Consider the following 55,881-nt stretch of genomic DNA (forward strand, 5'->3'; position numbering starts at 1 on the left):
GTTTGAAGCGTTTCTTCACACCGCTCTTGGTCTTGAGCTTGGGCATTTTGGTCTCCTTTGTTGAGTCCGTATCAAGCCGACATGGCAGCCCTATTGGCCAGCCTGCTTATTCGGAAGGCGCGCGCCTAGCGGGATTCGGGCGCGAATGCAAGCTAATGCTTGTCGGACAATCCCGGACCCTGCAATGCTTGCAGGGGATGGCCGACATGTTCCGCACGGGCCAGCGTCGCTGCGATACTGATCGGGCGGTGCATGGCGAGATACTGGCCAGGGGTCATGCCCATAAATTCCTGAAAATCGCGGTTGAAATGGGCCTGGTCGAAATATTGATGGTCCAGCGCCACCGACCATTTCAATTCAGGGTCCATGATGACGCTACCCAATGTGCGTAAAAAACGCTGTCGGCGCAACAGCCGCTTTGGCGGAAATCCGAATATCCGCCGCGACAGGCGTTCCAGTCGTTGTTGGCCTATGCCAGTCAGATCGGACAAATCTGCAACGCTGCTTATGTCGGGATTGGCCAATGCCTCATGGATGTTTTCAATCTCGATTTCCAACGGATCGGCAACCCTTATGGCTCGGGCAAGCATCTCGTCAAATAATTGTGCCAATTGCCGAGGATCTTCCAACCCGCGCATTTCCCGCCAGATATTTTCAAACAAGCGAAATTCGGAAACCCCTTCAATGGCCCCGACTTTATTGGCCCACCGATCTGCGGGGCACCCGACAAGGCGGTACCAACCCAGCGGCAAAAGGCCAATCCCGACCAGCTTGAGCTGCTCAAAAAAGATGCGGGCAGCTTTTCCGGTAGGGCCGGTCATGTTGTTGTCGGGGTTCGGCAAAGGCGGGTCGCCGATGATACTGCCCCTTGAAGAGCCGGTTATTGTATAATGCGCGCTGGCCCATTCAGGGTGCAACAAATCTTCCATCTCACCGGTTTCGCTGGTGAAATCGAAAAAATAATAGGTCGATACATATCGACGCAGCGCCAGTGCGGGCAATATGAAATGGACCGGATTGATCCGCTTTAATGTTCGCATATCAGGGCCTCCAGCACGTCGTCCAACCGTGCGGGATCGCCCACTGCGATAACATGTCCATCCGAGGCCGCGTGTAACGGCTCCCCTGACCAATCGCTTATCATGCCACCCGACCCCATTATTACAGGTATTAAAGCAGCAAAATCATGCAGCTTCAAGCCAGCTTCGACGACAATGTCGATATGACCGCTGGCAAGAAGTGCGTAGTTGTAACAGTCGCCACCAAATAGCATCTTTTTATGTGCCGTTTTGGTAGCGAGAGCCATGAAATGGTCGCCATCATGTTGCGAGAAATATTGCGGGCCGCTCGTTGCCAGCGTGGCTTCGGAAAGTGACCGGCAAATCCGACTGGTAACGGCCTTGTCGTTCAGGGTTGTCGGATAGCCCGTGACGCCCACCCAACGTTCGCGATTGATGCATTGGTCAATAATACCCAACACAGGCCAGCCGTCTTCAAGCAGAGCTATCAACGATCCAAATATCGGGCGACCCGCCATGAAACTTACCGTTCCATCAATTGGATCTATAATCCAGGTCCGGCCTGAACTTCCGGGTTTTTCGCCATATTCTTCACCGATGATGGCATCGCGGGGGCATTCGGCGTCTAATATCCGCCGAATTGCAGCCTCGGCGGCCCGATCAGCTTCGGTGACAGGGGACGCATCTGCCTTGGATTCATGGTCGAAAGCGGATCGGAAAAACGGCCGAATCGCTGTGCCTGCCGCGTCGGCTAGCCGGTTTGCAAGGATGATATCGGCCGGAGTCATCAGTCAAACAAAGAACTGACCGAGCTTTCATCGGCAATGCGCTTGATCGCTTCACCAAGCAGCGGCGCGATGGGCAGTTGCCTGATTTTCTCGCTGTTTTGCGTGGCCTGTGATGCGATGATCGAATCGGTGATAACAAGCTTGCGTAACGAAGATGCATTCACGCGGTTAACCGCTTCACCGGACAAAACGCCGTGGGTAATATAAGCGACAACGTCTGACGCACCTGCGGATTTCAATGCATCGGCGGCATTACACAGCGTTCCGGCGCTATCGGCGATATCGTCAATCAGGATGCAAAACCGGTCTTTAACATCGCCGATGATATTCATAACCTCGGAAACACCGGCCTTTTCGCGGCGTTTGTCGACAATCGCGAGCGGGGCATCATCAAGGCGCTTGGCCAACGCGCGCGCGCGCACCACGCCGCCGACATCTGGCGACACAACCGTTATATTCTTGTCCGCATGGCGCGACAAAATGTCGGCGCTCATCACCGGTGCACCGTAAAGATTGTCGGTCGGGATATCGAAAAAGCCCTGAATCTGACCGGCATGAAGGTCGACGGTCAGCACGCGGTCAGCGCCCGCCTCGGTAATAAGATTGGCCACCAGCTTGGCTGAAATCGGGGTTCGGGGTCCGGGTTTTCGATCTTGCCGCGCATAACCAAAATAAGGCAGCACCGCCGTAATCCGTTTTGCAGATGCTCGACGCAGTGCATCGATCATGATGAGCAGTTCCATGAGATTGTCGTTCGCGGGGTGGCTGGTGGACTGGATCACGAACATATCTTCGCCGCGCACATTTTCGTGGATTTCGACGAAAATTTCATTGTCGGCAAAGCGGCGCACGCTTGCGTCGGTGAGGGGCAAGCCCATATATTCGGCTATCCCTTTCGCCAAGGGCAGATTACTGTTCCCCGTCATCAATTTCATGTGCGCGTTCCCCGAAAATGTTCCCTTGCAGGTTTGCTGGTCGCTCTAGCGAGAGTGAACCAGCCTGACAATCGGCTTGCCCCCTTACGTTGTGGACAATAAGCAGGGGAAATGACAGATCAGCTTACAATCGCGATGGCGCAAATCAATCAACGGGTCGGCGACCTGTCGGGTAATGCAAAGGCGATGCTGGAATGGCGCGCCAAGGCGCCGGGCGCTGATCTGATCGTTTTTCCCGAACAACAACTTATTGGATATCCGGCCGAGGACCTTGTTCTAAAGCCGTTTTTCGCCACCAAAGCTGCGGCACAACTGGCCGAACTGGCGTTGGCAACCGCCGATGGCGGCCCTGCCATGCTCGTTGGTTCTATTTTTGCCGAGGCCGACGGGATATTCAATGGAATGGCATTGCTTGATAACGGTCGCATCGCAGCGGTGCGGTACAAGCATGAGTTACCAAATTACGGCACATTTGATGAAAAGCGGATTTTTACGCCGGGTCCCTTGCCCGACCCTGTGGAATTCCGGGGCGTCAAATTGGGTTTGCCAATTTGCGAAGATGGTTGGCTGCAACCGGTATCAACCCATCTTGCCAACCTCGGTGCGGAAATTCTCATTTCCGCCAACGGCAGCCCTTATGAAATCGACAAGGATGACCACCGGCTGGAACAGGTTTTTGCCGCACGCGTGACCGAAACCGGCCTTCCGCTGCTGTTCCTGAACCGTGTCGGTGGACAAGATGAACTTGTGTTCGACGGCAGTTCCTTCGTTCTTAACGCCGATGGCAGTGTCTCCCACCGCTTGTCCGACTGGGTCGAAGAGCTTCGGGTTACCCATTGGACACGCAAAGACGGCGGCTGGATCTGTGAAAGCGGAACTGTTGCCGTGTGGGAAGAGCATCCCGCCGATATCTACAGCGCGATGGTGACGGGCTTGCGCGATTATGTCGACACCAATCGCTTTCCCGGGGTTGTTCTGGGCCTGTCCGGTGGCATCGATAGCGCAATCTGTGCGGCAATTGCGGCCGATGCACTTGGCCCGGACCGCGTCTGGTGCGTGATGCTGCCGAGCCGATTTACCAGCCAGTCAAGTCTCGACGATGCAGCGGAATGTGCGCGGATGATCGGGTGCAAGCTGGATACTATCCCGATTTCCCCCGCCGTGGATGCATTTGACGTCATGCTGTCAGGCAGTTTTTCGGATCGTGAGGTCGATATAACCGAAGAAAATGTGCAGTCCCGTATTCGCGGTGTCACCTTGATGGCATTGTCCAACAAATTTGGCCATATGTTGATGACTACCGGCAATAAAAGCGAGATGAGCGTGGGCTATGCCACCATTTATGGTGATATGGCGGGTGGATATAATCCCATTAAAGACGCCTATAAAATGACGGTTTTTGCCATTTCCAAATGGAGGAACGCCAACAAACCACGGATCGGGTTGGGTTCCGATGGACCAGTTATGCCCGATTCCATTATCAGCAAACCACCCAGCGCCGAATTGCGTCCCGATCAAAAAGACAGCGATTCTTTGCCCGAATATCCGGTGCTCGATAAAATGCTCCACGCGCTGGTGGAGGAAGAATTGTCCGTCGATGAGGTCGTCGCCTTGGGTTTCGATCGTGAATCCGTGACACGGATCGAACGGCTGCTTTACGTCGCCGAATATAAGCGCAGGCAGGCACCTCCGGGCGTAAAGCTGGGTGCGCGCAATTTCGGTCGGGACCGGCGCTATCCTATCACCAATGCCTTCAGAAGCGGTTAGATGGTCCTGTTGTAAATCGGGCACTGGAAATAATGCGGCGCCCTGGTTAATGGGTAGATATGGCTTTCTTCAAAGATGTATCTTTCAAAAATGCGGGCGCTGACTTTATCGGTTTTATCCGCACACCGGGGCACCATAGCCCCTGGCTGTTTCTGGCGGCTTGCGTGCCGACCGCAATTATCATCTATACCTTCTATCTCGACGCAATGGAAAAAGCGACGCCGCCTCCGCGTGAAATCATTTACATTGAAAGCTGGCCTGCGTCGCGGTCCATTGAAGACTCCAAAGCCGCGATTACCGAGCGGCAAAAGATCAAAGACAAGATGATTGCGCGGGAAAAAGAAGCCTACAAAGCCTTTGGCCGGGCCGTCGGTATGGATGTCGACCGGATAGAGCGAGAAGCGCGGGCCGAACAGGCAGGAACAAAGGGAGCGGAGAAATAACCTCTCGCGCCGACGAACTTTATATGGCTGCTGCGCTTGCGCTGGCGGAGCGCGGCGTTGGATGTACGCATTCCAATCCGTCCGTTGGATGCATTATCGTGAAAGACAATATCGTGTTGGGCAGAGGATGGACCGGGCAGGGTGGAAGGCCCCATGCCGAGGCCAAAGCGCTTGCCCAAGCAGGTAGCCGGGCCGTCGGCGCAACTGTCTATGTCACCCTGGAACCTTGCGCGCATGTGTCGGAACGAGGCCCCGCCTGCACGCAGCTTTTAATCGACGCGCGGCCGGCAAGGGTGGTTGGCGCAATTGTCGACCCCGATCCACGCACCGGCACAAAAGGCTATGCCCGGCTCGAAGCGGCTGGAATAGCGGTCGAAACCGGCGTCTTGGCGTCAGCGGCACGAAAGCAATTGGCAGGATTTTTCAGCCGCTTGGAACGCCAGCGACCGTTTGTGACGTTAAAGCTCGCGACCTCGCTTGATGGGCAAATTGCGCTGGCCAACGGTCAAAGCCGATGGATTACCGGGGCATCCGCCCGCGCCCACGCCCATGTCGAACGCGCACGATGCGATGCCATATTGGTCGGCGCCGCAACCGTCAGGATCGATGCCCCCGCGCTTGATGTCCGTCTGCCCGGACTCGAACATCGAAGCCCGCGCAAGGTGATGCTCGGCAGTGGCGCCGCACCTGACGGGTGGGAAGCCCTGAGGTCGGTGGACGAAATTGCTTCACTGGACTGCAACAGTTTGCTGGTGGAGGGCGGGGCAATGACCGCATCGGCTTTTTTGCGCGCCGGGTTGGTTGATCGCCTGCTTCTATACCGCGCGTCCATATTGATTGGTGCCGGAACAGCATGCTTGCGCGATATCGGTTTGGAAGATTTGGCAGATGCCCATGGGCGTTGGCATAATTCTCTTTCACGCGGTCTTGGCAATGATCGCGTCGAAGTCTACGACAAACTTGTTTAACCCAAAGGCTTCTTTCTCATGTTTACCGGCATCATTACCGACATCGGCACGATCACCTCTGTTGATCAACGCGGTGACCTTCGCATCGTCATTTCCTGCCATTATAACATGGATGATGTCGCCATCGGGGCATCCATTGCGTGCTCGGGTGTTTGTCTGACGGTCGTGGATAAAGGTGAAGGCTATTTTGCGGTCGACGCGTCTGCCGAAACGATATCGCGCACTGCCAAGGGATTGTGGCAATCAGGCGCGCGGCTCAATCTTGAACGGGCGTTGAAAGTGGGCGACGAACTGGGCGGTCACATTGTAACCGGACATGTTGATGGCGTGGGCGAAATTGTCGAAAGCGATCCGGTCGGGGATAGCTGGAAAGTTGTTGTCGAAGCGCCCGCAACCCTTGCGCCCTATATCGCGGCGAAAGGTTCCATAACAGTAGACGGTATTTCGTTGACCGTTAACGACATCGCCGATCAATCCAGCGGAATGGCGCGATTCACGCTGAATATCATTCCCCATACGGCACAGATGACAACGCTCGATACCCTTGCAGTAGGGCGTCAGGTGAATCTCGAGATCGACGTCCTTGCGCGCTATCTGAAACGGATGGAAGATTTACGCGCTGCCGCGTGACCTTACGGCTTAAAACGGCAGCCAGTTCTGCTTTTTCGAAAATTTCATATAGCCGACATTGGCCCCCAGCCGAAGTCCTGCACCAACACGAATCGGGATCAGGACAACATCCCCACGGCGCAAGTAGCTGGCGTTGAAGCCGCCCACCAGATAGGCCACGCCCTCGCCAGATGGATAGCGCCGGTAAATATCTTCGGTGTCATAAAGATTGTAAACAAGCACAAAGGTGCTGCCCGCATTGGCTCCGGCATCGAAACCGATCGATGGGCCTGTCCAATAGACGGGTTTCTGGCCCTCAACCTTGTGATTTAAGGTGCCTGACCCGTATCGCAGCCCGACGACAAAGGCGCCGCCGCCTTCACGGCCCACAATATAGCCATTGGGGCGGCCTTGTTTTTTCAAGATATCTTCGATCAACTTGCCAAGGCCCTGGGCGCCCTTGCCAAAAACACCTTCGGCCGCGCCGATCAGGTCATCTTCCTGAAAGGTATTTTGATCGGACGGCGTAACGGTCACGCTGCCTGTGTCGGTTTGCGTGGGTAATGCACCTTCGGTCGGAATGCCGTCCTGCACCGTCACATTTTCTTCCGATGGGACGGGTGCGGGCGGTGTGCCAAGATCTGCATCGATTGCGACATTGGGATCAACGGTCGTGATCTGTGCGCTGGTAGGTGCGGCGGCAACGGCGGTTAAAGCCACCAGCAGCATAACACGCTTCATCATCGCTCCGAAACTTAGCTTGTTTGCTATCTGGTGCATCACGCACGCCTCCTGTCATTAAGGCGTAATCATATGAATCATGTTGATGAGCGCACAATGAACGGGCGACCACCCGAGTCCTATTTGCGCCAGAGCGAATCTGCATGGCGTATTTCGATTGGTGAACAGAGCGCCGGTATCAATAACCGTTGCAGGGCCCGAATTGCGACGCTATAGGCCCCCGATGCCAAGCGCGCAGGAGACGTGGGTGAGTGGCTGAAACCAACGGTTTGCTAAACCGTCGTACTGGTAAATCCGGTACCGAGGGTTCGAATCCCTCCGTCTCCGCCAGTTTGTGGCATGTTGATAAGGTCAATGCGCGCGATAGCTATGTCTAGAAAAAGAAAGGCCTCGCCGCGTTTTGCCGCCCTCAAGGCAAAGCCGCCCCTCTTTTGGGTCAAGCTGTTCGCAATCATGTCGGTGACAGGCTATCTTGCATGGCTCTCTTTCATCCATGCGGTCGCCAACATCACCTGGCAGCAGAATCCCGATATGGCGCTGCGATTTGTGCCCGATCACCCGCTTGCCTTATCTCGCAAGGCAGATGAACTGTTCGCTGCGAAGCAGGACAAGGCAACGCTTGCCAAGGTCGAGGCTATGGCGAAGCAGTCTTTGCGGGGTGGGGCCTTGAATCCCGTGGCCATTCGTTTGCTTGGCTATGTTGCCGATGTTCGGGGTGACCGAAAAAAGGCGCGCGAATTGATGCTTCTGTCCCAAAAGGTGTCGCGTCGCGATTTTGGCACGCAACTATGGCTGATTGAAGACGCGGTGGCGCGGAACGACAAGAAGCAGGCGCTTTTCCATTATGACATCGCGATGCGTACTACGCCCAGCAGCTTTCCTGTTCTTTTCCCGACATTAGCTGGCGCTTTGAGCGACCCTGAAGTTCGCGTCGGCCTCGTTCCTTATGTAAAAGTGGCACCCGAATGGCTGCTGTCATTTTTGCCGCACGCGATCGGGTCTATGGAAAATCCTGCGAATCTGGCCGATGTTCTGCTGATGGCCGGCCCGCTGCCGGATCGAGATGATTATCGCAGCCAATCCAATTATCTCCTCACACAACTCGCGGCCAAGGGCCAGTTTCCGGCGTTCCGCCAATATTATCTGAGCCTCCCTTCGGTTCGCGCAGCATCCCTTGAGGCCGTGTCGATGACCAAGTATAGCGTCAATCTTCGCTATCCGGTTGTGGGTTGGCAACTGGCTGAAAACCCTGCAATCGGTGGATCATTCTCGCAGCCCGATAAAAATGGTCGTTACAGCCTTTCCGCATTTGCAGGGTCAGGCGAGCGTGGTGAGTTGATGCGGAAGTATCTGTTCCTCAAGCCCGGAAATTACCGCTTTTCCGCCCGATATGAAGCGCAAGATATTGCGGCAGATTCCGACATTCGCTGGAATCTGTCATGCCTTTCAGCAAAGGGCAATGTCAGCAAGTGGTTCACAAACACAGCCGTTAAATCCGGCCGTAGCAGCAGCATCCAGAATTTCAGCCTGGGATCAGACTGCCCGCATCAAATGCTCCAGCTTCAGCTGGCTGGTGGCAGCGGGCAACTGGGTGCGGAATTTATCCTGCGCTCGGTGGATATCATCCGCGCCCCTTAATTCAGCGCCGAATCGTCCGATAAGCTAGCGGGGCCGATGCTCGGTTCCCGCGCCCGCCGTTATGAACAATGCCAGTGTCTCTTCGAAAACGTCTGCTGTGTGCCACGTTCCGGGTGGATTGACGGCATAATCATTAGGACCGAGTATTACGGTCGCTTCTGTCCCGTCGACATGCTCCTGATACAGGGTCATTCTGCCTGAAACGCATAACACCACCTCGTCACCGAGAGGGTGCATTTCCCAGCTATCCCAGCTTTCGGAAAAGCGGTGCATCGACACCAGTCGTCCTTCTGCGCCGTCATGGCCGTTGCGCTCTCCATAGCCCTGATACCAGTCCATGCCGGTAAAGAGTGGCTGCGCAATCGCAGTTGCCCCGAGGCCTAAATGCAGTGGATTTTCTAGTAGACTAGGCATGGCTAAACCCCCGGAAATCTTGGCAAGTTCATAGTGGGTTGCAAGAAATCAGCCCATCAAAAATGCGTTGAGCTTATTGCCATCCGGGTCGCGGAAATAGCCTGCATAAAATCCTTCGCCGCGCGATCCTGGAGCGCCTTCGCAGGTGCCGCCATTGGCTAGCGCAATGTCATACAGACGGTCGACCTGTTCCTTGTCCTTGGCCGCCAGCGCGACCATCACGCCATTGCCGACACTTGCCGCATTGCCGTCAAACGGTTTGGTCAAACCGATACCCGCCGCATCGCCGGGCTTACCCCACGCGATAAATCCGTCAAATTCCATCATGCGCGGCGTATCAAGTTCAGCGGCAATCGCGTCATAAAAGACAGTGGCGCGCGCAAGATCATTGGTACCCAAAGTTACATAACCGATCATCGAATCACTCCTCCAAATGAGAGTAGAACATTATAGGAACATCAGGAAATGTCAATCGGCAGAAGGCGCGAGCTTATCCTGTGTTTTCGTGTCGAAATCACTGGCGTCATGACGCTCGTGCAACTGGCTAGCCGGATCACCCATCACGCGATTGACCATACGCCCACGCTTTACCGCGGGCCGTTCTGCGATCTGGTCCGTCCAGCGAATGACGTTCTTATAGTCCTGCACAGACAGAAACTCGCCGGCTTCATAAATCAGACCTTTCACCAGTGCGCCATACCACGGCCAGATCGCGATATCGGCAATGCTATATTCGTCGCCCGCCATGTATTCGCGTTCCGAAAGATTGCGGTCGAGCACATCAAGCTGCCGCTTCACTTCCATCGCAAAGCGGTCGATCGCATATTCGATCTTGAACGGTGCATAAGCGTAAAAATGCCCAAAACCGCCGCCGAGATATGGCGCGCTGCCCATTTGCCACATCAGCCAATTGATGGTTTCGGTTCGCTTTTGATGCTCGGTCGGCAAAAACGCGCCGAACTTTTCGGCAAGGTAAATCAGTATCGATCCTGATTCGAAAACACGCGTCGGTTCGGGCGTTGAATGGTCGAACAAAGCGGGGATTTTCGAATTGGGATTGGCGTCGACAAAGCCGCTGGAAAACTGGTTGCCGTCGCGTATGTTCACCAGCCAGGCATCATATTCTGCGCCCTCATGGCCGAGCGCGAGCAGCTCCTCCAGCATCACCGTAGCCTTCACGCCATTGGGCGTGGCGAGCGAGTAGAGCTGCATCGGGTGGTTGCCGACCGGACGTTCTTTGTCGTGTGTCGCACCTGCGATTGGCCGGTTGATATTGGCGAATTGTCCACCGTTTTCGGTATTCCATTCCCAGACCTTTGCTGGCGTATATTCGGAAAATGTCTGGGTCATCATGCTCTCCTGATTCTATGTCGAACCCCAACATAGTAGCGAGTGACGGCTTCGCCACCGGAAATAGTAGTTGACGTTTACGTAAAGTACCGCTTTGATCCTATGATTAAGTCAAGGGAGAGCAAATATGTCCGCCACCGTCGAAATCACCAACGACATTGCCCTGATCCGCATGGACGACGGCAAGGCCAATGCAATCAACTTCGAGATGATCGCCGCGCTGAACGCGGCGCTCGACAAAGCAGAGGCCGAGGCGAAGGCAATTGTGCTAGCCGGTCGCGAGGGCCGCTTTTCGGGCGGGTTCGATCTGAACGCCTTTGCCAGCCTCGGCGCGGACGGCGTGTATAAATTGCTAGATGCGGGCGCGGAATTGCTATTGCGGCTTTATGGCGGACCACTGCCCGTGGTCGCCGCGTGCACCGGTCATGCGATTGCGATGGGGGTATTCATCCTCCATGCCTGCGACACGCGTGTTGGCAAGTCGGGCGAATATAAGATTGGCGCGAACGAGGCGATTACCGGTATGCAATTGCCGATATTCGCAATGGAACTTGCGCGAGACCGGTTGAGCCCTCCCCATCTTACGCGTGCCATGATCCAGGGCTTTATCTATAATCCGCAAGGCGCGTTAGAGGCTGGCTATTTTGATATGCTGGCGGAGTCGGACCAGGTGGAGGCAAAAGCTATGGCCGTCGCAGGTCAATTAGCGCAGCTCCCCGGCAAGGCCTATGCGTGGAACAGGAAGTCGATCCGAAAAGCGACGCTGGATCGGATACGGGCGAGCTTGGGGGCGCATCATAAATTGTAACTCTTTCTCCCATTGGGAGAGGATAAGAAGCCTTAGCCGACAGGCTTAGGCGCAGTTGGTGAGGGGCCGGGCGATGTCGAGAGGGCAGAACCTCTCACCAACTTCGCCTAATTCGCTTTGCTCATAAGGCTCCATATCCTCTCCCAAAGGAGAGGGGGTTTTTGCTTCTTGGTGGCTTTATCCCTTTGACAGGGGCGCACAAGCCTCTGTCACCCAAGCCAGCGCGTCACCTTCCAGCTGAGGCCCGACGACCTCAAGCACCTTGGCGTGATATTCATCCCACCAGCGCAGTTCGTCGCGGCCCAGCAGGCTCGTATCCACCAATGTCTTGTCGATCGGCGCGAAGGTCAATGTCTCGAACCCGAAATAGCGCCCCTCTGCACCTGCAATTTCACGTTCTTCGACCAACACCAGGTTTTCGATGCGGATGCCATATTCGCCTTGTTTGTAATAGCCGGGTTCGTTCGACAGGATCATGCCCGCCTGTAGCGGCTCGTCCGCGCCGGCTTGGCCGCCGGAGAATTTGGCGATGCGTTGCGGGCCTTCGTGGACGGCGAGGAAGCTGCCGACGCCGTGGCCGGTGCCGTGTGCGTAATCGACACCTGCTTGCCAAAGGGCTGCGCGGGCCAGCGTGTCGAGTTGAGCGCCTCTTGTACCTTCCGGGAAGACCGCGAGTGCCAGCGCGATATGGCCTTTCAGCACGCGGGTATTCCGGTCCTTCATCTCGGCAGTGGGCTCGCCCGGACCGACCCAGATCGTGCGGGTGACATCGGTGGTGCCGTCAAGATACTGCCCACCGCTGTCACACAGATAGACGCTGTTCGGTTCAATCCGCCGGTTCGATTTTTCATCGACCTTGTAATGTGGACTCGCGCCATTGGGACCGGCGGCGGAGATGGTGTCGAAGCTCAGGTCCTTAAGCATACCGGTGGCTTCGCGAAATTCGCGTAAGCGCGCGGCGGCAGACAGTTCGGTCAGCCCGCCCTTATGCGCCTCTTGCGACAGCCAGTGCAGGTAGCGGCTGAGCGCCGCGCCATCGCGGGCTTGCGCGGCGCGGTGGCCGGATTGTTCGATCGGATTCTTGACCGCTTTGGGCAGGATGGTGGGATCGCGTGCCTCGATTAAGGTCGCCCCGCCACTTTCTAGCGCACCAAAGATTGCCGCCACTGCACGGTCGGGGTCAACCGCGATCCGCTTGCCAGCCATCGTTTGCAAATGTGGGACAAATTCCTGCGGCGTGCGCAGGCGGACGGCGTTGCCCAGATGCCCGCGGACGTCATCGCCGACTTTCTCAGGCGCGACAAACAAGTCGGCTGTCCCATCGGCGTGGGCAAGCACGAAACTAAGTGCGACCGGCGTATTCGATACATCGGCCCCGCGCACATTGAGCAGCCACGCCACCGAATCGAGCGCCGAGATGACGGTGCTGTCGAGATTGTTTGCGGTCAGCCATTCGGCAACTTCGGCCCGCTTCTCAGCGCTGTTTTGCCCTGCATAGCGGTCGTCATGCACCATCAGCATCGCGTCGCTCTTGTCCGGCTGGTCGGCCCAGACCGCGTCGATCGGATTGCCTTTGACCGCGACGAGTTCCGCGCCCTTGGCCGCAAGCGCCTTGGTCGCGCATTCGACCCAGCCCTTGGTATGTAGCCATGCGTCATATCCGATGCGCGCGCCTTCGGGCGCATGTTCCTTCAGCCAGTCCGCTATGCTGGTTTGCGGCACACCGACATACTGCCAGTTCTGGCCATCAACCTGCTCGCGCACTTGAAGCGTGTAGCGGCCATCGGTGAAGATCGCAGCCTCCTCGCTCAGAACAACAGCCGAACCTGCAGAGCCGCCGAATCCGGTCAGCCAACCCAGCCGCTGTGCATAGTCGCCTACATATTCGGACATATGTTCATCACAGATCGGCACGACAAAACCGTCGAGCTGGTCTTTTTTCAATTGTGCGCGCAGGGCAGAGAGGCGGGCTTCATAAGTGGACATAGCGGACTTCCGTTCATATGGTTATAGCAACCATATAAGCGAGGAAGTCGTCTCATGAAAGCGTTGCTCCCCCTATTCGTCATGATCGGCGCAATTTCTTCGCCCGCATTTGCCCAGAAAGACACTATGACTGAAAAATCCGCTGCAGAAATCAAGCCCCCCGTTGCTGTCAAGCGCGCCCATAATGCAACCTTTCACGGCGTTACGCTTACTGATGAGTATCACTGGCTGAAGGACCAGAGCTATCCCAAGATCGACGACAAGGAGATCCTCGACCATCTGAAGCAGGAGAATGCCTATTTCGAAGCGCAAATGGCCCCGCAGGCGGCGTTGACCGAGACGATCTTTCAGGAAATGAAGGGCCGGATAAAGGAGGACGACAGTTCTGTCCCGCAAAAGGATGGTGACTATATATACTGGTCGAAATTCGAAGAAGGCGCCCAGTATCGCAAGCATTACCGCAAGCCTGTCGCAGGTGGAGCGGACCAGTTGATCCTCGATGAAAATGAGCTCGCCAAGGGCAAGGAATATTTCCGGCTAGGCGCTGCCGAAGTCAGCCCCGACGGGAAGCTGCTCGCTTATGCGTATGACGATAACGGGTCCGAACGGTTTGATCTGCACTTCCGCAATTTGGCAGGTGGCGAAGATCCTAAAGACGTGATCCCGGGAACCCTGTCGGGAATTGTCTGGTCATCGGACAGCAAGGGCGTGGTCTATGGCCTCGCCAATGATAACTGGCGTACTGACAATGCCTGGTACCACCGGTTGGGTGATGAACTGACCAGTGCCAAGCTGCTCTATAAGGAGCAGGATATCGGCTTTGGGGTCGGTGTCGGCTTGACGGCGCAGGAAGACTGGATTGTCATCGGAACCGGCGACAATGTCACCAGCGAAGTGCGGCTGGTACCAGCCAGTGACCCGACCGCGACGCCGATCATGGTAAGCCCAAGGAAGGTTGGCCGCGAGTACAGCGTCGATGTCCGCGACGGCACGCTCTACATCCACACCAATGATGACCATGTGAATTTCCGCATCGCTACTGCCAGCCTGAAAGCGCCGGGGGACTGGAAAACGCTGATCGCCGGGTCGAACAAGCACTATCTCACCGGTGTTGCGCTGTTCAGGAATTTCTATGTCACAGAGGGCAGGATCGACGGGCTCGATCAGGTTGAAATACGTGACTATGCCGACGCCAAAAAGGTCCAACCGATCAAATTTCCGGAATCGAGCTATGAAGCAGGGCTTGGCGACAACCCCGAATATGATGTGACCAAGCTGCGGCTCGGCTATGAATCGATGGTTACGCCCGGTACGGTGTTTGATTATGATCTGGCCGACAAAAAGCTCGAAACCCTGAAGGTTCAGGAAATCCCCAGCGGCTATGATCCGGCCCAATATGTGACCGAGCGGGTTATGATCACCGCTCGCGACGGAACGAAGGTACCGGTGTCGGTGCTGTACAAGAAGGGTTTCAGGAAAGACGGAAGCCAGCCGCTGCATCTCTATGCCTATGGCGCGTATGGTTATGCTATACCGCCGGGCTTCTCCGCCAACCGCCTTTCGATGGTTGATCGCGGCTTTGCTTACGCCATCGCGCACATCCGCGGCGGCGATGACCTGGGCTATCAATGGTATCTTGATGGCAAGCTGGCCAAGCGGACCAACACCTTCAACGATTTTGTCGACGCGGCAAAGGGCCTGATCGATTTGGGCTTCACCGCGAAGGGCAAGGTCACCGCGAGCGGCGGCAGCGCGGGTGGCGAGTTGATGGGCGCGGTGGTCAATCAGGCCCCCGAACTGTTTGGCGCTGTGGTCAGCCATGTGGCCTTTGTCGATGTGTTGAACACTATGCTCGACAAGGACCTGCCGCTGACACCGGGCGAATGGCCGGAATGGGGCAACCCGATCACCGACAACGCCGCCTTCGATACTATCCGCAGCTATTCGCCCTATGACAATGTTGCGGCCAAAGCCTATCCGCCGATGCTGTGGACCGCAGGCCTCAACGACCCGCGCGTGACCTATTGGGAACCGGCCAAGATGGTCGCCAAGCTGCGCGATATGAAAACCGACGACAATGTGCTGCTGCTCAAGACCAATATGGGCGCAGGGCATGGCGGCAAGTCGGGCCGCTTTGAACGGCTGCGCGAAAATGCGGAGGAAGCTGCGTTTATCCTTTGGCAGATGGGGATGGCTGAAACGGGAATATGAACCCCTTCACCCGAACTTTCACCGCTACACCTGCCGACATCGACGAGCTTGGCCATGTCAACAACGCGGTGTGGGTACGGTGGATTCAGGACATGGCGACTTCGCACTGGCAGGCGGTGGCGAACCCTGAACATATCGCGGCCTATTTCTGGGTCGTGACGCGGCACGAGATTGATTATCGCGGGAACATCGCGGCGGGTGAAAGTGTGACGGGCCGGACTTGGATAGAGAGCAAGCCCAAAGGGGCGCAGTTTGACCGTCGGGTTGATTTTGTCGATGCCGCCGGCAAGGTGATTGTGCGCGCGAACACGACCTGGGCGATGATCGACAGAGCCAGCGGGCGGCCGGCCCGCGTGCGACCGGAAATTTCCGGACCATTTCTCATTTAGCCGTAACTAATTCAGGCTTTTGTTCGAACATCTTTTGAACTAAACAAAATGGCATGAAAAGCGGCATGGCACATCGGCTGAGATTGATTTTAATAATGGCATTTGTCATCGCCCAGTTCGGAATGGTGAACGGGACGTCTGCTTATGCCTCGCCCATGGATATGATGGAAAATTGTCGTGCGTTGGCCGATGAATGCTGTGATCCGGTTGGGTTGGACCATTGCACCAGTTGTGCAACCTGTGTTGGATACATCAGTGGGCCAGGTCGCTCGCTGGAGCGAACCAATGCTCAATTCTACGGAGTGATCGCGCCGGTAATTCTGTCTCCGATTGTCTGGAGCATCGATCCACCTCCTCCACGATATTAAGCGTGAATTCCGCATCAAGCGGTGAATTTCTTACCCAATTATATGGAGTTAAACTATGATTCGTATAGCAAAAATGGCCATACTAGGCCTGTCTTTTACCGCAACATCCGCTTACGCGGCTGCTCCCGCTACGTTTGCAGCCGCTTGCTGCGCTATCGGTGCGTGCTGTGGCCTGGGCATGGATTGCTGCCCCTAAAAAAGACATAAGTTAAAGGAGGCGCGCTCGGGCTTTTGCTTGAGCGCGCCTTTTTTATTCGTCCAGCGGATATTCCGGTAATGAGTGGAAGGCATCTCGCAATGCCTGGCTCCAGCCTTCTGAAATACTGTCGAAATAGCGGTCGTCGGCGGTGATGCGGCGTTCGTGGAACGGTGCGAACTCGTCGTTGCGGTACAACATCAAATCAAGCGGTAGGCCCACCGACAAGTTCGCCTTCAATGTCGAATCAAACGACACCATCAGCAACTTGGTGATGTCGGCAAAGGACATGTGCGATTCAAATCCGCGCACCAATATCGGCCGACCATATTTGGTTTCGCCGATCTGGAAAAACGGTGTTTCGGGGCTGGCTTCGATGAAGTTTCCTTCAGGATAAATCAGGTAAAGCCGTGGTTCCATGCCCTTGATTTGACCCCCGACAATCACACTTGCGTTGAAATTTGGCGCGGGACTTGCTGCTACCGGCCCAGTCAGCGCCCGTGCCGTGATTGTATCGCGCAAGGTGGTGCCGATGACATTCGCCACCTGAAACATGGTTGGTGCTTCCAAAATCGACGGCTTGCGCTCGCTCGGCGCCTTGCTGCGTTCCTCCAGCTGGCTTATCAGCGCCTGAGTGGTCGCCAGATTGCCTGCGGTCATGATCGTAATGAACCGCTCACCGGGCACCGACCAGCTGAACATTTTGCGAAAGGTCGAGATATTGTCGACGCCCGAATTGGTACGCGTGTCGGACATGAATGCCATGCCCTTTTCCAACAACATCCCAACGCAATATGTCATTACCCGAAAAGTCCCCCGACCCTTGATCCTGTTTCGCTTACTGTTCCACCCGCAAGCTGACAACCATGCTTTTGTCCCGCGCACCAAAAGACATGCCGGATATCGGCGCCGCGTCGCGATAATCATAGCCTGTTGCCACACGGACATAGCGACCATCGGGGCTGATCCCGTTGGAGATGTCAAACCCGACCCAGCCGATGGCGTCCACATGCGCCTCGGCCCATGCATGGCTGGCGGACTGTTCGACCTGACCATCCATCATTAAATAGCCGGAAACATAGCGCGCTGGCATCCCCATCGAACGGCAGGCGGCGATAAAGATATGGGCGTGGTCCTGACATACGCCTGCGCCCGCAGTAATAGCGTGCTCGGCGCTGCTCTCGACACTGGTTGCACCGCCCTGATAAGCGACAGATTCGAGAATATGGGCGGACAGCTCGTGTAACAGCGCTAGCTTGTCTGGCTGATCGCGGTCAATGCCGGTTACCAGTTTCAGCACGCCCCGCCCCGCCGTCGTCAGCCGTGTCGGCCGCCCATATGCCCATAAAGGCACATGGCTGCGGTGGCGGCCCAATATGCCGTGATTATCTGTGGTTTCCACTTGTCCGTGACAGCTGATCGTTATTGCGGTGCGACCTTCTTCGATAGAAATCAGCGTGACATGATTGTTATGCGGATCATCATGCTCGGCCTCCACCTTGCCGCCGTCAACGTTGAGATGCCAATCCAGGATGCTTTGTCCCGCACCATCCTTCGGACGCAATTTCAGCCGCTGCAATGCATAATGCACCGGCTGGTCAAACTGATATTCGGTGATGTGGTGGATCGAAAGAAGCATCAGGAGTTGAACCTATATTCCTGCTCAACCATGGCCGCCAGCCTGCGATTCTGGGTCAGGAAATCGACAAGAAATTCATGAAGACCATCTTCGAGGATTGATGCGGCTGTCATTGATGCGAAGCCTGCATAAATCCGCTCTGCCTCGCTTAGGCTGTCCGACTGCACCCCATAAGACTTGGCAAGATGGCGAAGATTATCGGTCAGTTTTCCGTAGCAAAAGGCCAGACTGCGCGGGAACCGGCGATCAAGGATCAGGAAGTCGGCGATGCCCAGCGCACTCGCCCGTCCCGGATATAGCCAGCGATAGGCACTATAAGCGGACGTCGAGCGAAGGATTGTCTCCCACTGGATATTGTCGAGCGAAGAACCCACGAAGGACACCGAGGGCAGCAACACATAATATTTGACGTCAAGAAGCCGGGCCATGCTGTCGGCACGCTCGATAAAATTGCCGACGCGGCTAAAGTTATAGCCGTCGTTACGCAGCATGGTGTTTTCCAGCGCACCACGGACCTGCGCCGTCTGACGTTCGATTAGATCGATGGTGGCGGGCAGGTCAGCTTCACGCACCTGCCTTTTCAACGCGTCATTGACGCAGATCCAGCATTCATTGACCGCCTCCCACAATTCGCGGGTTATGGCGGTTCTCGTCGTCCGCGCATTCTGCCGGGCATTGTCGATCAGATTGCGTAAGTTGCCGGGGTTTGATTTGTCGCGCAGCAGATAGTCGACAACCTGTGCGGCATTATATTCCTCATGCGTTGCGCGATAGGTGGCGTCCATTCCGAGCGCCGAAAGAATGGATCGCCATTCATCCTGTCGCCCGCGATTGCGTGTCAGGGTAAACCGATGTCCCGTCTCGATCAGGCGCGCAATATTCTCCGCGCGTTCCAGATAACGGAACATCCAGAAGATACCGGAAGCGGTCTTGCCTAGCATGGCTCAATCATCCTCGATGACCCAGCTGTCCTTTGTGCCACCGCCCTGGCTAGAATTGACGACCAAAGATCCTTTGCGCAACGCCACGCGGGTCAGGCCGCCGGGGGTGATGTCGATTTTTTCGGGCGAAACCAGAACAAAGGGCCGCAGATCGACATGACGTGGGGCGAGGCCGCTGTTCGCAAAAATAGGGATGGTCGAAAGCGCCAAGGTCGGCTGTGCAATATAGTTGGCAGGCTTGGCTTTCAGTTTCGCGGTAAACGCTGCCAGTTCCTTCCTGCTGGCGGCAGGACCAATCAACATTCCATAGCCGCCCGACCCATGAACCTCTTTGACCACAAGTTCCGAAAGATGGTCGAGAACATAGGCCAGCGAGTCCGGTTCCGAACACCGCCATGTATCGACATTTTTCAGGATCGGTTTTTCGCCGGTATAAAATTCGACGATGTCCGGCATATAGCTATAAATGGCCTTGTCGTCGGCGATGCCTGTTCCGGGTGCATTGGCAATTGTAATCTTGCCTGCACGGTAGAGGTCAAAAATGCCGGGGATACCAAGCACCGAGTCCGGCTTGAATATCAGCGGGTCGAGATACTCGTCGTCGAGCCGCCGGTACAGCACATCAATCGGCTGATAGCCCCTCGTCGTCCGCATGGCGACGCGGCCATTGACGATCCGGATATCATGTCCTTCGACCAGTTCGGCGCCCATCTGGTCTGCCAGAAAGGCATGTTCGAAATAGGCGCTGTTGTGAATTCCGGGCGTAAGAACCGCAACGACCGGATCGCCTTTACATGCTGGCGGCGCGACGCGGCTAAGCGATGCGCGAAGGTTTTTGGGATAGTCGCTGACATTGCGAACCCGGATCGTGCTGAACAGTTCGGGGAACATGTTCATCATCGTTTCCCGGTTTTCAAGCATATAGGATACGCCCGACGGGGTACGGGCATTGTCTTCCAGAACCAGAAAATCATCGGGGCCTGTGCGTACAAGGTCAATACCGACGATATGGGTGTAGACCCCTCCTGGCGGCGTGAAACCGATCATCTGCGATACGAAAGCTTCGTTTTTTACAAGCAGTTCGACAGGCAGGCGACCTGCGCGGACAATTTCCTGGCGGTGATAAATATCCTGCAAAAACGCATTGATGGCGCGCACCCGCTGTTCAATGCCGCGGGACAATTTGGTCCACTGTCGTGCAGTGACGATCCGCGGTATGATGTCGAAGGGGATCAGCCGTTCTTCAGCCTCATCGTCGCCGTAGACGGCAAAGGTGATGCCCGTTCGCCGGAAAAACTCCTCGGCGTCCCGCGCCTTCTGTTTCAGATGGGTGCTATCCTGATCGGTGAACCATTTATGATAGGCTGCATAAGCCGCGCGCGGCGTGCCGTCCTCATTTAGCATTTCATCAAAGCAGGGCGGTTTTGTTGCCATTGAACCAAGTTTGCACAAAAATAATGCAGAGAACAAGTAACTTCGCACATGCACAAATTTTGGGCAAATCTACGCCCTTTGTTGACAATCAAAAGTCGATGGCAACACCTTTCAGTTCCCAGTCGCCATAGCGGACAGGGTCCGGTCTTTCGGGGTCCGGCTCCGGTTCGCGGCCAACCGCCTTCGGGGTTGGCACAGGCGGACTTTTGGAGAGATAGTCGGGCGCTTTTACGTGGGGAGGGCGCTGGCCCATAACATATGCTCCTCAAGGAAAATTTCGCTTCTCTTCATATCGGTCGTTGATGGCATATTTGCAAGATGGGTGACTTTGGTGACGGACTTGCCTAAGTGGTCGGACCATGTCCAATGATGAAGAAATTTCGGGCTTCCCGACCCGCCGCGCTGCTTTGCGGCTTCTTGATGCCGTTATGCGAATGGGCACGCCTATGGATCAGGCGACCGCTAATGCGACGAAGGGTCTATCGCCCCCCGATCGCGCGTTGGCGATTGCGATAGCGCAGGAAAGCCTGCGCTGGTCGGTTGACCTTGATGTACTGATCGACAGCAAAACCAAGCAAGCGCTGCCCGATGACAGCAAGGCGCGAATGGTATTGCGATTGGCGCTGGCGCAGATTTTGCGGCTGGGTACCCCGCCCCACGCGGTAATTGCAACAGCTCTGCCCTTGCTTGAAAAAGGTCCGCGCCGGTTGGTGCACGGCGTGCTTGGCACCTTATTGCGTGCCGGGGTTGAATTGCCTGTATTGCCCTCCCTGCCAGATGCCGTGATGATGCGTTGGCATCCCGCATGGGGCGACGATATGGTTGCCGGCGCGCAAAAAGCTTTATCAGAACCCCCGCCGCTCGATCTGGCGTTGCGGGATCCTGCTTCGACCTCGCATTGGGCCGACATATTGGGCGGCGAAAGCCTGATGCCAGGCCATGTCCGTTTGCCGCGCGGTACAGCGGTAGAAGAATTGCAAGGCTATGACGAAGGCGCATGGTGGGTGCAGGACCTTGCCGCCAGTCTGCCCGCGCGACTTTTGGGCGACGGAACGGGTAAGCGCGCGCTTGATCTGTGTGCTGCGCCGGGTGGCAAGACGATGCAGCTTTCGGCTGCGGGATTTGCGGTCACGGCACTGGACAATAGCGCGCGGCGTATGGACCGGTTGATGACCAATCTGGAACGCACGCAGCTCAATGCCGAACGGGTCAACGCCGACGTGATGGAATGGGAGCCATCCGGCCAATATGATGCCATTCTTCTGGACGCGCCGTGCAGTGCGACCGGCACGATGCGCCGCCATCCCGACGTGTTGCAACGAATCGACATCAAGCAGATCAACAATCTTGCCGCGCTCCAATGCGCCATGCTCGACCGCGCTGCATCTTGGGTGAAACCTGGCGGCATACTGGTCTATGCCACATGTTCGCTGGAGCCGCAGGAGGGCGAGGCGCAGGCGGAGCTGTTTCTGTCCAAGCATCCAGATTTTAGCACACGCGGCGTAGAACCGGACGAATTACCGCAAGCTGTGCCAGCCAACGCGTTCGGTCATGTTCGCACGATGCCACCAATGCTCGCGGATAAAGGCGGATTGGACGGTTTTTTTGTAGCCCGATTTGAAAAAAATTTATGATAGCCCCGACGATCAATACCGAACGCCTTTCAATACAGCCCATGTCGCTGGCCCATTGGGAAAAATATGCGACCGCCTGGGCAGATCCGCGCATGACTGAATTTATTGGCGGTGAACCGCGGAGCCGGAACGTCAGCTGGGGTAAGTTTCTGGCGGGTGCCGGGCTTTGGCCAGTGTTGGGCTATGGTTATTGGTCGTTCATCGAACGCGCAAGTGGCGCTATGGTTGGCACTGGCGGTCTGGCAAAGTTCGAGCGCGGGATGCCGGAGCTGGAAGTGTTCCCGGAAGCGGGCTGGGCTTTTGTGCCGGAGGCGTGGGGCAAGGGATATGCGACAGAGGCGATGGCAGCGATATTGGCGTGGGCAGATAATGAAGCGGGCTTGACCGAGGTGCGCTGCATTATCGATAGAGAAAATGCCGCGTCACATAATGTTGCGCGCAAGCTGGGATTCGAGAAATTTGCCGAATCGCAGGATAATATCGGCGACCTGTTCATTTACCGCCGCGAACCGAGTCCGACGCAGCGATAAGCTGTGCATAACGCACTGGCTCACCTTGCCGCTGGCGTTTTCGGCGGCTAAGCGCCTAGTATGACCCGCGCCATCCGCATCGCGCCTTCTATCCTTTCAGCCGATTTTGCCCGGCTGGGTGACGAAGTGCGCGCGATTGACGAAGCTGGCTGCGACTGGATCCATGTTGATGTCATGGATGGCCATTTTGTTCCGAATATCACGATTGGACCGGCCGTTGTAAAGGCGCTTCGGCCGCATAGCAGCAAGCCGTTCGACGTACATCTGATGATTTCGCCGGTCGACCAATATGTGAAAGATTTTGCCGACGCTGGTGCGGACATCATTTCCTTCCATCCCGAAGCAGGCCCGCATCCGCACCGCACCGTGCAGCTGATAAAATCACTCGGCAAGCAGGCCGGGATTGTGCTGAATCCGGCGACGCCGGCGAAAATGCTCGACTATTTGATTGACGAAATCGATCTGGTATTGGTGATGAGCGTCAACCCCGGCTTTGGTGGGCAAAGCTTTATTTCAAGCCAGTTGCGAAAGATCGAAGCGATCCGCAAGATGATCGAGAAGACTGGCCGCGATATCCGGTTGGAGGTCGATGGCGGTATCACTGTCGAGACTGCGCCTCTGGCGATTTCAGCTGGGGCCGATACGTTGGTTGCAGGAACCGCCACTTTCCGGGGTGGACCAGAACATTATGCCTCCAACGTCCTCGCGTTGAGGGGTGGATGACGGACCATGAGGCACGCGGCGAAGGGGTAAGACAGGCGGCATTGATCGTCCGGCCGACGGGTGTGGGCCAGAATATTTTCGAACGTCTTTCGCTACAATTCTATAAATTGACCTGGCGAACACCACTGCATAGCGGGCGATTGGTGGGGAAGGTGCCCTTGCGCCTGATTACCATTCCGCAGGATGTGCTGAAAGGCGATGTCGCCCGGGGACAGGCCCTTCGCATGGGCAAATTTCATTATCAAGGCGCTGAACAGGCGTTGAGCGGTCTCGACTATCAAAAGCTGGCGCTGCCGCCGACGATGACCGATTATATACACCGTTTTGGCTGGCTGCGTGATCTGGCGGCGGCTACGAACAGGGGAGAAGGTGCGCCGATTGCGGCGTCGATTGCCGATGAATGGTTGATTGCTAACGGCATGAAGACCCGCGAACCGGCGTGGCGCGTCGACAATTGTGCATGGCGCTTGCTAAACATGGCGGCGGGATCGCCCTTGTTGTTAAGCAGTGCCGATCCGGTCTACAGGTCACGCGTCATCAACCATTTCGCCCGGGTTGCACGCCATCTCGACCAATCTGCTCCACGCGCGCAAAGCCATTTTGCTAAAAGCTTGGGATGGGCAGGAGTAGTCGCCGCCTCCTTGTTATTGCCCGAAGGAAAAGCCAGGCGAGCCGTTGGTGAAGACGGTTTGGCGGCGGCTTTGCAAGTCGCCATTTTTCCTGACGGTGGCGTCGTGTCCCGTTCACCGGTTCAGCTTATCGAATTGATCGGGCTGCTCAGCTTGCTGAAACAATGCTACAATGCGCGTAACGAAATGGTGCCAGCATTTTTGTCTGACGCAATTGGACGTGCCGTGCCCGCCTTATTGGGTCTGACCCACTCGGACGGTGGTCTTGGGGCGTGGCAGGGTTCGGCCCATATGAGCGCTAAAAGCATCGAGGCCCTTGTTTTGGCCAGTGAGGTCCGTGCCCGACCGCACCGTCAGGCGCTCGATTGGGGCTATCAAAGGGTTTCGGCCGGGAAATCGGTCTTGCTGCTCGATGCAGGACCGCCGCCTTTGGCTCGGCAATCAGCTTCCGGCTGCGCGTCAACATTGGCGTTTGAATTGTCCCACGGCAGTCAGCGGATGTTCGTAAATTGCGGCGGCGCGGCTTTGGTCGGCGCCACTATTCCCGTGGCCTTGGCGCGGGGGTTGCGGACCACCGCGGCCCATTCGACGTTGTGCATCAATGACACCAATTCGACTGCAATTTTGCAGGGCGGCCAATTGGGCAAAGGCGTAACAGAAGTCGGCCTGGAACGTCGAGATGTCGATCAGGCCACACGGATCGAAGCCAGCCATGACGGTTATGTGCGTGGCTTTGGATATGTTCATTCACGCTTGTTAATCATGCGTTCGGATGGGCTTGAACTGCGGGGTGAAGATACGCTGCTGCCAAAGGGTAAACCGAAGGACGGTACGCCGGTGCATGTGCGTTTTCACTTGGGCCCGGATATCGAGATTATGCCAACCGACAATGTGCAAACTACGTTGCTTCGCATGGCCGATGGCAGCAACTGGGCCTTTGCGGTTGCGGGTGGTACATTATCCGTCGATGAAAGCCTTTGGGTTGACGAAGAAGGGCGCCCGCATCCTACCCGTCAGCTCGTCATCGAAGCACCGACCGGTAAAGGCGGTCTCACCTTTAGCTGGCAATTGCGCCATATAGGATAAGTTCATGGAAGACGTTGGTATTAAACGGGCCCTCTTGTCGGTTTCCGACAAAACCGGCCTTGTCGAATTGGGGCATGCTTTGGCGGCGCGGCATGTCGAACTGGTATCGACCGGGGGAACCGCAAAGACCCTTCGGGATGCCGGTTTGCGGGTGAAGGATATCAGCGATCTGACGGGCTTTCCCGAAATGATGGACGGGCGGGTAAAGACATTGCACCCCAAGGTGCATGGCGGCCTGCTCGCGGTGCGCGACAATGCGGAACATGTCGCGGCGATGAAAGCGCACGACATTGGTGCAATAGATTTGGTGGTGGTCAATCTTTATCCCTTTGCCCAAACCGTCGCAAAAGGCGCAACGCGCGATGAAATAATCGAAAATATCGATATCGGCGGCCCATCGATGGTCCGCAGCGCAGCAAAGAACCATGCCTTTGTCACAATCGTCACAGACCCGGCCGACTATGACATTCTGGTGGCTGAGCTCGAAGAAAGCAACGGCAAGACCAGTTATGATTTCCGCCGGAAATGTGCGGCCAAGGCCTATTCGGCGACCGCTGCTTATGACAGCATGATCAGCCAATGGTTCGCCTTTGCCGACCAGCAGCAGTTTTTTCCCGATATGTTGGCGATCAATGGCAACCGCATCGAAGAATTGCGCTATGGCGAAAATCCGCATCAGCGCGCAGCTTTATATGTGCCGGTCGGCCCACATGGTTCCGGCATAGCGCAGGCCGAACAGGTGCAGGGCAAGGAGCTGTCCTATAACAATTATAACGACGCCGATGCCGCGCTCGAACTCGTCAGTGAATTTCGCGATGGTCCACCCACGGTGGTTATCGTCAAGCACGCCAACCCCTGTGGCGTCGCCAGTGGCGACACATTGATCGACGCCTATCGCGCCGCGCTGGAATGCGATAGCGTGTCGGCCTTTGGCGGGATCGTGGCGGTCAATCGTCCGTTGGATGGCGCGACAGCCGAGGCCATAACCGAAATTTTCACCGAAGTGGTTGCCGCCCCTGCCGCCGACGATGCGGCCAAGGCGGTCTTTGCGAAGAAAAAGAATTTGCGCCTGCTGCTGACCGGCGATTTGCTCGATCCCAGGCGCGGCGGACTTGCGATCAAGCCGATTACCGGTGGATTACTGGTGCAGTCGCGGGACAATGGCCATGTCGCGGATAGCGAATTCAAGGTGGTGACCAAGCGCACGCCCACCGCGCAGGAATTGGCGGATTGCCGCTTTGCCTGGACGGTTGCCAAGCACGTCAAATCCAATGCGATTGTTTATGCCAAGGATGGTGCAACCGCGGGTATCGGCGCAGGCCAGATGAATCGCCGCGACAGCGCACGTATTGCCGCAATCAAGGCGACAGAAGCTGCTGAAACTTACGGCTGGGTTGTTCCACGCACGGTGGGTTCTGCAGTCGCTTCCGACGCATTTTTTCCCTTTGCTGACGGACTTCTCGCCGCCGCCGAAGCGGGGGCAACCGCAGTCATCCAACCCGGTGGTTCGATGCGCGACGATGAAGTCATTGCCGCCGCCGATGAAGCTGGTCTTGCCATGGTTTTCACCGGCATGCGGCATTTTCGGCATTGAGAAAACCCTCTCCCGTTGGGAGAGGGTTGCGAAAGCTTGGCGACTTGTCGCCTAGCGTTAGCTGGGTGAGGGGCTCCGCCGTATCGACAGGGCGCAGCCCCTCACCAACTCCGCCTAAGCGCAGGCGCTAAGGCTTCATATCCTCTCCCAATGGGAGAGGGGATAGTTACCCAGCCCGTTTGACCGTACCGCGATAGTTCCCATTACCGCCCTTTTTGGGGCCGTAGTTGCGCGCAGGTGCGCCCGGGTCACGGCGGTTCTCGCTACGCGCGGCAAAGGCGCGGTCAGCGGTCGGGCGACGATCGCCGCTTGGTGCATTTTCATTGCGTGGACGTGCTTCTGCGCCGCCGTCGCGTGGGCCGATGGCAGGCTGCCACCCGCCTTGCGGAGCGAATGTGCGCTGACGGGTCTCGCCATTGCGCCCGGTTCCGCCATTATTACCGCCTAGCTTCTTGCCGGCATAATTCGTGCGGCCTCCACCGGGTTGACCACCACCGCGACCGCCACGGGCCTGCTGCGGCTTTTTGTCGGCAACTGGGGGCGGCAGCGCTGCAACTGCGGCACGGAAGCCCTCGGGAAGACCAAGCGTCATCGCACGGACGCCGGTAAGCCGTTCGATATCCTTCATATAGCCGCGCTCGTCACCGGCAACAAAGCTCATCGCCACGCCTTCACGGCCCGCACGCGCGGTCCGACCAATGCGGTGGACATATTGTTCGGGAACATTGGGCAGTTCGAAGTTGAACACATGGCTGACGCCGGGAACGTCGATACCGCGTGCAGCGATGTCGGTGGCTACCAGGATATTGATCTTGCCGTCACGAAACGCCTGAAGCGCTGCGGTGCGCTGGCCTTGGCTTTTGTTGCCGTGGATCGCGGCGGACTGGATGCCGGCCCCCGCAAGCCCACGCACAACGCGGTCGGCGCCATGCTTGGTGCGGGTGAAGACCAATGCGCGGTCGATCTCTTCGCTTTGCAGCTTGAGCGTGAGCAAGGTCTGCTTTTCACGTTGCTCGACAAAGGTAACAAACTGCTCGACGCGCTCTGCGGTTGTGGCCGCAGGTGCAACCGAAACGCGGACAGGGTTGTTGAGGAAGCGGTTGCCGAGTTCGGCAATCGCCTTTGGCATCGTCGCCGAGAAGAACAACGTCTGGCGCTGTTTTGGCAGCAACTGGTCAATCCGCTTCAAAGCGTGAATGAAACCAAGATCCATCATCTGGTCGGCTTCATCAAGAACGAAGATTTCGACATCTTTCAGGGTAACGGCGCGCTGCTCGATCAGGTCAATCAAACGGCCTGGAGTAGCAACCAGAATATCGACACCGCCCGCGAGACGCTTTTTCTGGCTGAAAATCGGCATTCCGCCAAATACGCAATCGACCTTAAGGCCGAGAAACTTGCCATAAGTTCGGAAGCTGTCGGCAATCTGCGCGGCAAGTTCGCGGGTTGGCGAAAGCACCAGCATGCGGCAGCTATATTGCTGGCGCGCCTTGGGCTTGGTGGCAAAGTGATGGAGCGACGGCAACGCGAATGCGGCAGTCTTGCCCGTTCCGGTTTGCGCGATACCGCACAGGTCGCGGCCCTGAAGCAAAGACGGGATCGCCTGTTGCTGGATCGGGGTAGGGGTGTCATATCCTGCGGCTTCGAGCGCCTTAAGAATGGGTTGGGCAAGGCCCAGGTCTTGGAAAAAAGACATAATTATACTTTCAAAATAGTCGTTGCCGCCTTGGGCGCGTGTCCTTCAATCAGGACCGCACAGGCGCAACAGCAGGTGTTCGGGAGCAGCTTGTGCCGACCCGTTGGAAACAACCCTGCGTGATATGGGAAGCCTCTAAGCTTACGCATCTTGTTCGATTGGCGGAGCCTGATATTCAAGGCCCTCACGCTGCCAATACTGCGGCGGTCTTGTCCGCTCGCCTCATGCGCTTGGCGCTGCAGTTAGGCGTTAAGTTCGAAAAAAGCAATATAATATTACGCAGCCGCAACTTTCGCCAAATTTGGCCGTTGATGTAACCCCCCGTTAACCATCTATTAGGGCATTTCCTTCACAGATTTCAGGGATAGATTTCTACGGGGGATTACAAGTGATTGCTCAGGGCCAAAATTCAGTTGACGTTGCGATTATCGGTGCAGGCCCGGCGGGCTTGACCGCGGCTTATCTGCTTACCAAAAAGGGATATAGCGTCACCGTCATCGAGAAGGATGAGCGTTATGTCGGTGGCATCAGCCGCACCGTCGAAGTCGATGGCTATCGTTTCGATATTGGCGGACACCGGTTTTTTTCAAAGTCGAAAGAAGTCGTCGATCTTTGGAATGAAATTCTGCCGAACGACTTCATCCAGCGCCCGCGGATGAGCCGCATTTATTATGAAGGCAAGTTCTACAGCTATCCGTTGCGTGCTTTCGAGGCCTTGTTCAATCTGGGCATTATCCGTTCGACCCAATGCATGATCAGCTATGCCAAAGCCAAATTATACCCGATCTCAAACGTACGCAGTTTTCAGGACTGGACGATAAACCAGTTCGGCGAAAAGCTTTTCTCGATCTTTTTCAAAACCTACACCGAAAAAGTTTGGGGCATGCCATGCGACGAAATGTCGGCGGATTGGGCGGCACAGCGGATCAAGGGGCTCAGCCTAGGGGCGGCAGTGCTTGATGGTCTGAAGCGGTCCTTCGGCTTCAACAAAAAGCCCAATGACGGCATGGAAACCAAAACATTGCTGGAAACCTTCCGCTATCCACGGCTTGGGCCAGGGATGATGTGGGATGCAGCGCGCGACTTCGTGGTCGCCAATGGCAACCATGTCCTGATGGGCCATCGGTTCAAGCAACTGGCCCAGGACACCAGCGGCGACTGGCGGATGTCGGCCACGGCGTCGGACGGTAACGAAACCGTGATCACCGCCAAGCATGTCATCAGCAGCGCCCCGATGCGCGAATTGTCTGCACGCATTCACCCCTTGCCGCAATGTTCCATGACAGCAATGAACCTGCGTTACCGGGACTTCCTCACCGTTGCCCTGATGATCAAGTCGGATGACCTGTTCCCCGACAACTGGATATATATTCACGACAGCAAGGTGCAGGTCGGCCGCGTGCAGAATTTCCGTAGCTGGTCACCCGAAATGGTTCCGGACCCCTCGATTGCCTGCGTTGGTCTTGAATATTTCTGCTTCGAAAATGACGGCCTGTGGTCATCGAGCGATGCCGACCTCATTGAGCTGGCCAAAAAGGAAATGGCCATACTCGGTCTTTGCAAGGCCGAAGATGTTGTCGGCGGTGCTGTGGTTCGGCAGGAAAAGGCTTATCCTGTTTATGACGACGATTATGCTGCCAATGTCGAAGTGATGCGCGCGGAACTGGAAACGGTCTATCCGACGCTGCATATGGTGGGCCGGAACGGGATGCACCGCTATAACAATCAGGATCACGCCATGATGACGGCGATGCTGACCGTCGAGAACATTGCCGCCGGTTCGCGCGTCTTCAACATATGGAATGTAAACGAGGATGCCGAATATCACGAGGCTGGCGACGAAGGTTCGCAAAAGGTTATCGTTGCAAAGGTCAATGAAGACCAGGCCGCTGCGCTTGAGTCTGAAAGAGATGTCCCGCGCCGGATCGCCAAGGATGGCGACTCCGATGACCAAGGCCGCAAGATTGGCCAGGCTGCCTAAGTTAAATGGACCGCGCCATCGCCTCCGCGCTGGTGCTTTGGCACCGGTTTACGATCACTCGCTATCTGGCGGCCAGCATTATAGCTTTGCTGTTTGATGTAACCCTGTTTTCGACACTTGTCGCAATGGCAACGGATCCGACCATTGCCTCGGCTGCCGGATATTGCGTTGGCATCGTCATCCACTGGCTCGTCAGTGCCAACATTGTTTTCCCCGGCAAGACGCGTGGCGGTGCGGCATTGCATGTGCAGCGTGCGCTGTTTGCAGGCTCTGCCCTGTTGGGACTTGGAATCACGGTTACCACTGTCGAGACATTAGGCCGGTTCGGTATTGACCCGATCGGTTCGAAAGCCGTGGCCATAGGCATCAGCTTTGTTGCGGTCTATGCCATGCGCAAATGGGGCGTATTCCGGTGACAGCCCTGACAGCAAATTTCGGACAGCTGGCCGTTTGGCGGCTGGATGATGAAGCGAAGAAGTTCGCAAACTGGCTGCTGATCTGGGTCGTTCTGGCGAATATCGGCTTTGTCGCCATGTGGTTTTCGGGCGCCCCGCCACGGCATATGGATATTATATATGCCGGGCTTCTCGGCCTTGTCGTCAAGCGCATGCCTTTCCTTGTCCGCTATTTCGCTTTTGCCGGTATTCTGACATTTTCGACGCTGAAGTTCGTTGGCGGGCTGTTCAATCTCGACATGTCGTCGCTGCTCTATTCCCTGCAGTTCTTTGCCGAGATCAAACCTGGGAATTCCATCGACTATATTGCAGGTGCTTTCGCGATATTGATCGTTTTGGTGGTGGCTTGGAAACTGTTGCGTCGTGACAGCAACTTTGCGCGTCCGTTGCTCATCATTGGCGCAGCGGCTGCCGTGGTGTCGCTCGCCGCTGTCGACCTGTGGATGGGTAAAGACATGCGCGGGCACTATTTTCGCGCGGCACCCGCTGGCGCGCTCTTCGGATCGGCTACCGGCGACAGCGGTTTTGCCGCCCGCGCAGATGGCAAGCGGCATCTGGTATTGATCGTCGTCGAAGCGATGGGGGTTCCCCGGAACAACCCGGAAATGTCGAAGCTTCTGTTTGCGCCGCTGGTCGACAATAGTGCAGTAAAGGCCCGTTATGATTTCAGGCGCGGCACCGCTCCCTATTATAACAGCACCACCGCCGGAGAGATTCGTGAGCTTTGTGGCCGCTGGGGGGATTATTACGATCTGCTGAAACGCAAGGACCCTTCTTGCCTGCCCGCTGTGTTGGGCAAAAAGGGGTATGATAGCTTGGCCATGCACAGCTTTACAGCATCCTTTTTCAAACGTGAGGACTGGTATCCCAACATAGGCTTTGCAAAACGCGAATTCGGTACTGACATGATGAAGGCAGGCGCGGAGAAATGCGGGGGAGTCTTTCCCGGCGCTTGTGACAGGCAGATACCCAAGCAGATCGCGGCCAAGTTGAAGGCTGCAGACAAACCGACATTTCTGTACTGGCTGACACTGAATGCACATTTGCCGGTGCCATCGGGTCTGAACCTGAACGTCGACAATTGTGAACGCGTCTCGGCGTTGCTGAAAGCCGAGTTCCCCCAGATCTGTCGCCAGTTTGCCATCTACCATGATATCCAGGTGGCGCTTGCCGATGAAATTACCGCAGCTGATTTTCCCGATGCGGATATCCTTTTGGTGGGCGACCATATGCCGCCCTATTTCGACCGGCATCACCGTACGCAGTTTGACCCCGGACAGGTGCCGTGGCTTTATCTTCGCCGTAAAGATCAGGCAGACAAAGACATCATGCCACGCTAGATCAATTGAGCGGGGGGCATGGAATGATTTATGGGGCGCAAAAAGGTCGTGAGGCGGTGCCGTTAAGGCTACTTGCCGCGTTATGGCTATTCGTCAGCGCGGCGCTTATCTGGTCGGGCTGGTCTCATGTCGGGACATTAGCGGGCTGGGATCCCGATGATGCGTTACGACTGGTGCAACTGCGTGATTTCCTGAACGGACAAAGCTGGTTCGACACCACGCAATATCGCATGAACCCGCCCGATGGCGCTCCAATGCATTGGTCGCGCCTGATTGAATTGCCGCTTGCCATCATCATTATTTTGCTACGTCCGCTGTTTGGACAGGAATCGGCAGAGATTATCGCTGGAACGGCGGTACCGCTGCTATTGCTGGGCTGGATAACCTACATGCTGTCCCGCGTAGCCACGCAGATTTCGTCGCGTGAAGCCGGGGTTGCAGCCGCTTTGATCACCCTTTCTTCCGGTGCCCTGCTTTTGCAATTGCGACCGATGCGGATCGATCATCATGGCTGGCAGCTGGCAATGGCGGTGCTTGCCTTATCAACAATTTTCTGGACAGAACTTCGAAAAGCCGGAATCATTCTGGGGCTGGCGCTTGCGATATGGCTTCATATCTCGCTTGAAGGCGCACCTATGACAGCCGCCTTTTTCCTCTTATTGGGCGTCCGCTGGATTGGCGATGTGCGCGAGGGGGCCCGGCTTTTCTGGACGATCCTCAGCTTCGCCCTGTTTACTGCCCTGCTGTTTCTGGGAACCCAGGCGGATGGATTCTACGCGGCCACTTTTTGCGACACCGTGTCGCCACCACATTTGGCGGCCATTGCCTGCGCAGCCCTCATTATGTTGCCCGCTGTCCATTTGCAGCCCGACAGTTTGAAAATTCGTCTGCTCGCCGCCGCTCTCTCGGGTGGCGGAGCATTGGCCATTCTCTTTTTGTGGGCACCGCAATGTGCAGGAGGCGCATTTGGACAGCTGGATCCGCTTGTTCGCGAATATTGGTATAGCAAGGTCACCGAGGGCCTTCCCATATGGCATCAGCCGTGGCGCGCCATCGTCACTCTGGCTGCGGGGTTGCTGGCCGGGGCCATCAGCTGGGCGATATTGAATGCAAGACTTGGGGGATCAAAGCGTCACCAGCTTGGTACAATTGGTTACTTTCTGCTTTTCGGCGTTCTCCTTTCGATACTTGTTGTCCGCACAATTTCGGTCGCGACTGCTTTTGCCATACCCGTAACCGCGACTCTCGTCGCCCTTCTCTTCCGACAGTATCGCCAATCCAAAACAGCACGGCACCGCATAGGGCTGGTGGTGGTCATACTCCTGTTGCTGGTACCCGGGGCTGCCGTATCATCTCTGATCCGGGCCATCCCTGAAGGCACCAGGTCGGGCAATCAGAATGCAAAGGCGGCCGATGAATCGTGTCAGTCTGCGGCATCGGTTCGTGCGTTAGCCGCGCTTCCCAAAGGTACGATATTTACGACATTCGACATCGGCCCGAGTATATTGGCGCAAACGCCCCATCGCATTCTGGCAAGCAGCCACCATCGCAACGAACAGGCGATGCGCGACCATATCCAGATTTTCCGTTCTGCCCCCGACGCCGCGCATCGTTTGATGAAAGCCCGGGGCATTAGTTATATGGCAATATGTCCTGCGGAAACGGAGCTTGCATTTTATGCGCGAAAAGATCCCCAAGGACTTTGGGCGCAGATGGCCAAGGGCAAAATGCCGCCATGGCTGGAACCGGTCGGGGTGTTGGGGCAAGGTATAAAGGTCTGGCGTGTGCGCGAGTAGCGTCAGCGATAGATTCAGAAGGAAAGCGACCAAAGCAAAAATGGTTCAACGCTCTCCATTCTATTCCGCGTCAGAGATGCATGAAGTCCCGTTCAAAACTTTTCAGATGGGCACCGCCGTCGACGAATATGGTCTGGCCTGTTACATCCCCCGCACCTGCAAGATATAACACTGCCTCGGCGACGGCCTTGGGGGATGGCAATGCGCCAAGTGGCATCATTTCGGCAAGTCGGGCTTCCAAAGCCGCATCATAATCATCGGTTGAAATCACCAGACCGGGAGCGACGGCATTAACACGGGCAGTTGCGCCGAAAGCCGCCGCCATTGATCGAACAGATGCGCCGAGCGCTTGTTTGGACAAGGTGTAGCTGAGTTGGTCGCGATGCGGATTGGTTATCCGCTGATCAAGAATGTTGATTATGGCGGGTCGAAGCAATCCGTCGCTCGCCTGCACCAGCGCCTTAGCCAAAAGAAGAGGCGTAAACAGATTCAGCCGAAAATGGGCTTCTAACGTATCGATATCCATTGCTTGCCAGTCATCCTGACCAAATATCGCTGCATTGTTTATCAGGACATCTGCAGGCCGATCAAAACGCGTCGTTACCTCGCCGATGAGGCTTTGCGCATTTTCAGGATCACTCAGATCAGTTGTAAACGCGTGCCACTGGCATTTTTGTTCGTCGAGTATTTGGATCAGACCGGCATCCGGATCTTTGTCGACATGACTGACCAATGCCAAAGCATATCCCGCTTTTGCCAATGTCTTCGCAATTTCGGCACCCAAGCGGCGCTTGCCACCCGTCACAATTGCCAATTGTGCCTGTGCCGTCATTTGCGGTCCCTTGCCATTGTGATTCCGATTGCCTCCCCATCCTCAGCGATCGCCAGCTTGATGATTTTCACAGTTATGCTGCTGATACGTGCGTCATCAGCGAACAATGTTTCCATGATATGATCCGCCACGGCTTCGATCAGCGTAAAGTGCACGCCTTCGGGCAAATGGGTGGCCGCTTCCTTCAGTGTCATGTAGTTTTTTGATGCATCGAGCGGTGTATCGGGCGTGTAACGATCCACCATATCCAACGTTACGCTGATCGAGATTTTCAGCGGCTGTGGTAAATGGGTCTCCTGACTGTAAATGCCGGTCAGGACATTAACGACGAGATCGTGAACTTCAAGAACGAGGGTGTCTGCCATAATATTCCTTATTGTGACCAGCGCGCGAAGATAGCGGTTGGCAAAAGCAGGCCGCGTGTCTCTTCACGCACCGCCAGTTCACCGAACTCGACTTTACCGCCCAGATCGGAAAAATGAGATTCCAGCAACCCGCCAAGGGCCAGAGCAGACATACGCACGGCATAGACGGTAAGGAAAAGAAAGCGGGAATCCTTATCCAGAAGCTTGCGGCAGTTTGCGATTAGTTCCGGCAGATCTTCTTCAAGCCGCCAGACTTCGCCTTCCGGCCCACGGCCATATTTGGGAGGATCCAGCAAAATACCATCATAGCGCTTCTCGCGCCGCACTTCCCGCGCAACGAACTTTGCGGCGTCATCAACGATCCAGCGGATTGGCCTGTCACTCATCCCCGACATTTCTGCGTTGGCGCGCGCTTGCGCGACTGATTTCTTTGATGCGTCGATATGGACCATTTGCGCGCCAGCAGCAGATAATGCGAGGGTACCGACGCCGGTATAGCCAAACAGGTTCATCGCCACCGGTTCCGGCACTTTCGCAATCTGTTCTCGCATCCAGCGCCAGACAGGGTCCATGTCGGGGAAAAATCCGAGATGACGAAAGGGTGTGCATTGTGCGTTGAACGTTATTTCGTCATTCCAGACAAGCGGCCATCCATCCATCGGAACGGGTCGGTTATTGTACCAGCGCCCGCCGCCCTCTTCGTCCGATCCCGGAACGAATTCGGCATCGGCATCCCAGTCTTCCTGTGCCGGCATCCACATGGCTTGCGGTTCGGGACGAATGAAGCGCCGCCCGCCATAGCTCTCATATTTGCGTCCACTACCACTGTCGATCAACGTATAATCGTTGCGCGGTTCGCTGACGAGCGTGACAAAATTCGGTTCCATGGGCGTCGATGAATCGTTCTGGCTGCAGATTATCTGACGGCTTTAGCAAGAACATAGTCGCGAACGGCGCCATAGTCGCCCGGCAGAATGTCAAACCGTTCGTCGCGTTCAAACAAATTGGCGAGGCGTTGCGGTAAAGTGGGCCGGATGCCGGTGGCGCGCTCGACCGCATTTCGGAATTTTGCGGGATGCGCGGTAGCAAGCGTGACGACCGGAACCTCGGCGGCGATGCCTTGCGTGCGTGCGGCGTGCAACGCAATGCCCGTGTGCGGATCAATGACCTCACCACAATGTTCATAGGCCCAGCGCATTGCGAGTGCCATATCGTCGGCATCCGCACGCGTGCTGGTGAAAATACTCGCCTCTCCAAGCATCTCGGCGTTGATCTGCATTCGTCCGCTTTCTTCAAAGCTCTTCATGCGCGCCAATGTTGCGGAGCCGTCGCGACCTTCCAGATCAAAGAGCAGGCGTTCGAAATTACTCGAGACCTGAATATCCATCGATGGGGCAGAGGTAGGGGTGACACCCGCGACCGAGTAATCCCCCGAAGTCAACGCCCGGTGCAATATGTCATTCACATTGGTGGCAACGATCAGCCGTTCAACCGGAAGCCCCATCTGCGCGGCGACATAGCCTGCAAATACATCGCCAAAATTACCGGTCGGGACCGAAAAGGCGACACTGCGGTCAGGCGATCCAAGGCGTAGGGCGGCCGCGAAATAGTACACCACTTGCGCCATCAACCGCGCCCAGTTGATCGAATTGACCGCCGAAAGCGTCAGCGGCCCGTTAACATCCCGGTCACTGAACATCCGTTTCACCATGGCTTGAGCGTCGTCAAAGCTGCCCTCTATGGCGATATTATGGATATTGGGGGCAAGGATGGTGGTCATTTGGCGACGCTGCACATCTGACACCCTTTCATGAGGGTGCAGCATGAAAATCTCGATCTGGTCCCGTCCGGCAACCGCATCAATCGCCGCGGAACCGGTATCGCCAGAGGTTGCGCCAACTATTGTCAGCTTCTTGTCCGTGCCGTCCAGGAACCGCGCAAACAACTGCCCCAGCAATTGCAGCGCGACATCTTTGAACGCCAAAGTGGGCCCATGAAAAAGTTCGAGCAGGAAATGCTGGCTGTCCAGCTGTTTCAGCGGGACAATCGCGCTGTGGGCGAAGCTACCATAAGCGGCCTTGCACAGAGCCTGCAACTCGTCTTCGCTTAAGACGCCTTGGGTGAACGGGGCCATGACACGCGCGGCCAGCGCAACATAATCCAGCCCGCGCATGGCGGTAATCTGCTCGGGCGTAAAGCGCGGCCAGTGGCGCGGCACATAAAGCCCGCCATCGCCCGCAAGACCAGTGAGAGTGACGCCTGCGAAATCAAGGATGTCCGCATTTCCGCGCGTGCTGAAATATTCTGTGCTGTTGTTGCCCATAACGCGCCCGCCGTTAGCCGTGCAGGTTACTTTCCGCAAGATTATTGCAAATCGGCACGGATAAATTCGGCGGCGCGTTCTCCGATCATGATGCTGGGCGCATTGGTATTGCCCGAAACCAGACGCGGCATGATGCTTGCGTCGGCGACGTACAGACCGTCAAGCCCTTGATATTTCAGACGCGGGCTAACCACAGCGTCGGCATCAGCACCCATACGGCAGGTGCCAACGGGATGATAAACTGTGTCGGCGCGGCTGCGGATCAGGGTATCCAGCTCGGCGTCATTTTCGATGTTGACCGGGTGCCGGTCCTGGCCGCCATAAGCGGCAAGTGCAGGCGCGCTGAAAATGCGGTGCATCTCGCGAACGCCTCGGCGCAGTGTCGCCATGTCTCGCTCGTCGCTCAGGAAAGCGGGGTCGATCAGGGGAGCTTTGCGCGCATCGGGTGAGGCAAGACGCACGGTGCCGCGACTCTCGGGGCGCAGGACACAGGCGTGGCAACTAAAGCCATGGCCCTTTATTTTGGTGCGCCCGTGATCTTCCAGCATGGCGGGAACAAAATGATATTGGATGTCGGGTGCCGGTGCGTCAGGGGTCGACCGCCAGAAACCGCCCGCTTCGGCAAAGCATGTGGTCAAAATGCCGGTCCGCTTGCGGCGGTGTTCGAAAAAGGCTTTTGCCATGCGGACGGTGCCGCTCAGCGAATCGCCGAAGAAATCGGTTTTGGACGTGGTTTCGAAACTGGAGACGTAATCGATATGGTCCTGCAAATCCGCGCCTACTGCGGGTTTGTCATCGACAACGTCAATTCCCACGCTTTGCAGATGGGCGGCCGAGCCGATGCCGGACAGTTGCAGTATCTGCGGGCTGCCAAAGGCACCGGCGCAAAGCACCACCGCGCCCCGCGCCCGAATTGTCCGTTTACGGCCCCAGCCTTGCGAAATGACGACTCCGGTGGCGCGGCCATTTTCGACCAGTATCTTCTCCGTGAGGGCGCCGGTGATGATTTCCATCCGGTCGCGCGCCGGTTCCACATAAGCGCGTGAGGCAGTCCAGCGTTCGCCGCCCTTTTGCGTGACCTGATAAAGCCCGAATCCATCCTGGCTCGCGCCATTGAAATCGGAGTTGCGGGGCAGTTGGAGCTCGGCTGCTGCATCGACGAAAGCAAGGCTTCCCGCCTGTGGCCAAAGCTGGTCCATGACCGACAACGGTCCGCCCGCGCCATGAAACGGATCTGCACCACGGGCATTGTCCTCGCACCGCTTAAAGACGGGTAAGACATCGTCATAGGACCAGCCGTCGCAACCCAACGTGGCCCAGTTGTCATAATCCCATTTGTGCCCGCGAATATAGACCATCGCGTTTATGGCGCTGGACCCGCCAAGTCCCCGCCCCCGCGGTTGGTAGCCTGTCCGTCCGTTCAGGCCCTTTTGCGGGACGGTTTCATATTTCCAGTTTGATGCGCCACGAATGAAGGGCATGAATCCGGGTGTTTTGACCAGCATGTTATTGTTGCTGCCCCCCGCTTCGATCAGGCAGACCGTATATCGCCCGCCTTCGGACAGGCGGCCGGCCGCCGCGCTACCTGCCGAGCCACCGCCAACCACGATGATGTCAAATTCGTCCATAGCATTTCCTCTTCGCGAGAGGGTTTAATCGGACGATTAACTACTGGCAAGAGTGTAAATAGGGCTATTCCGCGGGCTGTTCGTGTTGTCGGTCGAGCCAGCGCTGGCGAATCATATCGGAGGTATCGCGGCTACCATCATGACTCCAGCCGGGAGGGCGCCACGCATAAGACAATTTATGCTTCCACGGTGCAGACCAGATGTCACGGGCGATACCAGCCCATTCGTGGAACACCGACCACAAAAGGTTGAATGTGCCTAGCTGCCGGACAATGCCGTACCGGATTTTTTCGTCCTCTATTTCTTCTGTAAAGGTCCCGAACATCCGGTCCCAGATTATGAATACACCCGCATAATTCCGGTCCAGATAGCGTGGGTTGGTGGCATGATGGACGCGGTGATGGCTGGGGGTGTTCATGATATATTCGAACCAGCGCGGGAATTTGTTAATCGCCTCGGTGTGGATCCAGAATTGGTAGATCAGGTTGATCGCTCCTACGAAAAGAATCATTGCAGGATCGAATCCGATGAAAACCAAAGGCAGGCGGAACAGGAATGTGAAGGCGAAAAAGCCGGTCCATGTCTGCCGCAGCGCGGTCGACAGATTATAATGCTGGCTGCTGTGATGGTTTACGTGCGCGGCCCAGAACCAACGGACACGATGCGCGGACCGGTGAAACACATAATAGAAAAAGTCATCCAGAACAAAGCAGGCGATCCATGCCCACCAGGTCCACGGGATGGTTGTGATTCGATAGTCATAGCCCCACATGGCGATAGCGAGCATAGTGCCGCCAAATAGGGCGCCTGCCACCGTGCTACCCGTGCCCAGAGCGAGCGACGTCAGCGTATCGCGGGGTTCATATTTTTCGGGGGCATAATGACGCACCCACAGCATTTCCAAAATGATCAACAGGATGAATGCCGGCACCGCATAATCGACGGGGTTGAAAAGTGTTTCGCTCATGTATTCAGATGCCTTAAGCCCGATGCCCAATATTGCGCTTCTTTACCTAAGTTCAAGGTAACCCGGCCAAAAGTCCGCTCGCCGGTTCCAACGGTCAGGAAATTCTGGTCCAGCCTTGTTTCACTGTGGTTATCGAGCAAGCGACCGGCAAAATGTGCGCCATGGCGGCGGATAAGCAGGTGGCGGCCTTGGGCATCACGCATCAACGCACCCATTCCGGCCCTATCGATGGCGATGCCGACCGGATCAAATCCACTGATAATTTCATCGGCGATTGCGCGTGCCTGTTCGTCGCTGCGGATACGAACATCGCCGCCCAGCCCAAGCGAGCGGGCGAGCCATGCCAGAAACAGGATCGCCAAAATGGAACCGCCAAGTTTTAGAAGGGTAATGACCAAAGGCGTCATGATGCGCGACCGCGAACCATGTCCATCATTGCGGCAATAGGCGCCAGGTCATAGCCTGCGTCGGCCGCCTGCTCCGTCAAAACCGCGGGATGGTCGCCGCGCGATGCCCGTGCCAGAGCCCATAATAATGTCGACCGTGTTCCCGACCGGCAATAGGCAAGTACCTTGCCCTCGGCGGCATCGAGCGCATCGGCCATGGCCGTGACCTGCCATTCGGCAAAACCGGCATGAGTCACGGGGATCGCAACATAAGCAAGCCCCGCCGCCGCAGCAGCGGCTTCAATCTCGGCCCCCGAAGTCTGGTCGGCAGATTCATCCTCTGGCCGGTTGTTAATGATCAGGGTAACGCCCTGCGCGGCTGCTTCTTCGACAGCGGCGCAGTCAATTTGCGGTGCGACATAGATTTTATCATTCAATTTTCTGAACATCGTTCGATCCATATTTTAATCGCGCATTTAGCACAAGTGGCCTGCTTTACGCGACACTCTGGAACTGGCGCACAACATCCAGAAAGGCATCGCCATAGGCATCGAGCTTGCGCGCGCCCACGCCGTTAACCAGCGCCATATCGGACCGGTTTTGTGGTTTTAGCATGGCGATATCACGTAGGGTAGAGTCGTGGAAAATGACATAGGGCGGGACGCCTGCCGCATCGGCGAGCTCGCGCCGCTTTGCACGAAGGGCATCGAACAACGGGTCACCAAGCGGGTTGTCGCCGCCGCGTTCGCGTCGCTTGCGACCGGTTGGTACCAGCGCAATCTCGACCTTTTTTTCGCCGCGCATGATCAAACGTGCATCGCCCGCCAGTTTGAGCCCACCATGTTCATTGGCGACAAGGCTACCGCGCGCCTGCAACGCCCGCGCCAGTGTCTTAAGCGCGCTCGCTTCCTGCTCGTCGACAATGCCGAACACCGACAGTTGGTCATGCGAAAACTTCAGCACGCGCTCATCGCTTTTTCCGGTCAACACCTTTTCCAGATGGCCCACGCCAAACATCTGGCCGGTACGAAATACGGCAGAAAGAAGCTTTTGTGCCAGTTCGGTCGCATCTTTTACTGCGGGTGCCTCCAGACAATTATCGCAATTGCCGCATGTCTCGGGCGGATCTTCGCCAAAATGCCGCAGCAAAAGCGCGCGTCGGCACCCGTGCGTTTCGACCAGCCGTGAAAGCGCATCAATACGTACCCGCTCGGCATCACGCCGTTCTTCGGGCAGTTCGGTCAAGCGTTCGCGCGCGCGGGTAAAGTCCCCGGCCGACCAGAGCATATGCGCCACGGCGGGGTCACCATCACGTCCGGCTCGACCGCTTTCCTGATAATAGGATTCGATGGATTTCGGTAGACCGGCATGGACGACAAAGCGCACGTCGGGCTTGTCGATTCCCATGCCAAAAGCAACCGTGGCGACCATGACCATATCTTCCGATGCCACGAAATCCGACTGCGCCTTGGCACGCAGGCGCGGTTCCATCCCCGCATGGTAGAAACGCGCAGTCCGCCCGGTTGCTGCAATCTGCGCTGCGATCTTTTCGGTCCGGTCGCGCGTCTGTGCGTAGACTATACCCGCGCCGTTCAGGGAGCGAACCAGTGACGCGATCCCGCCTTTACCGCCGCCATTCATGGCATAGCGAATATTGGGCCGGTCAAAGCCGGAGACGATTATGCCCTCCGGTGCAATACCAAGCTGTTCGGCGATGTCTGCGCGCGTATGGGCATCGGCGGTGGCGGTGAGGGCAAGGCGGGGAACCTGAGGAAAATCATCCATCAAGGGCCGCAAAAGCCGATAGTCGGGACGGAAATCATGCCCCCATTCAGATACGCAATGCGCCTCATCAATGGCGAAAAGCGCGATTTTACTTTCACGCAGCAAGCCCCGAAATTCAAAACTATTCGCGCGTTCTGGCGCAACATAGAGCAGGTCTAACTGGCCACCGCGAAAGCGCTCCATTGTCTCGGCACGGTTGTCATCGGCCGACGTCAGTGTCGCAGCCCGGATACCAACTGCATCGGCGGCCCGCATCTGGTCATGCATCAAAGCGATAAGAGGAGAAATGACGACCGTGGTGCCGTTCATCATCACAGCAGGCAGCTGGTAACAAAGCGACTTTCCCGCGCCGGTTGGCATCACCGCCAGGCTGTTCCGTCCCGCTAGTACCCGATTGACGACATCTTCCTGCACCCCACGAAATGCAGGGAAGCCGAATACGCGGTGCAATATGCCGGCGGTGTCGATTGGTTCAGGGGCAGTGGCCATCGCGCCATGCCCTAACCCCGATATCTCTTCCAAGATAGACCGTGCTTCAACCATGCGCGACTCCGCTGTGGATAGGTGGGTCGCTTGAGAACAAATAAGGAATAGATTGCTCTTGTAAACTATTGAGTGCGAGCTTCGGTATCCAAGCTGCGGCTGGCCCTAGCTCGCTGCTACCGTTTCCTCTTCAACCTCGTTCTGCTGCCGCGCCCACATTTCGGCATAGAGTCCACCTTTGGCCAATAGCTCGAAATGGGTACCCTGTTCGGCGACTTGGCCTGCTTCCAATACCAGAATGCGGTCTGCATCGACGATGGTGGAAAGCCTGTGGGCGATGATGATAGTAGTCCGACGCTCGGATATCCGGTCTAACGTCGCCTGAATCTCGGCCTCTGTCCTGCTGTCCAAGGCGCTGGTTGCTTCGTCGAGGATCAGGATCGGCGGATTTTTCAGCAGCGTTCGGGCAATAGCCACCCGTTGCTTTTCGCCACCGGACAATTTCAGCCCGCGCTCGCCAACCTTGGCGTCATAGCCTTCAGGCAGGGAGGTAATGAAGTTGTGGATCGCGGCTCCGCGGGCGGCTTCCTCGATTGCAGATTGGTCTGCACCTTCGTGGCCATAACCGATATTATAGCCAATGCTATCGTTGAACAGCACGGTGTCCTGCGGAACGATTCCGATCTGGGAACGCAGTGAACTTTGCGCGACCTGTCGAATGTCCTGACCGTCAATGGTGATGCGGCCTCCTGTAACATCATAAAATCGATAAATCAGCCGAGCGATGGTCGATTTACCCGCGCCCGATGGTCCAACAACCGCAAGACGGCCACCCGGCGGTATTTCAAAACTGACGCCTTTCAGGATCGAGCGATTTGTTTCATAACCGAACTGCACATTTTCAAAGGCAAGGGCACCACCCTTGATCATAAGCGATGGCGCACCCGGTACGTCGACAATTTCAGGTGTGGTGTCGATCAGGTCGAACATCGCAGCCATGTCGGTCAAGCCCTGCCGGATGGTGCGATAGACCATGCCCAGCATGTCCAATGGACGGAACAGTTGCGCCAATAAGGTATTGACCGTCACGACATGACCGGTGGTAAACTGCCCCTGTGACCAGCCCCAGACGACATAGCCCATCGCGCCTGCCATCATCAGGTTGGTAATCAGCGATTGCCCGACATTGAGAATAGCCAGCGAATTTTCAGATTTGACGGCTGCGTCGGACCATTGGCTGACCACCTTGTTGTAACGGGCGGCTTCGCGTTTTTCGGCGTTGAAATATTTGACCGTTTCGTAGTTGAGAAGGCTGTCGACCGACTTGGCGACCGTTTGGGTATCCAGTTCGTTCATCTCCTCGCGCAATTTGTTGCGCCAATTGGTGATGATGGTGGTAAATCCTATATAGGCAACAACCATGACCCATGTCGCAGCGACGATCCCCCAGCCGAACTCGATCTGGAAATAAGCCGACACCAGAACCAGTTCGAGGAGTGTCGGCGCGATATTGAAAAGCAGGAAATAGAGCATGATATCGATGCTCTTGGTGCCGCGTTCGATTACTTTGGTCACCGCGCCTGTGCGCCGGTTCATGTGGAACCGCATCGAAAGATTGTGCAGATGGCCAAAGACATTTTCCGCAAGACGGCGGGTTGCATCCTGTCCCACCCGTTCGAACACGACATTGCGAAGATTGTCGAACAAGACACCGCCAAAGCGTGCCCCCGCATAAGCGGCGACGAGTGCAATGGCGATGGTCACGCCGTCTTCCATGCCCGGAACCATCCGGTCCACCGCCTGTCCATAGAGCCATGCCATGCTCAGCTGGATCAGCTTCGATAGCACCACAAGCAGGAGCGCGCAGACTATACGGACCCGAAGACCAAATTGGTCCTTTGGCCACAGATAAGGCAAAAAGCGCCGCATGACGGCGAAATCGGGCTTGGTGTCAGTCGGGGTTTCTAAAGGCGGCACCCGCGCCATATAGGCAGGCGGCGCATAATAACAAAGGGTGTTTAAGTCTTACCGGTCAGCAACATCCACGTGGCGATGGCATTCATGCCGGTATAAGCCAGATAGAATAAGCTGACCAACATCGAACCTTCGTTGGCCAACCACAACGCACCGGTCAATAAGGCCAGTTCGATCGCATAGCTGCCATAAGGCCCGAGATATCGACCGAAATAGCGCTTGGTATCTTCAACAAAAGGGTGCCGCGATTCTATCACGGCTTTGTGCATCGTGAAATTTGCCACACCCAAAAGAAAGCACATGATAAGCAACATCATCGATGCTTCATGGTCCCGGGCGGCCGGATCGCGCTTCGTTGCGTTCCGATTGACGCTCCAGCGCGACTTTTATCATTGCGATAATAGGATCCGCGAGCGCCAGGCCCAGTATTCCAAACAACGCCCCGAACAGGATTTGTGCTCCGAGGACCAGCGCTGGTGCCAGATCGACGGCACGTTTCGCGACCATAGGAACGATCAGATAACCGTCGACCATCTGCACCACAAAATATACAAAAACAGCATAGAGCCCGACATCGACCCCGGCAGAAAATCCCACGAGGATGATGAGCGCACCAGATACAATCGCGCCAATATTGGGCAGGAATGCAAGTAAGCCGGTTAGTACACCCAGCAAAGCGGCCATCGGCACCCCGCCGAGGCTCAGAAGAATCCATGTGCCAAAGCCCTCCACGGCCATGCCGAGCAGTCGGCCAGCCATAAGACGGCGGAGCACATGTCCGATTTTTTCCGCAGTGCCATAAAAATGGGTTCGTTCGGCCAAGGGCAGCATCCATGCAACGCCGCGTTCGTACATCCGCGGTTCGGCGGCGATAAAAATAGCCAGAACGAGCATCATCGCCATGTTTGTGACGGTACCTACGACTGAAGAAACGGCTGCCGTAACGCGCCCGACCGAATTCAGGATCTGCGTACCGAAGCCTTTGACATCATCGGCAGAGATGTTGAAACCGGAGGCTGCGACCTGGTTGCCGAGTGTTTCAACCTGCGCTTCGATAATCGCCTGTAAGCTGGCGGCCTGCGCGGCGAGCTCAGACCCTGTGAAAACAAAGGTCCAGTAAATAAAACCAAACACCGCCAGCACCACAATCGTCAACCGAAAGCCACGCGGAATGGGAAGGACTCTTCCCAAAAGGCGGGCACCGCCGTCGAACATGGCGGCCAACACAAGTCCTCCGATAATGAGCAATATCGGTTGAGCCAGCCAGATCAGCGCCACCACAAATGACGCCATACCGATCCAGACCGCGGCTTTTTTTAGTTCGCTGCGGACGAGGGGGTCGTAAAACTCGGTTGGCCCCACTTCTTCGCGGAACGTATCCGTTACCGGCTCGGCCTGCTTTCGAGGCGCGCGCGCCTTACGGGGCTTGGCGGCTGCGGCATCATTCATTCGCTCTTACCTCTTGGCGGTATTACCTTCTGAGGTCGCAGGCTTGTTCCGGCGCGATCACCACGCAGCGAATTGAACCAAGTTGCAGGGTTTAACCCCGTGCTACCGTCGACCGAAAAGGTGATGATCTCTGCCCTGCCGCCTAGCCTGTCCCATGATACCGGACCGCCCAACCCGCCTAGTTCAGATGCGACCCGACTGTCCGAGCTATTGTCGCGATTGTCGCCCATCAGGAATACATGCCCAGCGGGAATTTTGACCGGTTCCATGTCATCGGTGTCACGCCGGCGCGCATCGATGGTGTCATATTGCACGCCGTTGGGCAGGGTTTCGCGGATGATGGGCAGATTGCATGTCATCTTGCCATTCGCGTCGCGGTCCAATGCACCGGGGAAATCATAGTCATTGCACGGGCTGTTCGCGTCAACGGCAAGTACCAGATTTGGCTGCGTTTCTTGCTTAACCGGCTTGCCGTTCAGAAATATCTGCCCCTCGCGCAGCTCAATAACATCACCCGGCAAGCCGATAACCCGTTTGATCCAGTCCTGATATTTACCTTTTGGCGTCAGGATAACGATGTCACCGCGCGCAGGCATTTTTCCCCAAACACGAGTTTCGCTCTCGGGTAGCGGCACGGCAAGGGCCTCGACTTCTTCGCGAAGCACCAACCAGCGATAAATTGCCACCGGATTGGGGATGGTGGGTGAAACATGGCTCCAGCCATAAGGATATTTCGATACAAATAATCTGTCACCAACGAGCAACGTTGGCATCATCGAGATCGATGGAATGTAAAAAGGCTTGGCGATAAAGCTATGGAAAGCGAGCACCGCCAGCAAAAGCCAGAACCTGCCCTTGATTTCTGCCCAAGCGGATGCCGCCCATCCCCGCTTTTCCGGCGTGGATGCGGGCGGGGTGGCGGGATTGCTATCTTCGGTGGTCAAACTGCTCATACCTTTTGTGCTGGAAGCGCCTCAATAATGACAAATGCCTGCGCCCATGGATGGTCATCGGTGAGCGTCAGATGAATATGCGCTTCATAGCCGCTCGGTATCATCGCGTCGAGACGCGCTTTTGCGCCACCGCTAAGGGCCAGGGTCGGCGCACCCGAGGGCGCGTTTATGACCCCGATATCCTTCATGAATACGCCGCGCTTAAATCCGGTGCCCACCGCTTTTGAAAAAGCCTCTTTGGCGGCAAAGCGTTTGGCATAGGTGCCGGCTTTGGTAAACGGACGTTTGGCGGCCTTTGCGCGCTCCACGTCTGTAAAAACTCTTGTCTCGAACCGGTCGCCAAACCGTTCCAAAGAACGGGAGATCCGTTCGATATTGCACAAGTCAGAACCAAGGCCGATGATCAACGCGCCATATCCATCAACATCCGCATTTTCCGAACGCTCTGTTCAAGCCCGATAAATATTGCCTCACCGATCAGATAATGGCCGATGTTGAGTTCGGCAATTTGCGGGATCGCGGCTATTGGCTGGACATTTTCGAAGGTCAGACCATGCCCGGCGTGCGATTCAATGCCATTTTTGGCGGCGAGCGCCACCGCCTCGGTGATGCGACGCAGTTCCGCCTCGCGGTCTGCGCCTTCGCTATGTGCATATTTGCCAGTGTGAAATTCAACAACTGGCGCACGCAATCGAATCGCTGCATCAATCTGGCGCGCATCGGGTTCAATGAACAGGCTAACCCGGATGCCCGCATCGGCTAATCGCGTGACCATCGGTGCCAGATGGTTGTGCTGCCCCGCGGCATCCAGACCGCCCTCAGTCGTTCGTTCCTCACGACGTTCGGGGACAATACAGGCGGCGTGCGGTTTGTGGCGTAACGCGATCTGCAGCATTTCCTCGGTGGCGGCCATCTCCAGATTAACCGGCAAGCGAATTTCGCGCATGATCGAATCAAGGTCTGTGTCGCGAATGTGGCGACGATCTTCGCGTAAATGGACGGTGATGCCATCGCCACCGGCAGCCTCTACGACGTGGGCGGCGCGCATCGGGTCGGGATGCTCCCCGCCGCGCGCGTTGCGGATGGTGGCGACATGGTCGATATTGACGCCAAGGCGGAGGGGAAGGGTCAAGTCGCTAAGTCCTTGCACAAGGCCGCGCGCATCACATCATGCGTGATGCCCGTCTGCTGCCAGATTTCGCCAAAAGCAGCTTCGGCCTCGGCGCGGTTCGATGTCATGATGATCACCATGTCCAGATCGGGCAATATGATATTGCGCAGCACTACGCCACCAATGAAGCCACGCCGCTCAATTATGCGCACAGGCGTATCCCCGCAATTTTTGAGGGACGTGCTAAACGACCATTGCCCGAAAGCGGCAAAGCCATATTTGGGATTGCCTGCCCACATTATGCTGCGCGCTGTATCGGGCAGCAGCTTGCCGGTCATCAGCGCGCGATCAAAGGCAAATAGATCACGGGTCGTGCCATAAAGCGCGCCTGCGCCGCCAAAATTCTCCAACCGGAACGCTGATGACTCCGGTTTGCCGTCGGCATAGCCAGCCACGGTGCGCTCCGTTCGCGGGAACAGGCCAACGCTGGTGAGGCCTAGCGGTTGTGCGATGCGCTCGACGATCAGCGTTTCGTAGGACTTGCCACTGGTTGCCTCGATTATTGCGGCCATCATGATGAAATCGCAGTCACCGTAACGAAAACCGGACAGCGGCTCGCGGGTAGTTGGCCCTTCGCAATATGCCCGGCCGGTCTCAGGGCTGTCGCGTTCGACCATGTAGAACTTTGACCAACCGTCCGAACCGATGGGGCCTTCTTCAGTGCGCGGTAGCCCTGATATGTGCTGCATAAGCATGCGCGAGGTGATGCGGTTTGCAAAAGGCGCCTTGCTGTCGGGCAGGTAACGGGTGATGGGCGCGTCGAGATCGAGCCTACCGGCTACGACCTCTTGCATCGCTATCGTGGCCGTGATCTGCTTGGTTACCGATGCCCAGCGCCAGGTCTGGCCCAATTGATGCTCGACATTGCTTGACGGATCGATCGCACCGAATGCGCGTTCATAGATGATATCGTCCCCACGCGCGATCAGGATAGTGCCCGGCGCTTTGACTGGGTCGAGCGCTGCCGAGACGGCATTCGCATCAAGGGCAGGGGGTGCTGCTGCTGCGCCAAGCATCAACGAAGCGAGCGAAATGATGAGCGCACGTATCATGCCGTAGTGGGCCCGTTCCTGCTGCCGGGCTTCATTACCGGTATCGCTGCGAGTGATTCCGGCACCTCGTCAGCAGCATAGGTAGGAAAATTCAATTCAATCAGCGGGAAGAACGGCACACCCAGTTCGACACTGCCGCCAGAACGGTCGACAACCGAAGCCGCAGCAATCACCTCACCGCCTTCGGCCTCGATGGCCTTGATGGCTTCACGCGACGACAGGCCGGTGGTGACAACGTCCTCGACCAGCAAGATTTTCGTGCCTTCTTCTATGGCAAAGCCCCGGCGCAACCCGAAAACGCCCTCGGGTCGTTCGACGAACATTGCATCCACACCGATAGCTCTACCCATTTCATGGCCAATTATCAGGCCGCCCATTGCCGGCGAAATTACCGCCTGGATGTCGTTGCGGACCTCCCGTGGGATTTTCTGAGCAATGGCGAGCGCAATACGCCCTGCCCGTTCCGGGTTCATCAGCAATCGCGCGCATTGCAGATAATGTGCACTATGCCGCCCGGACGACAGCAGGAAATGCCCTTCAAGCAATGCATCGACGTTACGGAATTCTGATAAAATTTCATCTTGGGTCATACTGAGAAAAACTGTCCTCGCGAAATTATGTTATTATTTGCAACTTACGTCTAGTGAATTGCAACGCAAATAGGTGGAAATACGCGGCAAATAAATGCTAAAAATCTTTAATCGACCGCTTGAGGCTTCTGACAAGCGCGCCTATAGGTCGCGCGAGTCCGGCAGGCTAAGGCTAAGTCGGAACTGCGCAATGTTCCTGCGCCGCACCAAGAATACGGGGCCAAGTTGATGAATATGTTGAAGAAATTCCTGATTGTCCTTGCCGCAATGACGATTCCGTCATTGGTTATGGCGCAGGCGGCGAATCCTGCTCCTGCACCACTGACCAAGGAAATTGCGGCACCGGTTGTGGCAAATCCCGCCGCAGCCGCGCCCGCAGCCGCCGCGCCGGCCGCTGCTGTGCCGAAATCCATGGATGGTTCGTTACCCGGATACACCCCGATGAAGCCAACCGAGGGGATCGGGATGCCGAAACCCAGGGAAATCGATTTTCAGGAACAATTCAGCGATAATGGCCAATATGCAAAGTGGATAAACAACGCCATTTTGTTGCCGATCATCACAATCATATCGCTTTTCGTTCTCGGGCTGCTGCTCTGGGTGATCGTCCGGTTTAACCGCCGTTCCAACCCGGTGCCGTCGAAGACGACCCACAATACTTTTATCGAGATTGTCTGGACGCTGATTCCGGTTCTCATCCTGCTGGGTATTGCCTATCCGTCGCTGGATCTGCTAGCAAAGCAGTTCAAGCCTGCACCTGCAGACGCGGTGACCGTCAAGGTTACCGGATACCAATGGTATTGGGGTTACACTTATCCCGACCATGGCGGTTTTGAAGTCGTTTCCAACATGCTGAAAAACAAAGAAGACGTCGCACCTGGCGAACGTTTCCGCACCGAAAATGACGGGCCTGCGCAGTTGGCAGTCGACAATCGTATGGTCGTACCGGCGGGCGTACCTCTCCGTATTCAGACGACTGCGGCCGATGTAATTCACGCGTTTGCGGTACCATCGCTGTGGTTCAAGCTGGACGCCGTTCCCGGTCGTTTGAATGAAAAATCGCTTACGATCACCAAGCCGGGTGTCTATTTTGGACAATGTTCGGAACTTTGCGGTGCACGCCACGGGTTTATGCCGATCTCGGTAGAAGCTCTACCGCCTGAAAAATTTGCAGCATGGGTCAAGGCGCAAGGCGGGCAAATGCCCGGTGAAGTCGCCGCAGCTGCCGCACCCGCTGCGGCACCTGCACCTGCCGCCGCCGTACCATCTCCCAGCGCTGCGCCTGCCGCAGCCGTAACCAAGTAAAAGGCCAGACTGATGACAACCATTGCTGCTACGGGCGCCGACCTTCACGCACATGACCATCATGATGCGGATCACAAGCCGGGCTTTTTTGCCCGCTGGTTCATGTCCACAAACCATAAGGATATCGGGACACTCTATCTGATCTTCGCAATTTTTGCGGGGATTGTTGGAGGCGCAATTTCGGGCCTGATGCGTCTGGAACTTGCCGAACCCGGCATCCAATATCTTCAAAGCTGGGCCTCGATGATGGCCGGCAAGGACGCCTCGATGGACGAGGCCTATCATATGTGGAACGTGCTGATTACCGCGCACGGCCTGATCATGGTTTTCTTCATGGTTATGCCTGCGCTCATTGGCGGTTTCGGCAACTGGTTTGTGCCTCTGATGATCGGCGCGCCGGATATGGCGTTTCCGCGTATGAACAATATCAGCTTCTGGTTGACGGTTGTTGCTTTCATCATGCTTTTGGGATCAAGCTTCGTTCCTGGCGGTACGGGACTTGGTGCCGGAACTGGCTGGACAGTATATGCACCGTTGTCGACTTCAGGTTCGGTTGGTCCGGCTGTCGATATGGCGATCTTTTCGCTACACTTGGCAGGCGCGGCTTCAATTCTAGGCGCGATCAACTTCATTACCACCATCTTCAACATGCGTGCGCCGGGGATGACCCTGCATAAAATGCCGCTGTTCGTATGGTCGGTACTGGTGACTGCATTCCTGCTTTTGCTGGCTTTGCCGGTGCTGGCGGCGGCGATCACCATGTTGTTGGTCGACCGTAACTTTGGCGGTGCATTTTTTGATGCAGCGGCCGGTGGTGATCCGGTTCTGTATCAGCATCTGTTCTGGTTCTTCGGACATCCCGAAGTGTATATCATGATCTTGCCAGGCTTCGGCATCATCAGCCAGATTGTGGCGACTTTTAGCCGCAAGCCGGTCTTTGGCTATCTTGGTATGGCTTATGCAATGGTGGCCATCGGTGTTGTCGGCTTCGTTGTCTGGGCGCACCACATGTTCACCACGGGCATGAGCGTAGACATGAAAATGTACTTCACCGCAGCGACGATGGTGATCGCGGTGCCAACCGGCATCAAGATTTTCAGCTGGATTGCTACCATGTGGGGTGGATCCGTCAGTTTCAAGACACCAATGGTCTGGGCCATGGGCTTTATCTTCATGTTCACGGTAGGCGGCGTGACCGGCGTTGTGCTTGCCAATGGCGGCTTGGACGATAACCTGCATGACACCTATTATGTCGTCGCCCACTTCCACTATGTGCTTTCGCTGGGCGCTGTATTCTCGCTGTTTGCCGGTTTCTACTACTGGTTTGGCAAGATATCCGGACGCCAACTGAATGAATTGCTGGGTCACCTGCACTTCTGGATTTTCTTCATTGGCGTGAACGTGTTGTTCTTCCCGATGCACTTCCTTGGAAATTCGGGAATGCCGCGTCGTTATCCCGATTATCCGGAGGCATTTGCCTACTGGAATGGCGTGGCGTCGACGGGCTATGCCATCATGGGTGTTGGCGTCATTATTTTCTTCATCAACGTCATCTGGTCGCTGGCCGCCGGTCGTCGTGCCGAGGAAAATTACTGGGGTGAAGGTGCTACAACGCTCGAATGGACGTTGACCAGTCCTCCACCTTATCACCAGTTCGAAACCCTTCCGGTCATTAAGTAACGGCCAAAATCCTCGTTTCCCCCTTTCCTGAAATTCAGGGGAGGGGGCAGGAAGCGCATCATGACAACAGCAACGCGTAACATAACCCTGCCAGCGGAATGGCGTGATTTCTGGGCGCTTACCAAGCCCCGGGTGATGTCGCTTGTTGTTTTTACCGCGCTGTGCGGGCTTTTGGCTGCGCCCGGGCATATCCACCCTGTGATTGGCTTTACGGCCATACTCTGTATCGCCTTGGGCGCAGGTGCATGTGGTGCGTTGAACCAATGGTATGAAGTCGATGTCGATGCCAAAATGGCACGAACATCCAAGCGTCCACTGCCCGCAGGCCGTATGGACCCAGAGGCCGCCTTGCATTTCGGTATCGGGCTTGCGGCGTTTTCGGTCGGAATCATGGGCGTTGCTGTGAACTGGATTTCGGCCGCTTTGCTGGCGTTTTCCATATTTTTCTATGCGGTTGTCTACACGATCTGGCTAAAGCCAAATACGCCCCAAAATATTGTAATCGGCGGTGCCGCTGGTGCTTTTCCTCCAGTGATCGGCTGGGCCGCTGTAACGGGTGATGTGACCCTGCTTCCAGTTTTGCTGTTTTCCATTATTTTTCTTTGGACGCCGCCGCATTTCTGGGCCTTGGCGCTGTTTATGAAGACAGATTACGGGGCTGCGGGAATCCCGATGTTGCCTAATGTTTCTGGTCAGCGCGTTACCCGCAACCAGATATTTGCTTACAGTTTCCCGATGGCCGCTGTGGCGATTGCACCTTTCCTGTTAGGGGAAAGTGGTTGGCTGTACGGAGTTACGTCGGCATTACTCAACCTCGTGTTTCTGGCGCTCGCGTTTAACGTTTGGCGCAACGAAGCGAATGAGGCCAAAGACATGAAGCCGGAAAAGCAGCTTTTTGCTTTTTCCATCCTTTATCTATTCCTTCTCTTTGCCCTTTTTGCCTTTGATCGGATTTTGTTCGCATGACACAACCTGAGCGAACTGGGTTTACCGCAGAAGAAACCCGCATCATTCGTCAGCGACAGGCAGCACGGTCACGTATAATGGGCGTCGTTTTGGTCGCATTATGCGTTCTCTTTTTCATGATAACGGTCGCCAAAATCGGGGTATGGGGCTGATGGCCATTTCGAACCTGCGTGTTGGCATGATGGCCGGAGCGATGGCTGTATCGATGGTGGGCGTTGGCTTTGCGGCGGTCCCATTGTACCGGATTTTCTGTGAGGTTACGGGTTTTGGTGGCACCACGATGCGGGTCGATGCCGCGCAGGCGGCCACTGTTGTGGCGACCAACAAGACTATCGTGATCCGGTTTGATGCCAATCAACGCAACGGCCTGCCTTGGGAATTTAAGCCCGAACGCCCAACCGACACCATTTCCATTGGTGCCAAGGACATGTCTATTTTCATTGCCAAAAATCTGTCCGACGTTCCAGTGACCGGAACGGCAACTTTTAACGTATCGCCAGCGCTTGCCGGACAGTATTTCAACAAGATCCAATGCTTCTGCTTTACCGAGCAGACGCTTCAGCCGGGTCAACAGGTTCGCATGCCGGTGCTCTATTATGTGGACCCGAAGATCATGACGGATCCGGAAACCAAAGACATTGAAGAAATTACTCTCAGCTATACTTTCTATCCCGTGGAGAACCCAAAGACGGTAGACCCGGCGGGCGAGGGCAGCTAAGAGCAATCGAAACGCGTTAGACTACAGGGAATTGACAATGGCCGGTGCCAAGAACCACGATTATCATATTTTGCCGCCGAGCATTACGCCTATTCTCGGCTCCTTTTCTGCGCTGACCATGTTTTTTGGCTTGGTGATGTGGATGCATCCCGAGCAATTTGGCTATGGCAGTTTGGTCTTCGGCCTTGGGTTCGTGGGCGTTTTGTATACGTTCTTTGCCTGGTGGTCTGATGTGATAAATGAAGCACATGCGGGTGATCACACACCCGTGGTGCAGTTACACCTTCGTTACGGGATGATCATGTTCATCGCATCAGAGGTAATGTTCTTCGTTGGCTGGTTCTGGGCGTGGTTCGATTTCTCTCTGTTTCCGGTGCCACTTGAGATCGCCATAGATGCTGAAACCCATGCATTTACGGTTACGAACCTGATCGGACAAGAAGGTGCTGCAGCTTTGATGCAGTGGCCGCCAAAGGGACTTGAAGTTCTTGACGCAATGAAATTGCCGCTGCTCAACACCTTGATACTACTCTGCTCCGGAACAACCGTGACGTGGGCACACCATTCCTTGATCCATGGTGATCGTGAAGGATTGAAAAAGGGTCTTTGGCTGACCATCATTCTTGGGTTGGTGTTTAGCGCCATTCAGGCTTACGAATATTCTGTTGCACCTTTCCCGTTTGGCGGACTAAATTATGGTACAGCCTTCTATATGGCGACAGGTTTTCATGGTTTCCATGTTATCGTTGGGACTATCTTTTTGGCAGTTTGCCTAGTGCGGACCTACAAAGGCCACTTCACGCCCCAGCAGCATTTTGGTTTTGAAGCGGCTGCTTGGTATTGGCATTTTGTCGACGTTGTTTGGCTTTTCCTTTTCATCGCTATTTACATCTGGGGAGGATGGGGGGCGCCCATCCACGCATAAAGGCATATTGGTGCCTGACTTGAAAAATCCAGAAGGGCAGCCGGGCATCGCCAAGGCTGCCCTTTTTGGTCTCTGCCCTCAATGTGGTGCAAAAACGCTGTTTTCAGGACCGGCCCGTTTTTCTGACCGCTGTTCCGCCTGTGGCCTGGACTATTCGAGCTTCAACGTAGGTGACGGCCCTGCAGCCCTATTAACATTAGTGATCGGGGCGCTGATAATAA

General features: G+C 56.1%; 56 protein-coding genes and 1 tRNA gene (1 of these 57 only partly in view). 26 read left to right on the forward strand and 31 right to left on the reverse strand.

Going from position 1 to position 55,881, the window contains the following annotated elements; all coding sequences use genetic code 11:
• Nucleotides 1-152: 152 nt before the first annotated feature.
• The 3 genes from ACEW72_RS12370 to ACEW72_RS12380 are packed head-to-tail and all read right to left on the reverse strand — an operon-like array spanning nt 153 to nt 2,742.
• A complete protein-coding gene (locus ACEW72_RS12370; protein ID WP_373476696.1) occupies nt 153-1,040 on the reverse strand; it encodes a helix-turn-helix domain-containing protein in 888 nt (295 codons plus the stop codon).
• Nucleotides 1,028-1,807: an inositol monophosphatase family protein gene (locus ACEW72_RS12375; RefSeq protein WP_373476697.1), complete on the reverse strand. Its 780-nt coding sequence runs from the start codon at nt 1,805-1,807 to the stop codon at nt 1,028-1,030. Before ACEW72_RS12375 ends, ACEW72_RS12370 begins: the two co-directional genes overlap by 13 nt.
• Complete coding sequence (locus ACEW72_RS12380; RefSeq protein ID WP_373476698.1) at nt 1,807-2,742, reverse strand: ribose-phosphate pyrophosphokinase; 936 nt, start codon at nt 2,740-2,742, stop codon at nt 1,807-1,809. The genes ACEW72_RS12375 and ACEW72_RS12380 overlap by 1 nt, the downstream gene beginning before the upstream one ends.
• A gap of 111 nt (nt 2,743-2,853) precedes the next feature.
• Between ACEW72_RS12380 and ACEW72_RS12385 the strand changes: the two genes are divergently transcribed.
• The 4 genes from ACEW72_RS12385 to ACEW72_RS12400 are packed head-to-tail and all read left to right on the forward strand — an operon-like array spanning nt 2,854 to nt 6,550.
• Entirely contained in the window at nt 2,854-4,509 is a 1,656-nt protein-coding gene (locus ACEW72_RS12385) for an NAD+ synthase (RefSeq protein WP_373476699.1), read from the forward strand.
• A 59-nt stretch (nt 4,510-4,568) separates the two neighbouring features.
• Nucleotides 4,569-4,952, forward strand: a complete 384-nt coding sequence (locus tag ACEW72_RS12390) for a hypothetical protein (protein WP_373476700.1) — start codon at nt 4,569-4,571, stop codon at nt 4,950-4,952.
• Nucleotides 4,949-5,920, forward strand: coding sequence for a bifunctional diaminohydroxyphosphoribosylaminopyrimidine deaminase/5-amino-6-(5-phosphoribosylamino)uracil reductase RibD (gene ribD / locus ACEW72_RS12395; RefSeq protein WP_373476781.1), 972 nt, complete (start codon nt 4,949-4,951; stop codon nt 5,918-5,920). The genes ACEW72_RS12390 and ribD overlap by 4 nt, the downstream gene beginning before the upstream one ends.
• An 18-nt stretch (nt 5,921-5,938) precedes the next feature.
• Nucleotides 5,939-6,550 (forward strand): riboflavin synthase, encoded by a 612-nt coding sequence (locus ACEW72_RS12400; protein WP_373476701.1) that lies wholly within the window; start codon nt 5,939-5,941, stop codon nt 6,548-6,550.
• A gap of 9 nt (nt 6,551-6,559) precedes the next feature.
• Here the strand turns inward: ACEW72_RS12400 and ACEW72_RS12405 are convergent, their stop codons facing one another.
• Nucleotides 6,560-7,309 (reverse strand): DUF1134 domain-containing protein, encoded by a 750-nt coding sequence (locus ACEW72_RS12405; protein WP_373476702.1) that lies wholly within the window; start codon nt 7,307-7,309, stop codon nt 6,560-6,562.
• A gap of 198 nt (nt 7,310-7,507) precedes the next feature.
• On the opposite strand from ACEW72_RS12405, the gene ACEW72_RS12410 reads away from it, so the two are divergent.
• Both ACEW72_RS12410 and ACEW72_RS12415 read left to right on the forward strand, forming a co-directional pair.
• A tRNA-Ser gene (locus tag ACEW72_RS12410) sits at nt 7,508-7,600 on the forward strand.
• 39 nt (nt 7,601-7,639) lie between these two features.
• Nucleotides 7,640-8,908: a hypothetical protein gene (locus ACEW72_RS12415; RefSeq protein ID WP_373476703.1), complete on the forward strand. Its 1,269-nt coding sequence runs from the start codon at nt 7,640-7,642 to the stop codon at nt 8,906-8,908.
• A 24-nt stretch (nt 8,909-8,932) separates the two neighbouring features.
• Here the strand turns inward: ACEW72_RS12415 and ACEW72_RS12420 are convergent, their stop codons facing one another.
• Genes ACEW72_RS12420 through yghU form a run of 3 tightly spaced genes read right to left on the reverse strand, consistent with a single transcriptional unit; the run spans nt 8,933 to nt 10,672 of the window.
• On the reverse strand, nt 8,933-9,322 hold the full coding sequence (locus ACEW72_RS12420; RefSeq protein WP_373476704.1) for a cupin domain-containing protein: 390 nt from the start codon (nt 9,320-9,322) through the stop codon (nt 8,933-8,935).
• Nucleotides 9,323-9,370: 48 nt separating this feature from the next.
• Entirely contained in the window at nt 9,371-9,739 is a 369-nt protein-coding gene (locus ACEW72_RS12425) for a VOC family protein (protein ID WP_373476705.1), read from the reverse strand.
• A gap of 51 nt (nt 9,740-9,790) precedes the next feature.
• Complete coding sequence (gene yghU, locus ACEW72_RS12430; protein ID WP_373476782.1) at nt 9,791-10,672, reverse strand: glutathione-dependent disulfide-bond oxidoreductase; 882 nt, start codon at nt 10,670-10,672, stop codon at nt 9,791-9,793.
• Nucleotides 10,673-10,799: 127 nt separating this feature from the next.
• On the opposite strand from yghU, the gene ACEW72_RS12435 reads away from it, so the two are divergent.
• Entirely contained in the window at nt 10,800-11,480 is a 681-nt protein-coding gene (locus ACEW72_RS12435) for a crotonase/enoyl-CoA hydratase family protein (protein ID WP_373476706.1), read from the forward strand.
• Nucleotides 11,481-11,657: 177 nt separating this feature from the next.
• On the opposite strand, the gene ACEW72_RS12440 is transcribed toward ACEW72_RS12435, so the two are convergent.
• Nucleotides 11,658-13,466, reverse strand: a complete 1,809-nt coding sequence (locus ACEW72_RS12440; protein ID WP_373476707.1) for an aminopeptidase P family protein — start codon at nt 13,464-13,466, stop codon at nt 11,658-11,660.
• 126 nt (nt 13,467-13,592) lie between these two features.
• Between ACEW72_RS12440 and ACEW72_RS12445 the strand changes: the two genes are divergently transcribed.
• The 3 genes from ACEW72_RS12445 to ACEW72_RS12455 all read left to right on the forward strand — a co-directional run bounded on the left by ACEW72_RS12445 (nt 13,593) and on the right by ACEW72_RS12455 (nt 16,434).
• The gene (locus tag ACEW72_RS12445; RefSeq protein ID WP_373476783.1) at nt 13,593-15,677 is read left to right on the forward strand and encodes a S9 family peptidase; all 2,085 of its coding nucleotides are present in this window, start codon (nt 13,593-13,595) and stop codon (nt 15,675-15,677) included.
• Entirely contained in the window at nt 15,674-16,066 is a 393-nt protein-coding gene (locus tag ACEW72_RS12450) for an acyl-CoA thioesterase (RefSeq protein WP_373476708.1), read from the forward strand. The genes ACEW72_RS12445 and ACEW72_RS12450 overlap by 4 nt, the downstream gene beginning before the upstream one ends.
• 65 nt (nt 16,067-16,131) lie before the next feature.
• A complete protein-coding gene (locus ACEW72_RS12455; RefSeq protein WP_373476709.1) occupies nt 16,132-16,434 on the forward strand; it encodes a hypothetical protein in 303 nt (100 codons plus the stop codon).
• Nucleotides 16,435-16,684: 250 nt separating this feature from the next.
• Here the strand turns inward: ACEW72_RS12455 and ACEW72_RS12460 are convergent, their stop codons facing one another.
• The 5 genes from ACEW72_RS12460 to ACEW72_RS12480 form a co-directional block, all read right to left on the reverse strand.
• Nucleotides 16,685-17,431, reverse strand: a complete 747-nt coding sequence (locus tag ACEW72_RS12460; RefSeq protein WP_373476710.1) for a peptidase — start codon at nt 17,429-17,431, stop codon at nt 16,685-16,687.
• A gap of 37 nt (nt 17,432-17,468) precedes the next feature.
• The gene (locus tag ACEW72_RS12465) at nt 17,469-18,269 is read right to left on the reverse strand and encodes a transglutaminase domain-containing protein (RefSeq protein ID WP_373476711.1); all 801 of its coding nucleotides are present in this window, start codon (nt 18,267-18,269) and stop codon (nt 17,469-17,471) included.
• Nucleotides 18,269-19,210 (reverse strand): alpha-E domain-containing protein, encoded by a 942-nt coding sequence (locus tag ACEW72_RS12470; RefSeq protein ID WP_373476712.1) that lies wholly within the window; start codon nt 19,208-19,210, stop codon nt 18,269-18,271. Before ACEW72_RS12470 ends, ACEW72_RS12465 begins: the two co-directional genes overlap by 1 nt.
• Before the next feature lie 3 nt (nt 19,211-19,213).
• Entirely contained in the window at nt 19,214-20,644 is a 1,431-nt protein-coding gene (locus tag ACEW72_RS12475; protein ID WP_373476713.1) for a circularly permuted type 2 ATP-grasp protein, read from the reverse strand.
• Between the two features lie 88 nt (nt 20,645-20,732).
• The gene (locus tag ACEW72_RS12480; protein ID WP_373476714.1) at nt 20,733-20,897 is read right to left on the reverse strand and encodes a DUF1674 domain-containing protein; all 165 of its coding nucleotides are present in this window, start codon (nt 20,895-20,897) and stop codon (nt 20,733-20,735) included.
• Between the two features lie 106 nt (nt 20,898-21,003).
• Between ACEW72_RS12480 and ACEW72_RS12485 the strand changes: the two genes are divergently transcribed.
• From ACEW72_RS12485 to purH, 5 genes are read left to right on the forward strand one after another with little or no spacing between them, the layout of a single operon-like run.
• The gene (locus ACEW72_RS12485) at nt 21,004-22,278 is read left to right on the forward strand and encodes an RsmB/NOP family class I SAM-dependent RNA methyltransferase (RefSeq protein WP_373476715.1); all 1,275 of its coding nucleotides are present in this window, start codon (nt 21,004-21,006) and stop codon (nt 22,276-22,278) included.
• Nucleotides 22,275-22,808 (forward strand): GNAT family N-acetyltransferase, encoded by a 534-nt coding sequence (locus tag ACEW72_RS12490; protein WP_373476716.1) that lies wholly within the window; start codon nt 22,275-22,277, stop codon nt 22,806-22,808. The genes ACEW72_RS12485 and ACEW72_RS12490 overlap by 4 nt, the downstream gene beginning before the upstream one ends.
• 60 nt (nt 22,809-22,868) lie before the next feature.
• Nucleotides 22,869-23,531: a ribulose-phosphate 3-epimerase gene (gene rpe, locus ACEW72_RS12495; RefSeq protein ID WP_373476717.1), complete on the forward strand. Its 663-nt coding sequence runs from the start codon at nt 22,869-22,871 to the stop codon at nt 23,529-23,531.
• The gene (locus ACEW72_RS12500) at nt 23,528-25,246 is read left to right on the forward strand and encodes a heparinase II/III family protein (protein ID WP_373476718.1); all 1,719 of its coding nucleotides are present in this window, start codon (nt 23,528-23,530) and stop codon (nt 25,244-25,246) included. The genes rpe and ACEW72_RS12500 overlap by 4 nt, the downstream gene beginning before the upstream one ends.
• Before the next feature lie 4 nt (nt 25,247-25,250).
• Complete coding sequence (gene purH, locus ACEW72_RS12505) at nt 25,251-26,840, forward strand: bifunctional phosphoribosylaminoimidazolecarboxamide formyltransferase/IMP cyclohydrolase (protein ID WP_373476719.1); 1,590 nt, start codon at nt 25,251-25,253, stop codon at nt 26,838-26,840.
• Nucleotides 26,841-27,006: 166 nt separating this feature from the next.
• Here purH and ACEW72_RS12510 read toward each other — a convergent pair whose 3' ends face one another.
• A complete protein-coding gene (locus ACEW72_RS12510) occupies nt 27,007-28,536 on the reverse strand; it encodes a DEAD/DEAH box helicase (protein ID WP_373476720.1) in 1,530 nt (509 codons plus the stop codon).
• A 388-nt stretch (nt 28,537-28,924) separates the two neighbouring features.
• On the opposite strand from ACEW72_RS12510, the gene ACEW72_RS12515 reads away from it, so the two are divergent.
• From ACEW72_RS12515 to ACEW72_RS12530, 4 genes are read left to right on the forward strand one after another with little or no spacing between them, the layout of a single operon-like run.
• Nucleotides 28,925-30,517 (forward strand): NAD(P)/FAD-dependent oxidoreductase, encoded by a 1,593-nt coding sequence (locus tag ACEW72_RS12515; protein ID WP_373476721.1) that lies wholly within the window; start codon nt 28,925-28,927, stop codon nt 30,515-30,517.
• A 5-nt stretch (nt 30,518-30,522) separates the two neighbouring features.
• Nucleotides 30,523-30,933, forward strand: a complete 411-nt coding sequence (locus ACEW72_RS12520) for a GtrA family protein (protein ID WP_373476722.1) — start codon at nt 30,523-30,525, stop codon at nt 30,931-30,933.
• Nucleotides 30,930-32,312, forward strand: coding sequence for a sulfatase-like hydrolase/transferase (locus tag ACEW72_RS12525; protein ID WP_373476723.1), 1,383 nt, complete (start codon nt 30,930-30,932; stop codon nt 32,310-32,312). Before ACEW72_RS12520 ends, ACEW72_RS12525 begins: the two co-directional genes overlap by 4 nt.
• A 23-nt stretch (nt 32,313-32,335) precedes the next feature.
• Nucleotides 32,336-34,108 (forward strand): hypothetical protein, encoded by a 1,773-nt coding sequence (locus tag ACEW72_RS12530; RefSeq protein ID WP_373476724.1) that lies wholly within the window; start codon nt 32,336-32,338, stop codon nt 34,106-34,108.
• 70 nt (nt 34,109-34,178) lie between these two features.
• Here the strand turns inward: ACEW72_RS12530 and ACEW72_RS12535 are convergent, their stop codons facing one another.
• The 17 genes from ACEW72_RS12535 to pyrE form a co-directional block, all read right to left on the reverse strand.
• Nucleotides 34,179-34,940 (reverse strand): SDR family oxidoreductase, encoded by a 762-nt coding sequence (locus tag ACEW72_RS12535; protein WP_373476725.1) that lies wholly within the window; start codon nt 34,938-34,940, stop codon nt 34,179-34,181.
• On the reverse strand, nt 34,937-35,305 hold the full coding sequence (locus tag ACEW72_RS12540) for a dihydroneopterin aldolase (RefSeq protein ID WP_373476726.1): 369 nt from the start codon (nt 35,303-35,305) through the stop codon (nt 34,937-34,939). Before ACEW72_RS12540 ends, ACEW72_RS12535 begins: the two co-directional genes overlap by 4 nt.
• Nucleotides 35,306-35,313: 8 nt before the next feature.
• Nucleotides 35,314-36,192, reverse strand: coding sequence for a class I SAM-dependent methyltransferase (locus tag ACEW72_RS12545; protein WP_373476727.1), 879 nt, complete (start codon nt 36,190-36,192; stop codon nt 35,314-35,316).
• Between the two features lie 29 nt (nt 36,193-36,221).
• Complete coding sequence (gene thrC / locus ACEW72_RS12550) at nt 36,222-37,628, reverse strand: threonine synthase (protein ID WP_373476784.1); 1,407 nt, start codon at nt 37,626-37,628, stop codon at nt 36,222-36,224.
• Between the two features lie 41 nt (nt 37,629-37,669).
• Nucleotides 37,670-39,256: a GMC family oxidoreductase gene (locus ACEW72_RS12555; protein WP_373476728.1), complete on the reverse strand. Its 1,587-nt coding sequence runs from the start codon at nt 39,254-39,256 to the stop codon at nt 37,670-37,672.
• A gap of 64 nt (nt 39,257-39,320) precedes the next feature.
• Nucleotides 39,321-40,223 (reverse strand): sterol desaturase family protein, encoded by a 903-nt coding sequence (locus tag ACEW72_RS12560; protein WP_373476729.1) that lies wholly within the window; start codon nt 40,221-40,223, stop codon nt 39,321-39,323.
• Nucleotides 40,220-40,630, reverse strand: coding sequence for a hypothetical protein (locus tag ACEW72_RS12565; RefSeq protein WP_373476730.1), 411 nt, complete (start codon nt 40,628-40,630; stop codon nt 40,220-40,222). The genes ACEW72_RS12560 and ACEW72_RS12565 overlap by 4 nt, the downstream gene beginning before the upstream one ends.
• Complete coding sequence (locus tag ACEW72_RS12570) at nt 40,627-41,058, reverse strand: TIGR01244 family sulfur transferase (RefSeq protein ID WP_373476731.1); 432 nt, start codon at nt 41,056-41,058, stop codon at nt 40,627-40,629. The genes ACEW72_RS12565 and ACEW72_RS12570 overlap by 4 nt, the downstream gene beginning before the upstream one ends.
• Before the next feature lie 46 nt (nt 41,059-41,104).
• Nucleotides 41,105-42,883 (reverse strand): DNA helicase RecQ, encoded by a 1,779-nt coding sequence (recQ, locus tag ACEW72_RS12575; protein ID WP_373476785.1) that lies wholly within the window; start codon nt 42,881-42,883, stop codon nt 41,105-41,107.
• A gap of 159 nt (nt 42,884-43,042) precedes the next feature.
• Nucleotides 43,043-44,854, reverse strand: a complete 1,812-nt coding sequence (locus ACEW72_RS12580) for an ABC transporter ATP-binding protein/permease (protein ID WP_373476732.1) — start codon at nt 44,852-44,854, stop codon at nt 43,043-43,045.
• A gap of 41 nt (nt 44,855-44,895) precedes the next feature.
• The gene (locus ACEW72_RS12585; protein ID WP_373476733.1) at nt 44,896-45,168 is read right to left on the reverse strand and encodes a hypothetical protein; all 273 of its coding nucleotides are present in this window, start codon (nt 45,166-45,168) and stop codon (nt 44,896-44,898) included.
• A 7-nt stretch (nt 45,169-45,175) separates the two neighbouring features.
• Nucleotides 45,176-46,300, reverse strand: a complete 1,125-nt coding sequence (locus tag ACEW72_RS12590; protein ID WP_373476734.1) for an AI-2E family transporter — start codon at nt 46,298-46,300, stop codon at nt 45,176-45,178.
• A complete protein-coding gene (lepB, locus tag ACEW72_RS12595) occupies nt 46,297-47,253 on the reverse strand; it encodes a signal peptidase I (RefSeq protein WP_373476735.1) in 957 nt (318 codons plus the stop codon). The genes ACEW72_RS12590 and lepB overlap by 4 nt, the downstream gene beginning before the upstream one ends.
• Nucleotides 47,250-47,660, reverse strand: a complete 411-nt coding sequence (acpS, locus tag ACEW72_RS12600; RefSeq protein WP_373476736.1) for a holo-ACP synthase — start codon at nt 47,658-47,660, stop codon at nt 47,250-47,252. Before acpS ends, lepB begins: the two co-directional genes overlap by 4 nt.
• Nucleotides 47,657-48,385, reverse strand: a complete 729-nt coding sequence (locus ACEW72_RS12605; protein ID WP_373476737.1) for a pyridoxine 5'-phosphate synthase — start codon at nt 48,383-48,385, stop codon at nt 47,657-47,659. Before ACEW72_RS12605 ends, acpS begins: the two co-directional genes overlap by 4 nt.
• Nucleotides 48,382-49,476 (reverse strand): serine hydrolase domain-containing protein, encoded by a 1,095-nt coding sequence (locus ACEW72_RS12610; RefSeq protein WP_373476738.1) that lies wholly within the window; start codon nt 49,474-49,476, stop codon nt 48,382-48,384. Before ACEW72_RS12610 ends, ACEW72_RS12605 begins: the two co-directional genes overlap by 4 nt.
• Nucleotides 49,473-50,066 carry an orotate phosphoribosyltransferase gene (gene pyrE, locus ACEW72_RS12615; RefSeq protein WP_373476739.1) on the reverse strand — a complete coding sequence of 198 codons (594 nt, stop codon included), beginning with the start codon at nt 50,064-50,066 and terminating at the stop codon, nt 49,473-49,475. Before pyrE ends, ACEW72_RS12610 begins: the two co-directional genes overlap by 4 nt.
• A 228-nt stretch (nt 50,067-50,294) precedes the next feature.
• Between pyrE and coxB the strand changes: the two genes are divergently transcribed.
• The 7 genes in view from coxB to ACEW72_RS12650 are tightly spaced (at most 60 nt apart) and all read left to right on the forward strand, a layout consistent with a single transcriptional unit that may run on beyond the window.
• Nucleotides 50,295-51,371, forward strand: a complete 1,077-nt coding sequence (gene coxB, locus ACEW72_RS12620) for a cytochrome c oxidase subunit II (protein ID WP_373476740.1) — start codon at nt 50,295-50,297, stop codon at nt 51,369-51,371.
• Nucleotides 51,372-51,383: 12 nt separating this feature from the next.
• Nucleotides 51,384-53,051 (forward strand): cytochrome c oxidase subunit I, encoded by a 1,668-nt coding sequence (ctaD, locus tag ACEW72_RS12625; RefSeq protein ID WP_373476741.1) that lies wholly within the window; start codon nt 51,384-51,386, stop codon nt 53,049-53,051.
• 60 nt (nt 53,052-53,111) lie between these two features.
• Nucleotides 53,112-54,017 (forward strand): heme o synthase, encoded by a 906-nt coding sequence (gene cyoE / locus ACEW72_RS12630; RefSeq protein ID WP_373476742.1) that lies wholly within the window; start codon nt 53,112-53,114, stop codon nt 54,015-54,017.
• Nucleotides 54,014-54,169 (forward strand): hypothetical protein, encoded by a 156-nt coding sequence (locus ACEW72_RS12635; RefSeq protein WP_373476743.1) that lies wholly within the window; start codon nt 54,014-54,016, stop codon nt 54,167-54,169. Before cyoE ends, ACEW72_RS12635 begins: the two co-directional genes overlap by 4 nt.
• Nucleotides 54,169-54,735, forward strand: a complete 567-nt coding sequence (locus tag ACEW72_RS12640) for a cytochrome c oxidase assembly protein (RefSeq protein ID WP_373476744.1) — start codon at nt 54,169-54,171, stop codon at nt 54,733-54,735. Before ACEW72_RS12635 ends, ACEW72_RS12640 begins: the two co-directional genes overlap by 1 nt.
• A gap of 37 nt (nt 54,736-54,772) precedes the next feature.
• Nucleotides 54,773-55,660, forward strand: a complete 888-nt coding sequence (locus ACEW72_RS12645) for a cytochrome c oxidase subunit 3 (protein ID WP_373476745.1) — start codon at nt 54,773-54,775, stop codon at nt 55,658-55,660.
• A 10-nt stretch (nt 55,661-55,670) separates the two neighbouring features.
• Nucleotides 55,671-55,881: the 5' portion of a DUF983 domain-containing protein gene (locus ACEW72_RS12650; RefSeq protein WP_373476746.1), read on the forward strand. It continues 176 nt past the right edge of the window; only the first 211 of its 387 coding nucleotides appear in the window; the start codon lies at nt 55,671-55,673; its stop codon lies off the right edge, out of view.

This window comes from Sphingorhabdus sp. (assembly GCF_041737645.1).
Classification (GTDB): domain Bacteria; phylum Pseudomonadota; class Alphaproteobacteria; order Sphingomonadales; family Sphingomonadaceae; genus Sphingorhabdus_B.

What these genes read in the sequence shown, in the direction of transcription:
- ACEW72_RS12370 (WP_373476696.1), bottom strand. Translation starts at nt 1,040, where the DNA reads ATGCGAACATTAAAGCGGATCAATCCGGTCCATTTCATATTGCCCGCA.
- ACEW72_RS12375 (WP_373476697.1), bottom strand. Translation starts at nt 1,807, where the DNA reads ATGACTCCGGCCGATATCATCCTTGCAAACCGGCTAGCCGACGCGGCA.
- ACEW72_RS12380 (WP_373476698.1), bottom strand. Translation starts at nt 2,742, where the DNA reads ATGAAATTGATGACGGGGAACAGTAATCTGCCCTTGGCGAAAGGGATA.
- ACEW72_RS12385 (WP_373476699.1), top strand. Translation starts at nt 2,854, where the DNA reads ATGACAGATCAGCTTACAATCGCGATGGCGCAAATCAATCAACGGGTC.
- ACEW72_RS12390 (WP_373476700.1), top strand. Translation starts at nt 4,569, where the DNA reads ATGGCTTTCTTCAAAGATGTATCTTTCAAAAATGCGGGCGCTGACTTT.
- ACEW72_RS12400 (WP_373476701.1), top strand. Translation starts at nt 5,939, where the DNA reads ATGTTTACCGGCATCATTACCGACATCGGCACGATCACCTCTGTTGAT.
- ACEW72_RS12405 (WP_373476702.1), bottom strand. Translation starts at nt 7,309, where the DNA reads ATGCACCAGATAGCAAACAAGCTAAGTTTCGGAGCGATGATGAAGCGT.
- ACEW72_RS12415 (WP_373476703.1), top strand. Translation starts at nt 7,640, where the DNA reads ATGTCTAGAAAAAGAAAGGCCTCGCCGCGTTTTGCCGCCCTCAAGGCA.
- ACEW72_RS12420 (WP_373476704.1), bottom strand. Translation starts at nt 9,322, where the DNA reads ATGCCTAGTCTACTAGAAAATCCACTGCATTTAGGCCTCGGGGCAACT.
- ACEW72_RS12425 (WP_373476705.1), bottom strand. Translation starts at nt 9,739, where the DNA reads ATGATCGGTTATGTAACTTTGGGTACCAATGATCTTGCGCGCGCCACT.
- yghU (WP_373476782.1), bottom strand. Translation starts at nt 10,672, where the DNA reads ATGACCCAGACATTTTCCGAATATACGCCAGCAAAGGTCTGGGAATGG.
- ACEW72_RS12435 (WP_373476706.1), top strand. Translation starts at nt 10,800, where the DNA reads ATGTCCGCCACCGTCGAAATCACCAACGACATTGCCCTGATCCGCATG.
- ACEW72_RS12440 (WP_373476707.1), bottom strand. Translation starts at nt 13,466, where the DNA reads ATGTCCACTTATGAAGCCCGCCTCTCTGCCCTGCGCGCACAATTGAAA.
- ACEW72_RS12445 (WP_373476783.1), top strand. Translation starts at nt 13,593, where the DNA reads ATGACTGAAAAATCCGCTGCAGAAATCAAGCCCCCCGTTGCTGTCAAG.
- ACEW72_RS12450 (WP_373476708.1), top strand. Translation starts at nt 15,674, where the DNA reads ATGAACCCCTTCACCCGAACTTTCACCGCTACACCTGCCGACATCGAC.
- ACEW72_RS12455 (WP_373476709.1), top strand. Translation starts at nt 16,132, where the DNA reads ATGGCACATCGGCTGAGATTGATTTTAATAATGGCATTTGTCATCGCC.
- ACEW72_RS12460 (WP_373476710.1), bottom strand. Translation starts at nt 17,431, where the DNA reads ATGACATATTGCGTTGGGATGTTGTTGGAAAAGGGCATGGCATTCATG.
- ACEW72_RS12465 (WP_373476711.1), bottom strand. Translation starts at nt 18,269, where the DNA reads ATGCTTCTTTCGATCCACCACATCACCGAATATCAGTTTGACCAGCCG.
- ACEW72_RS12470 (WP_373476712.1), bottom strand. Translation starts at nt 19,210, where the DNA reads ATGCTAGGCAAGACCGCTTCCGGTATCTTCTGGATGTTCCGTTATCTG.
- ACEW72_RS12475 (WP_373476713.1), bottom strand. Translation starts at nt 20,644, where the DNA reads ATGGCAACAAAACCGCCCTGCTTTGATGAAATGCTAAATGAGGACGGC.
- ACEW72_RS12480 (WP_373476714.1), bottom strand. Translation starts at nt 20,897, where the DNA reads ATGGGCCAGCGCCCTCCCCACGTAAAAGCGCCCGACTATCTCTCCAAA.
- ACEW72_RS12485 (WP_373476715.1), top strand. Translation starts at nt 21,004, where the DNA reads ATGTCCAATGATGAAGAAATTTCGGGCTTCCCGACCCGCCGCGCTGCT.
- ACEW72_RS12490 (WP_373476716.1), top strand. Translation starts at nt 22,275, where the DNA reads ATGATAGCCCCGACGATCAATACCGAACGCCTTTCAATACAGCCCATG.
- rpe (WP_373476717.1), top strand. Translation starts at nt 22,869, where the DNA reads ATGACCCGCGCCATCCGCATCGCGCCTTCTATCCTTTCAGCCGATTTT.
- ACEW72_RS12500 (WP_373476718.1), top strand. Translation starts at nt 23,528, where the DNA reads ATGACGGACCATGAGGCACGCGGCGAAGGGGTAAGACAGGCGGCATTG.
- purH (WP_373476719.1), top strand. Translation starts at nt 25,251, where the DNA reads ATGGAAGACGTTGGTATTAAACGGGCCCTCTTGTCGGTTTCCGACAAA.
- ACEW72_RS12510 (WP_373476720.1), bottom strand. Translation starts at nt 28,536, where the DNA reads ATGTCTTTTTTCCAAGACCTGGGCCTTGCCCAACCCATTCTTAAGGCG.
- ACEW72_RS12520 (WP_373476722.1), top strand. Translation starts at nt 30,523, where the DNA reads ATGGACCGCGCCATCGCCTCCGCGCTGGTGCTTTGGCACCGGTTTACG.
- ACEW72_RS12530 (WP_373476724.1), top strand. Translation starts at nt 32,336, where the DNA reads ATGATTTATGGGGCGCAAAAAGGTCGTGAGGCGGTGCCGTTAAGGCTA.
- ACEW72_RS12535 (WP_373476725.1), bottom strand. Translation starts at nt 34,940, where the DNA reads ATGACGGCACAGGCACAATTGGCAATTGTGACGGGTGGCAAGCGCCGC.
- ACEW72_RS12540 (WP_373476726.1), bottom strand. Translation starts at nt 35,305, where the DNA reads ATGGCAGACACCCTCGTTCTTGAAGTTCACGATCTCGTCGTTAATGTC.
- ACEW72_RS12545 (WP_373476727.1), bottom strand. Translation starts at nt 36,192, where the DNA reads ATGGAACCGAATTTTGTCACGCTCGTCAGCGAACCGCGCAACGATTAT.
- thrC (WP_373476784.1), bottom strand. Translation starts at nt 37,628, where the DNA reads ATGGGCAACAACAGCACAGAATATTTCAGCACGCGCGGAAATGCGGAC.
- ACEW72_RS12555 (WP_373476728.1), bottom strand. Translation starts at nt 39,256, where the DNA reads ATGGACGAATTTGACATCATCGTGGTTGGCGGTGGCTCGGCAGGTAGC.
- ACEW72_RS12560 (WP_373476729.1), bottom strand. Translation starts at nt 40,223, where the DNA reads ATGAGCGAAACACTTTTCAACCCCGTCGATTATGCGGTGCCGGCATTC.
- ACEW72_RS12565 (WP_373476730.1), bottom strand. Translation starts at nt 40,630, where the DNA reads ATGACGCCTTTGGTCATTACCCTTCTAAAACTTGGCGGTTCCATTTTG.
- ACEW72_RS12570 (WP_373476731.1), bottom strand. Translation starts at nt 41,058, where the DNA reads ATGTTCAGAAAATTGAATGATAAAATCTATGTCGCACCGCAAATTGAC.
- recQ (WP_373476785.1), bottom strand. Translation starts at nt 42,883, where the DNA reads ATGGCCACTGCCCCTGAACCAATCGACACCGCCGGCATATTGCACCGC.
- ACEW72_RS12585 (WP_373476733.1), bottom strand. Translation starts at nt 45,168, where the DNA reads ATGATGTTGCTTATCATGTGCTTTCTTTTGGGTGTGGCAAATTTCACG.
- ACEW72_RS12590 (WP_373476734.1), bottom strand. Translation starts at nt 46,300, where the DNA reads ATGAATGATGCCGCAGCCGCCAAGCCCCGTAAGGCGCGCGCGCCTCGA.
- lepB (WP_373476735.1), bottom strand. Translation starts at nt 47,253, where the DNA reads ATGAGCAGTTTGACCACCGAAGATAGCAATCCCGCCACCCCGCCCGCA.
- ACEW72_RS12610 (WP_373476738.1), bottom strand. Translation starts at nt 49,476, where the DNA reads ATGATACGTGCGCTCATCATTTCGCTCGCTTCGTTGATGCTTGGCGCA.
- pyrE (WP_373476739.1), bottom strand. Translation starts at nt 50,066, where the DNA reads ATGACCCAAGATGAAATTTTATCAGAATTCCGTAACGTCGATGCATTG.
- coxB (WP_373476740.1), top strand. Translation starts at nt 50,295, where the DNA reads ATGAATATGTTGAAGAAATTCCTGATTGTCCTTGCCGCAATGACGATT.
- ctaD (WP_373476741.1), top strand. Translation starts at nt 51,384, where the DNA reads ATGACAACCATTGCTGCTACGGGCGCCGACCTTCACGCACATGACCAT.
- cyoE (WP_373476742.1), top strand. Translation starts at nt 53,112, where the DNA reads ATGACAACAGCAACGCGTAACATAACCCTGCCAGCGGAATGGCGTGAT.
- ACEW72_RS12635 (WP_373476743.1), top strand. Translation starts at nt 54,014, where the DNA reads ATGACACAACCTGAGCGAACTGGGTTTACCGCAGAAGAAACCCGCATC.
- ACEW72_RS12640 (WP_373476744.1), top strand. Translation starts at nt 54,169, where the DNA reads ATGGCCATTTCGAACCTGCGTGTTGGCATGATGGCCGGAGCGATGGCT.
- ACEW72_RS12645 (WP_373476745.1), top strand. Translation starts at nt 54,773, where the DNA reads ATGGCCGGTGCCAAGAACCACGATTATCATATTTTGCCGCCGAGCATT.